Origin of the sequence: Pseudomonas sp. WS 5011, assembly GCF_012985775.1 — a bacterium.
Classification (GTDB): domain Bacteria; phylum Pseudomonadota; class Gammaproteobacteria; order Pseudomonadales; family Pseudomonadaceae; genus Aquipseudomonas; species Aquipseudomonas peli.
Genome location: NZ_JAAQXA010000011.1, coordinates 1 through 56,881 on the forward strand (window position 1 = coordinate 1; position 56,881 = coordinate 56,881).

At 61.9% G+C, this 56,881-nt stretch carries 51 protein-coding genes and 3 riboswitches (1 of these 54 cut by a window edge); of the genes, 31 read left to right on the forward strand and 20 right to left on the reverse strand.

Annotation, left to right across the window (positions count from 1 at the left end; all coding sequences use genetic code 11):
- The first annotated feature begins 753 nt into the window (after window positions 1–753).
- From HBN63_RS13085 to HBN63_RS13105, 5 genes are all read left to right on the forward strand, one after another.
- Window positions 754–1,719: a hypothetical protein gene (locus tag HBN63_RS13085; protein ID WP_262498959.1), complete on the forward strand. Its 966-nt coding sequence runs from the start codon at window positions 754–756 to the stop codon at window positions 1,717–1,719.
- Between the two features lie 41 nt (window positions 1,720–1,760).
- Complete coding sequence (locus tag HBN63_RS21920) at window positions 1,761–3,719, forward strand: transposase (protein WP_262498960.1); 1,959 nt, start codon at window positions 1,761–1,763, stop codon at window positions 3,717–3,719.
- Window positions 3,716–5,044, forward strand: coding sequence for a transposase (locus HBN63_RS13095; RefSeq protein ID WP_170049718.1), 1,329 nt, complete (start codon window positions 3,716–3,718; stop codon window positions 5,042–5,044). Before HBN63_RS21920 ends, HBN63_RS13095 begins: the two co-directional genes overlap by 4 nt.
- 152 nt (window positions 5,045–5,196) lie before the next feature.
- The gene (locus HBN63_RS13100) at window positions 5,197–5,427 is read left to right on the forward strand and encodes a hypothetical protein (protein WP_170049824.1); all 231 of its coding nucleotides are present in this window, start codon (window positions 5,197–5,199) and stop codon (window positions 5,425–5,427) included.
- Between the two features lie 25 nt (window positions 5,428–5,452).
- Window positions 5,453–6,214 (forward strand): YoaK family protein, encoded by a 762-nt coding sequence (locus HBN63_RS13105; protein ID WP_170049719.1) that lies wholly within the window; start codon window positions 5,453–5,455, stop codon window positions 6,212–6,214.
- A gap of 21 nt (window positions 6,215–6,235) precedes the next feature.
- Here HBN63_RS13105 and cobM read toward each other — a convergent pair whose 3' ends face one another.
- Both cobM and HBN63_RS13115 read right to left on the reverse strand, forming a co-directional pair.
- The gene (cobM, locus tag HBN63_RS13110) at window positions 6,236–6,991 is read right to left on the reverse strand and encodes a precorrin-4 C(11)-methyltransferase (RefSeq protein WP_170049720.1); all 756 of its coding nucleotides are present in this window, start codon (window positions 6,989–6,991) and stop codon (window positions 6,236–6,238) included.
- Window positions 6,988–7,551 carry a cobalamin biosynthesis protein gene (locus HBN63_RS13115; RefSeq protein ID WP_262498961.1) on the reverse strand — a complete coding sequence of 188 codons (564 nt, stop codon included), beginning with the start codon at window positions 7,549–7,551 and terminating at the stop codon, window positions 6,988–6,990. The genes cobM and HBN63_RS13115 overlap by 4 nt, the downstream gene beginning before the upstream one ends.
- A riboswitch (cobalamin riboswitch) is annotated at window positions 7,518–7,714 on the forward strand. It overlaps the preceding gene by 34 nt.
- 99 nt (window positions 7,715–7,813) lie before the next feature.
- Here HBN63_RS13115 and cobW point away from each other — a divergent pair.
- From cobW to cobF, 5 genes are read left to right on the forward strand one after another with little or no spacing between them, the layout of a single operon-like run.
- Window positions 7,814–8,869 (forward strand): cobalamin biosynthesis protein CobW, encoded by a 1,056-nt coding sequence (gene cobW / locus HBN63_RS13120; RefSeq protein WP_170049721.1) that lies wholly within the window; start codon window positions 7,814–7,816, stop codon window positions 8,867–8,869.
- Window positions 8,870–8,875: 6 nt separating this feature from the next.
- A complete protein-coding gene (gene cobN / locus HBN63_RS13125) occupies window positions 8,876–12,610 on the forward strand; it encodes a cobaltochelatase subunit CobN (RefSeq protein WP_170049722.1) in 3,735 nt (1,244 codons plus the stop codon).
- 10 nt (window positions 12,611–12,620) lie between these two features.
- Complete coding sequence (locus tag HBN63_RS13130) at window positions 12,621–13,634, forward strand: AAA family ATPase (protein WP_170049723.1); 1,014 nt, start codon at window positions 12,621–12,623, stop codon at window positions 13,632–13,634.
- 2 nt (window positions 13,635–13,636) lie between these two features.
- Window positions 13,637–14,323, forward strand: a complete 687-nt coding sequence (locus HBN63_RS13135; protein ID WP_345940487.1) for a VWA domain-containing protein — start codon at window positions 13,637–13,639, stop codon at window positions 14,321–14,323.
- Window positions 14,320–15,093, forward strand: a complete 774-nt coding sequence (gene cobF / locus HBN63_RS13140; RefSeq protein WP_170049724.1) for a precorrin-6A synthase (deacetylating) — start codon at window positions 14,320–14,322, stop codon at window positions 15,091–15,093. The genes HBN63_RS13135 and cobF overlap by 4 nt, the downstream gene beginning before the upstream one ends.
- A 254-nt stretch (window positions 15,094–15,347) precedes the next feature.
- On the opposite strand, the gene HBN63_RS13145 is transcribed toward cobF, so the two are convergent.
- The 6 genes from HBN63_RS13145 to cobG all read right to left on the reverse strand — a co-directional run bounded on the left by HBN63_RS13145 (window position 15,348) and on the right by cobG (window position 23,186).
- On the reverse strand, window positions 15,348–16,778 hold the full coding sequence (locus HBN63_RS13145) for an IS1182 family transposase (protein WP_077566290.1): 1,431 nt from the start codon (window positions 16,776–16,778) through the stop codon (window positions 15,348–15,350).
- Between the two features lie 133 nt (window positions 16,779–16,911).
- Window positions 16,912–18,303, reverse strand: coding sequence for a Fic family protein (locus tag HBN63_RS13150; protein ID WP_170049725.1), 1,392 nt, complete (start codon window positions 18,301–18,303; stop codon window positions 16,912–16,914).
- Window positions 18,304–18,775: 472 nt separating this feature from the next.
- Window positions 18,776–20,437 (reverse strand): precorrin-3B C(17)-methyltransferase, encoded by a 1,662-nt coding sequence (cobJ, locus tag HBN63_RS13155; RefSeq protein WP_170049726.1) that lies wholly within the window; start codon window positions 20,435–20,437, stop codon window positions 18,776–18,778.
- A 37-nt stretch (window positions 20,438–20,474) separates the two neighbouring features.
- A complete protein-coding gene (locus HBN63_RS13160) occupies window positions 20,475–21,227 on the reverse strand; it encodes a precorrin-2 C(20)-methyltransferase (protein WP_170049727.1) in 753 nt (250 codons plus the stop codon).
- A complete protein-coding gene (locus HBN63_RS13165) occupies window positions 21,224–21,850 on the reverse strand; it encodes a precorrin-8X methylmutase (RefSeq protein WP_090251038.1) in 627 nt (208 codons plus the stop codon). Before HBN63_RS13165 ends, HBN63_RS13160 begins: the two co-directional genes overlap by 4 nt.
- A complete protein-coding gene (gene cobG, locus HBN63_RS13170) occupies window positions 21,843–23,186 on the reverse strand; it encodes a precorrin-3B synthase (RefSeq protein WP_170049728.1) in 1,344 nt (447 codons plus the stop codon). Before cobG ends, HBN63_RS13165 begins: the two co-directional genes overlap by 8 nt.
- A 95-nt stretch (window positions 23,187–23,281) precedes the next feature.
- Window positions 23,282–23,483: riboswitch (cobalamin riboswitch) on the reverse strand.
- A 58-nt stretch (window positions 23,484–23,541) separates the two neighbouring features.
- Between cobG and cbiE the strand changes: the two genes are divergently transcribed.
- The 11 genes from cbiE (at window position 23,542) to HBN63_RS13225 (ending at window position 34,266) form a co-directional block, all read left to right on the forward strand.
- Window positions 23,542–24,744 carry a precorrin-6y C5,15-methyltransferase (decarboxylating) subunit CbiE gene (gene cbiE / locus HBN63_RS13175; RefSeq protein ID WP_170049729.1) on the forward strand — a complete coding sequence of 401 codons (1,203 nt, stop codon included), beginning with the start codon at window positions 23,542–23,544 and terminating at the stop codon, window positions 24,742–24,744.
- Window positions 24,741–25,460 carry a cobalt-precorrin-6A reductase gene (locus HBN63_RS13180; protein ID WP_170049730.1) on the forward strand — a complete coding sequence of 240 codons (720 nt, stop codon included), beginning with the start codon at window positions 24,741–24,743 and terminating at the stop codon, window positions 25,458–25,460. The genes cbiE and HBN63_RS13180 overlap by 4 nt, the downstream gene beginning before the upstream one ends.
- Before the next feature lie 78 nt (window positions 25,461–25,538).
- The gene (locus HBN63_RS13185; RefSeq protein WP_170049731.1) at window positions 25,539–26,255 is read left to right on the forward strand and encodes a (2Fe-2S) ferredoxin domain-containing protein; all 717 of its coding nucleotides are present in this window, start codon (window positions 25,539–25,541) and stop codon (window positions 26,253–26,255) included.
- 62 nt (window positions 26,256–26,317) lie between these two features.
- Window positions 26,318–26,523, forward strand: a riboswitch (cobalamin riboswitch).
- Window positions 26,524–26,677: 154 nt separating this feature from the next.
- Window positions 26,678–28,789 (forward strand): TonB-dependent receptor, encoded by a 2,112-nt coding sequence (locus tag HBN63_RS13190; protein ID WP_170049732.1) that lies wholly within the window; start codon window positions 26,678–26,680, stop codon window positions 28,787–28,789.
- Window positions 28,789–29,559, forward strand: a complete 771-nt coding sequence (locus HBN63_RS13195; RefSeq protein ID WP_170049733.1) for an ABC transporter ATP-binding protein — start codon at window positions 28,789–28,791, stop codon at window positions 29,557–29,559. Before HBN63_RS13190 ends, HBN63_RS13195 begins: the two co-directional genes overlap by 1 nt.
- Entirely contained in the window at window positions 29,556–30,509 is a 954-nt protein-coding gene (locus HBN63_RS13200; protein ID WP_170049734.1) for an ABC transporter substrate-binding protein, read from the forward strand. The genes HBN63_RS13195 and HBN63_RS13200 overlap by 4 nt, the downstream gene beginning before the upstream one ends.
- The gene (locus HBN63_RS13205) at window positions 30,506–31,525 is read left to right on the forward strand and encodes an iron ABC transporter permease (protein WP_170049735.1); all 1,020 of its coding nucleotides are present in this window, start codon (window positions 30,506–30,508) and stop codon (window positions 31,523–31,525) included. Before HBN63_RS13200 ends, HBN63_RS13205 begins: the two co-directional genes overlap by 4 nt.
- A 116-nt stretch (window positions 31,526–31,641) precedes the next feature.
- A complete protein-coding gene (locus tag HBN63_RS13210) occupies window positions 31,642–31,899 on the forward strand; it encodes a hypothetical protein (protein WP_160013906.1) in 258 nt (85 codons plus the stop codon).
- Between the two features lie 56 nt (window positions 31,900–31,955).
- Window positions 31,956–32,801, forward strand: coding sequence for a DUF692 domain-containing protein (locus tag HBN63_RS13215; RefSeq protein WP_170049736.1), 846 nt, complete (start codon window positions 31,956–31,958; stop codon window positions 32,799–32,801).
- Window positions 32,792–33,586, forward strand: a complete 795-nt coding sequence (locus HBN63_RS13220; RefSeq protein ID WP_170049737.1) for a DNA-binding domain-containing protein — start codon at window positions 32,792–32,794, stop codon at window positions 33,584–33,586. Before HBN63_RS13215 ends, HBN63_RS13220 begins: the two co-directional genes overlap by 10 nt.
- A 92-nt stretch (window positions 33,587–33,678) precedes the next feature.
- Window positions 33,679–34,266, forward strand: coding sequence for a LysE family translocator (locus HBN63_RS13225; protein ID WP_223181877.1), 588 nt, complete (start codon window positions 33,679–33,681; stop codon window positions 34,264–34,266).
- Here HBN63_RS13225 and HBN63_RS13230 read toward each other — a convergent pair whose 3' ends face one another.
- Window positions 34,267–35,094, reverse strand: coding sequence for an AraC family transcriptional regulator (locus HBN63_RS13230; RefSeq protein ID WP_262498962.1), 828 nt, complete (start codon window positions 35,092–35,094; stop codon window positions 34,267–34,269).
- A 142-nt stretch (window positions 35,095–35,236) separates the two neighbouring features.
- Between HBN63_RS13230 and HBN63_RS13235 the strand changes: the two genes are divergently transcribed.
- The 7 genes from HBN63_RS13235 (at window position 35,237) to HBN63_RS13265 (ending at window position 43,244) form a co-directional block, all read left to right on the forward strand.
- Window positions 35,237–36,991 carry an ATP-binding protein gene (locus tag HBN63_RS13235; RefSeq protein ID WP_170049739.1) on the forward strand — a complete coding sequence of 585 codons (1,755 nt, stop codon included), beginning with the start codon at window positions 35,237–35,239 and terminating at the stop codon, window positions 36,989–36,991.
- 65 nt (window positions 36,992–37,056) lie between these two features.
- The gene (locus HBN63_RS13240) at window positions 37,057–38,409 is read left to right on the forward strand and encodes a sigma-54 dependent transcriptional regulator (RefSeq protein ID WP_170049740.1); all 1,353 of its coding nucleotides are present in this window, start codon (window positions 37,057–37,059) and stop codon (window positions 38,407–38,409) included.
- Window positions 38,410–38,811: 402 nt separating this feature from the next.
- Window positions 38,812–39,765, forward strand: a complete 954-nt coding sequence (locus tag HBN63_RS13245) for a TAXI family TRAP transporter solute-binding subunit (RefSeq protein ID WP_170049741.1) — start codon at window positions 38,812–38,814, stop codon at window positions 39,763–39,765.
- 155 nt (window positions 39,766–39,920) lie between these two features.
- A complete protein-coding gene (locus HBN63_RS13250; RefSeq protein WP_170049742.1) occupies window positions 39,921–41,948 on the forward strand; it encodes a TRAP transporter permease in 2,028 nt (675 codons plus the stop codon).
- Window positions 41,945–42,367: a DUF1850 domain-containing protein gene (locus HBN63_RS13255; protein ID WP_160086264.1), complete on the forward strand. Its 423-nt coding sequence runs from the start codon at window positions 41,945–41,947 to the stop codon at window positions 42,365–42,367. Before HBN63_RS13250 ends, HBN63_RS13255 begins: the two co-directional genes overlap by 4 nt.
- Window positions 42,368–42,498: 131 nt before the next feature.
- Window positions 42,499–42,999 carry a GNAT family N-acetyltransferase gene (locus HBN63_RS13260; RefSeq protein WP_170049743.1) on the forward strand — a complete coding sequence of 167 codons (501 nt, stop codon included), beginning with the start codon at window positions 42,499–42,501 and terminating at the stop codon, window positions 42,997–42,999.
- A 56-nt stretch (window positions 43,000–43,055) separates the two neighbouring features.
- Window positions 43,056–43,244 carry a DUF3617 family protein gene (locus tag HBN63_RS13265; protein ID WP_170049744.1) on the forward strand — a complete coding sequence of 63 codons (189 nt, stop codon included), beginning with the start codon at window positions 43,056–43,058 and terminating at the stop codon, window positions 43,242–43,244.
- Between the two features lie 14 nt (window positions 43,245–43,258).
- Here HBN63_RS13265 and HBN63_RS13270 read toward each other — a convergent pair whose 3' ends face one another.
- Window positions 43,259–44,005, reverse strand: coding sequence for an ABC transporter substrate-binding protein (locus tag HBN63_RS13270; RefSeq protein WP_170049745.1), 747 nt, complete (start codon window positions 44,003–44,005; stop codon window positions 43,259–43,261).
- A gap of 276 nt (window positions 44,006–44,281) precedes the next feature.
- Here HBN63_RS13270 and HBN63_RS13275 point away from each other — a divergent pair, with 276 nt between their 5' ends.
- Entirely contained in the window at window positions 44,282–45,949 is a 1,668-nt protein-coding gene (locus HBN63_RS13275) for a BCCT family transporter (protein ID WP_167145820.1), read from the forward strand.
- 102 nt (window positions 45,950–46,051) lie between these two features.
- Here HBN63_RS13275 and HBN63_RS13280 read toward each other — a convergent pair whose 3' ends face one another.
- The 3 genes from HBN63_RS13280 to HBN63_RS13290 all read right to left on the reverse strand — a co-directional run bounded on the left by HBN63_RS13280 (window position 46,052) and on the right by HBN63_RS13290 (window position 48,943).
- Window positions 46,052–46,264 (reverse strand): DUF6434 domain-containing protein, encoded by a 213-nt coding sequence (locus HBN63_RS13280; protein WP_170049746.1) that lies wholly within the window; start codon window positions 46,262–46,264, stop codon window positions 46,052–46,054.
- Window positions 46,265–46,373: 109 nt separating this feature from the next.
- Window positions 46,374–47,072 (reverse strand): 3'-5' exonuclease, encoded by a 699-nt coding sequence (locus HBN63_RS13285; RefSeq protein ID WP_170049747.1) that lies wholly within the window; start codon window positions 47,070–47,072, stop codon window positions 46,374–46,376.
- Window positions 47,069–48,943: a DUF294 nucleotidyltransferase-like domain-containing protein gene (locus HBN63_RS13290; RefSeq protein ID WP_170049748.1), complete on the reverse strand. Its 1,875-nt coding sequence runs from the start codon at window positions 48,941–48,943 to the stop codon at window positions 47,069–47,071. Before HBN63_RS13290 ends, HBN63_RS13285 begins: the two co-directional genes overlap by 4 nt.
- A gap of 164 nt (window positions 48,944–49,107) precedes the next feature.
- Here HBN63_RS13290 and HBN63_RS13295 point away from each other — a divergent pair, with 164 nt between their 5' ends.
- The gene (locus tag HBN63_RS13295; RefSeq protein ID WP_170049749.1) at window positions 49,108–49,674 is read left to right on the forward strand and encodes a LemA family protein; all 567 of its coding nucleotides are present in this window, start codon (window positions 49,108–49,110) and stop codon (window positions 49,672–49,674) included.
- Window position 49,675: 1 nt separating this feature from the next.
- Window positions 49,676–51,604 carry a DUF2207 domain-containing protein gene (locus tag HBN63_RS13300; RefSeq protein WP_170049750.1) on the forward strand — a complete coding sequence of 643 codons (1,929 nt, stop codon included), beginning with the start codon at window positions 49,676–49,678 and terminating at the stop codon, window positions 51,602–51,604.
- 88 nt (window positions 51,605–51,692) lie between these two features.
- Here HBN63_RS13300 and HBN63_RS13305 read toward each other — a convergent pair whose 3' ends face one another.
- The 7 genes from HBN63_RS13305 to yidD all read right to left on the reverse strand — a co-directional run.
- Window positions 51,693–51,929: a hypothetical protein gene (locus HBN63_RS13305; protein ID WP_170049751.1), complete on the reverse strand. Its 237-nt coding sequence runs from the start codon at window positions 51,927–51,929 to the stop codon at window positions 51,693–51,695.
- On the reverse strand, window positions 51,926–52,399 hold the full coding sequence (locus tag HBN63_RS13310; RefSeq protein WP_170049752.1) for a GNAT family N-acetyltransferase: 474 nt from the start codon (window positions 52,397–52,399) through the stop codon (window positions 51,926–51,928). Before HBN63_RS13310 ends, HBN63_RS13305 begins: the two co-directional genes overlap by 4 nt.
- 104 nt (window positions 52,400–52,503) lie before the next feature.
- Entirely contained in the window at window positions 52,504–52,686 is a 183-nt protein-coding gene (locus HBN63_RS13315; protein WP_160086244.1) for a DUF1289 domain-containing protein, read from the reverse strand.
- A 3-nt stretch (window positions 52,687–52,689) separates the two neighbouring features.
- On the reverse strand, window positions 52,690–53,061 hold the full coding sequence (locus HBN63_RS13320) for a hypothetical protein (protein ID WP_170049753.1): 372 nt from the start codon (window positions 53,059–53,061) through the stop codon (window positions 52,690–52,692).
- A gap of 107 nt (window positions 53,062–53,168) precedes the next feature.
- A complete protein-coding gene (gene thrS / locus HBN63_RS13325; RefSeq protein WP_170049754.1) occupies window positions 53,169–55,094 on the reverse strand; it encodes a threonine--tRNA ligase in 1,926 nt (641 codons plus the stop codon).
- 231 nt (window positions 55,095–55,325) lie between these two features.
- On the reverse strand, window positions 55,326–56,666 hold the full coding sequence (locus tag HBN63_RS13330) for a dihydroorotase (protein ID WP_170049755.1): 1,341 nt from the start codon (window positions 56,664–56,666) through the stop codon (window positions 55,326–55,328).
- Window positions 56,659–56,881: the 3' portion of a membrane protein insertion efficiency factor YidD gene (gene yidD, locus HBN63_RS13335; RefSeq protein ID WP_167144170.1), read on the reverse strand. Its footprint extends 26 nt past the window's final position; the window shows 223 of its 249 coding nt (coding positions 27–249); the start codon falls outside the window, past its right edge; the stop codon is at window positions 56,659–56,661. Before yidD ends, HBN63_RS13330 begins: the two co-directional genes overlap by 8 nt.

A 56,881-nucleotide genomic window follows, 5' to 3' on the forward strand; every position in this document is an offset into this window, starting at 1 on the left:
TTTTGCCCATCATTTCCATACTGATCACCCTGTGTTCTCCTGCTCAAAAATTGAGCAGAAGCAGTTGAACACCTGGGTCAGTTTTCAGTCGGCAGAACAGCCTCTACTGGGTCAGTTTTCGGTCAGCGGCAACAGCACTGTGCTCAGGGGCTGAGCAATGTGCTGGCCTTGATGGCTAAAAGCCTCAGTGCCGTACGCTCAGGCCGTAGCTTTGCGCGCCAACGCAAACGCGCAGCCAGCCGAGGTTGTGAGGGCTACAAACCGACGCGCTGAAGAAACACCACCGTCCAACCTCCGTGCAAAAAAAAGCTGGCCACAAGCGGTCGGCATAGGCTCGTCCGGAGAACGAGAAATCTCGCCTAGACAGCCGGTACAGACGATGATCACATCACCGCCAGCCCAGCTAGACCGCCTGATGGAGCGGCAGAGGCCTGGTCATCGCCCGACGGCCATGGCGGCTGGCTGCTTCGGGGGCTTGCCTTGGGCAGGGCTGCAGCTTAGGTTGATGACATTGAGTGCTACCTTGGGCCTCTGTGGGAAAGTCAGATTTGCGTGCCTGACGAAATCCATTGTCTATCCGCTTCGTGCGGGGCGTCAAGCCCTGCACAGCTCCGTTCATCCTCGAAAAAGTTTTAATCGTGAGCAGCGAGCTGTAAGTGTGTTTGTTTGCTCGAGAAGGATGATTTGTCTCTGCTCAGGTGCATCTCGAATGTGATGACTTGTAGAGCGGCGAATGGCAATGGAATTTCTGAGATGATTAATCCTCAGCTGAAATATGATCAGATTGTAGGCAGACAAGGAAACTTTAAGTGGGGTGATATCTACATCCCATGTACTTTGGCTGTACCAAAAGAAGCACCTAAAGGCTCTCGCATAAGTAGGCTGAACAGCCGGAAACTCGGCCGGACGATACATGCGCTGTCGACACCCGAGCGTGTATTTGTGCAGTTTGCTCTTTACAATCCCGCACTTATCGATATCCACGAACAAAAGATGCTGTCTCCTATACCGACAGTTCATCCTTTGCGTGGACATCCGTTGTCGACAGAGTCATTTCCTCCGCCGCTATCAGGAACTCTATCGATAGCGCAAGCAATCGGATTTGAGCACTACATCATTGTCTATGCGCACCAAAATGGGGAGCGGAAGAAGAAGCCGTTTCCATACCAGGGAGATCTTTTGCTGTTCTTAACAGATTTCTCTGGAAGGCCATTCGCCGTTAATTGGACAGTCAAGGATACAGCAGTAGCTTTTTCAGAAAGGCGAAGCACAAAGGCTAAAACGCCTGCTCAACAAAAGAAAGATCGAGACTTCGCCGAGATGCGCGCGCAACTTGAGGCTGACTACTATGCGAGTGGTGGCATAAGGACGCATCAAGTTTCTATGGATATGCTGGACACAGCAGTAATAGCAAATTTAGACCTCATATTTAGCATGCATGGTCTACAGCTTACGCATGACCCGCAGCTTATGGAGGACTTTAGTATTGCTGTGCAACGTGCTTATACCGAAGGAACGCCCGTAGCACAGATAGCAATTCAGTATGGGTCACGCTGGGGTCGCCGGGATCAGTTTATAGCAAGAATCTATCAAGATATTTGGAATCGCAAGCTTGCGGTTGATATGTTCAAACCAATACATATAGATCATCCACTTAACCATGAGGAAAAGGATCTTCTAACTGCCTTTGGCTATTTGTTTGAGGGCTTTAGTGGATGATGATCGGGGCCAGAATAGTTGCACCTGAAGGATTTCAGTGCTTGGCAAAAGGTGCCGTTTACCATTTCCTTCATAGTGATTCCGATTCTAATCGCGTGAAGCTTGTTCAGTTTGATGATGAATCAGGCGACTTAACAGCGGAGCTATTGATGCTTCCTCAAAATGTATTTGAGGAAGCATTAGAGCAAGAATTGTTGTTGGAGGATGGGCGCGATGAGACCCCGCCTTGGTTAAACAATATTCAGGGTTGCTCTATTTCTTATTTGGAGAGCCGCCGTTCATCGAACAAGGAAAATTATAATCAAAAAGTTGACCGTAGGTACATGGCGATATCTAAGCTTGTGGATAGATATAGAGAAATATTGAGCAGTGATAATCCCAATGCAATCATAAACAGTCATGCCAAATCTCAACGCCCTCAACAAAATTCGAGTCGGTTGAGGTTTTGGTTTTATAGCTATGTTGTATTCGGATTCAACAAGTGGGCGCTAATGCCTTTATTCCACCGTATTGGTGGCTGGAATCGTGAAACAACCTCTAAGGTTAAGCATGGAAGGCCTCATCGCAAAGGTCCTTCTTTTGGTTACAACTGCTCGCCAGACATGAAGGAAAAAATTCTAACTGGGCTTTTGGCATATAAGAATCCGAATGACAAAAAAACAAGGTTATATAGTGATATATTAACCAAGAAATTTGGTTGTGAAGTTAAACTTGAGAGTGGCGTTAAAACCTTCAAGCACCCGAAAGGCGAGCCATTCCCATCTTTTGGCCAGATAAAGTATTGGGCCGAACAAATGATTGGACCAAAAGAGCTAGCCCGTGAGCTCAATGGGAAACACAAAGCGAGGTCCCAATCAGGTTCTGCGGGAAGCTTTGCAGAGCGCTTGACTAATTTATGTCAGCGGGTTGAGTTCGATGGTTATTACATCTCTGAAAAGCTCTCAGGTATTACAGAAGGCAGTTCCGTAGATGGTTTTTGCGTGGTTCGGGCCGTCTGTGGCCTATCCGGCGCTGTAGTGGGTATCGGTTTCGCAGAGGGTAAAGAGACCATGGAGGCCTACAAGATGGCTCTTTTTTCCATGGCACTCGATAAGGTGAAGTTTTGCGAGCTGTTCGGAATCAATATCAGACCTGAAGAGTGGCCCTGCTATGGGCTGTCTGGTGGAGTCATTTTTGATAGGGGGCCTGGCGCAACATATGGCAGTGAGCCAGAGATTAATTGGTTGGGAAGCATTGAGTTAACTCCATCATATTCTGGCCAGTCTAAAGCTACCGTTGAGTCGTCTCATCCGAGAGATAAGAAGAGCTTGGAGCAGCCGACCTATTTCCAGAGCAAATTGAATTTTGTGTTAATGGCAAGACGCGAGATTTATCAAGCTCTAGCCGATAACCAATCTTCAGATGCAAGCGGTAGGGTGACGGAAGAGATGATTATCAATCGGGTCAAGCCAACACCCCATGATATTTGGAATTTCCTAGACGGTCGTGGGCGTAACAGCGCCATAGGAATGCCGTTCGATGAGGCTGTTAGGACTTTCCTCACAGAGCATCCAGTAACCATCCGAAAAGACGCGGTATATTTTTATGGCAGAAAGTACAGATCTACGGCGCTTATAGGTACGAATGTATTCGATAAGATTGCAAGAGCCGGTGTTATTAAGAGTACAGCGTTTGCCCTCACAATGTGTGTGCGGCATATTTGGATCGAGCTTGATGGTTTGCTTTTCGAGTTGGATTTTGTGAGCTCCGCAACAACCCCGGAAGGGAGTGTTGATATCACATTATCCGCTCTAAAGCAGATTGATAAAATTCGCCGCGAACATGCGGCCGATCTTCGCGATGAGATACCTGCTATTCAGCAGGAATTTCGTGATCGCTTCAAAAAAGATACTGGTGAAGATTGGGATAGCGGTCAGCGTAAACAAGGAAGACCTACCAAAGGTGGTGCCGCTCGCCGCGATACTGATGATTTCAATCGCTTCACAGGAAAGGCGAAGTGAACGAAAGTTTTAGTTCCCGGTTTGACAGTTGCGTAGACATAGAAGTCATTAGGCAACGAATTACGGTTAGGCCTGACCCCGTTAAAGGCTTGGCTAGTAAGGAATCATTGGTTGCTGCACAAATCTTGTCCGGGGCACTGGAACAGATATATCTGCCAAATGATTTCTCACTTTCCTTTATTAAGGAATTGTCTGCAAAAGCGGCGTTGCACAGCCAATGGTTATTCTCAAGTGAAGTGGACTATATTTCGCGGTTCTACACTCCTCCTGATGTTGAGGTTAGACCAATCTGCTTGACAGGCTTGGCTGGTGTTGGAAAAAGTCAAACCATTGCTGCTCTACGGAAAGTACTACCTGCGCCTATCGATTTCGCATGCGATCATTTCCATGGAAACCTCAAGCTATTTTCTCATTGGTATGTAAGTGCCAGAGGTAAAGCAGGTGGCAGGCAACTGTTAGCAGACTTTGTAGGTGCCACTGGCGGTAACGCTGCAAAGCTACTTGTTGAATGTCGGCGCCGAGCAAACAGAGATGGAATTTCGCTACTGCTACTGGATGAAACCCAGCACATAAATACAGGTCAGGGTGCCTCTAGGGTCACAGAAATGCTGCTTACGATGGCTGCGATTGGCCCGCCGATGGTGTTTGTTTCCAACTACAGCCTTTTACACAAGCTGCAGGGGCGCAATAGCGAAGATAAGCAACGTCTGCTTACTGAACCGCGGATCATGCTTCCGGATGATCCTGATAGCGAGAGTTGGAGGGGGTACATCGCCGAATGCATCAGAGTCGCGGGCGGTTGCATCAAAGGGTCGGTTGATGATTTCTCCCAAGAAATATATCGCTCTACATTCGGTATCAAGCGTCTAGCCGTTGAACTCTTGAAGAATGCCTACATCGCTGCGCGTGGGGGGGGGCGTGAGTGCTTGGAGTTGGCCGACCTCAGCAAAGCCTACCAGTGCGTTGCCTACGCAGCGACTAAGGAGGACGTCGAGGAACTGCACATCCAGGCCCTACAGGGCCGCAGTTCGCGTCTCCGGTTGGATTTGCGATGTCCGTTTGAGCTCCCTGCTTCCTTGAAGTCAAACGTCGTGGCTTTTGCGCGGAATGATCGTGAGACCAGGGTCATTAACAAGGTTTTCGAATCATCACTCACGGTGGGTGAGCGAGAAGCCCTGGAGGAGATTCAGCCGGCAGCGGCAAAAGCTCCCCGACCCAAAACACCACGTAAACCACCCTTGCCCAAGTCCTCGATGGACGATCTTGAGAGAGCTTTTCTTGAGGACTTGGTGGCGACCCCGCTACCAAAGCCTAAGAAGCCCTAGAACGCAGGTATAGCGGGCTGCGACAGTTTTTATTTGCTGACACTTGCCCTTTGGGTTCACTTGGCCAGGGTTGCGACAGTTTTGCGTTTCTCTTCGTTCGCTCTGGAGCCCCCGAATCATGAGGGAGTGGTGCGACAGTTTTTATTTTCTAAATCCAGCGTGAAGATATAAAGAGCAAGCAGGCTCAGGGCGTGCTCTTTGATACCCATATCATCGTCAACCCGTCCAATACCCGGGAATGGATCGTGCTGTTGAAGAAAGGCGCGGGCACCAGCTTCTTTCTGGTCGATGACCAGGAGCAGGTTGAGTCCTTCGCCGATCTCAATGGTCTGATCGAAGAGTTGCGCCTACTCGGCATCAAGGGCGCGGAGATTCATCTCTAAGCCCTGCCGTTCACCCGAGGCACTTATGCCTATTCGCTATGCGAGAAGCCTGACCGGACGGACGCGCAGTGTCGTAGCCAATCGGCATCTGGGTTTTGCCCTGGCTTTCGTTGCAGGGGCGATCAATGCCGGCGGCTTTCTTGCCGTGCAGCAATACACCTCGCATATGACCGGCATCGTCTCGGCCATGGCGGACAACATTGCTCTGGGTGCCTATGGCCTGGTGTGGAGTGGTCTCGGCGGTGTGCTGTCATTCCTACTGGGTGCAGCCTGCTCGACGGTGATGATCAACTACTCACGGCGGCGCCAGCTGCACAGCGAATACGCCCTGCCGTTGCTGCTCGAAGCTGCGCTGTTGCTGTGTTTTGGCTTTCTTGGCGCATCGCTGGCGCAGATTACCGGCCTGTTTGTGCCGCTGACGGTGATGCTGCTGTGTTTCATCATGGGCCTGCAGAACGCGCTGATTACCAAACTCTCCAGGGCGGAAATCCGCACCACCCATATCACCGGAATCATCACCGACATCGGTATCGAGCTAGGCAAGCTGTTCTATTGGAATCGCACGCGTGGCCCTGATATCGCTCGGGTGATGGCCGACCGCCAACGTCTGCGGGTGCTCAGCCTGTTGGCGCTGTACTTCTTCCTCGGCGGGGTGATCGGCGCACTGGGCTTTAACCACCTGGGTTATATCGCCACCGTGCCGCTGGCCTTGCTGCTGGTGTTATTGGCCAGTGTGCCGGCGCTCGATGATCTGCTGCTGCTCACACGGCGCGTATTGCGCCGATAAGCCTGGCCGACTGCCTGCGGCTCAGTCTTCTGCCGACCTGAACAGGTGGCGATGCTCGGCGTTGTACAGCGCCGAGTCGGCGAACTGTTCGGCGTGCAGCACGCGGCCGACGAGGATCAGCGCGGTGCGGCGAAAGCCTTTGGCGCGCACCTGTTCTTCGATGGTGGCCAGGGTGCCGCTGACCCAATCCTGATCCGGCCAGCTGGCGCGATGCACTACGGCAATCGGGCAATCTGCGCCGTAATGCGGCAGCAACTCAGTGACGATTTTGCTCAGGTGCACCACGCCCAGGTGGATGGCCATGGTCGCGCCGTGGCGCGCCAGGTCGCCCAATGCCTCGCCCTCAGGCATATTCGACTTGCTCGCGTAGCGCGTGAGGATCAGCGTCTGCGACACCTCGGGCAGGGTCAGTTCGCTTTCCAGCAGGGCAGCGCACGCCGCAGTTGCCGTCACCCCAGGGATGATCTCGAAGGCAATGCCCAGCCGGCGCAGGTGGCGAATCTGCTCGCCAATCGCGCCGTACAGCGACGGGTCGCCGGAATGTACGCGGGCCACATCCTGGCCTTTGTCATCGGCCTGGCTAATCAGCTCGATGATTTCATCCAGATGCAGCTCGGCAGTGTTGATCACCTGCTCGGCACTGTGGCCTTCGAGTACTGCTGCAGGCACCAGCGAGCCGGCGTAGAGAATCACCGGGCAGCTGCGCAGCAAGCGCTGGCCCTTGACGGTGATCAGCTCGGGGTCGCCGGGGCCGGCGCCGATAAAGTAGACGGTCATGACACATCCTTGGGTGCAATCGACGCCAGGGCGCAGGTGGCGCTGGCGTTGCGGGTTTTCTCGCCGAGCAGGCGGGCCGGTTGGCCGCCCAGCCTTTCAGCCAGGGCCAGGGCGCAGGGTTCGGCGACGGCCGGGCTGCCAGTGGCGGCCTGGGTGAGCGGCGAGAATTGCACACGGTGCTGATAGGGCTGCAGTTCTTCCGCACTAAAGCAGTTCAGCTGCAGACCTAGGCGTTCGGCCAGTGCCAGCAGCCCCGGCTCGTCGTGTTTATGCGTGACGCTGGCCAGCCCCGCCAGGTTATCCACAGTCAGACCATGCGTCTGCAGGCTATGCAGCAGCAGGCTGAGCAAGTCCTCCACACTGCAGCAGCTGCGACAGCCCAGCCCAGCGACCACCTGAACGGCGGCAGCGGGGCGGCGAGGGGTGTGGCTGGGGATCATCTGCGGCGCTCGGTGTGTGCGGCGGCGTAGCTCAACATGGCGGCCGGCACCGGTCAACCGCGATTGACCGGCCGCCATGGCCTGCGTAGCCTTGTCGCGTTCGAGGTTCTTCGTGGGCATGCCCACGAAGCTAAGAGGGAACAAGGTTGATGCCTTGGCTGCCCCCGCAACTGTAAACGGTCCAAAGCCCTTCGATACACCACTGCCGCCAGGCGGGAAGGTGAAGGGTCGCGCAAGGCGCAGACCGTGAGCCAGGAGACCTGCCTCGTCACGCTTTCGACAACCGGGCGGGGTGATCCGGTGGTGTTGGCTGACGCCCCGTGGCTGTCATGTCTGTGCCGCCTCCTGCTCGTCTTTCTTTCGACGTCACGCAGGACTCGCCATGCAAACCCTCGCCAAACTTCCCGTCACCATCGTTACCGGCTTTCTCGGCGCCGGCAAAACCACCCTGCTGCGGCATATGCTCGGCCATGCCGACGGGCGGCGCATCGCGGTGATCGTCAACGAGTTCGGCGAGCTGGGCATCGACGGCGAAATCCTCAAGCAGTGCTCCATCGGTTGCAGCGAAGAAGAAGCCAACGGTCGCATCTTTGAACTGGCCAACGGCTGCCTGTGCTGCACCGTGCAGGAAGAGTTCTTCCCGGTAATGCGCGAGCTGGTGGCACGGCGCGGCGAGCTGGACCATATCCTCATTGAAACCTCCGGCCTGGCCCTGCCCAAGCCGCTGGTACAGGCCTTTAACTGGCCGGAAATTCGTAACGCCTGCACCGTCGATGCGGTCATCACCGTGGTCGACAGCCCGGCCGTGGCCGCCGGCACCTTCGCCGCCTTCCCTGATCAGGTCGATGCGCAGCGCAAGCTCGACCCGAATCTGGATCACGAATCGCCGCTGCACGAATTGTTCGCCGACCAACTGGCCAGCGCCGACCTGGTAATCCTCAACAAGGCCGACCTGCTCGACGCCGCCGCTCTGGCTGCGGTGCGCGCGGAAGTGGCCGAGGAGCTGCCGCCCGCAGTGAAAATCATCGAAGCCCATGGCGGCGAGCTGCCGCTGGACGTGCTGCTGGGCCTGAACTGCGAGACCGAGCTGCATATCGAGGGGCGCAAGACCCACCATGATCTGGAGGGCCATGAAGACCACGATCACGACGAGTTCGCCTCGTTCCACGTGGAACTGCCTGAAGCCGAGGAAGCGCGTTTGCTGCAAGCGCTGAAGGAGGCGGTCAGCAAACACGGCATTCTGCGCATCAAGGGTTTTGCGGCGATTCCCGGCAAGCCGATGCGCCTGCTGTTGCAAGGCGTTGGCCAGCGTTTCGACAAACACTTCGACCGCGCCTGGCAGGCCGATGAGCCGCGCATCACCCGCCTGGTGGTGATTGGCCAGACGTTGGATCAGGCCGCTATCGAAGCCGAGCTTAACGCCGCGCTGGCAGGCTAAGCCCGCATGCACCTGCTGCGCACCCAGCCCGGCAGCCAGCTGCCGGCCGACAGCATTGCCGACCTCGGCCAGACCCCGGCCGAGCTGGTGATCCTCTGCACCGGCGATTCGCACCTGTCGTTGCTGGCCGAAGTGGCGCGGCAGTTGCCGATGGATTACCCCAGCTTGCGCCTGGCCAGCCCGGCGCAGCTGAGCAATCACGCCTCGGTGGATCTCTACGTCGAGCAGGTGCTGCAGCACGCCAAGGTCATCCTGATTTCCGTGCACGGCGGCGTCAGCTATTGGCGCTACGGCATCGAGCGTCTGGTCGAACTGGCTGAGCGCGGCGCGCAGGTGATTATGGTTCCGGGTTGCGACAACCCCGATCCGGAGCTGATGGCCCTGAGCAACGTGCCAGTGGCCGAGGCCGAGCGGCTTTGGCAGTTCCTGCGCCAGGGCGGCGCAGGCAATGCGCTGCAGCTGTTTAACTGCATCGCCAGCCAGTGGCTGCAGCGCGAGTATTCTTGGGTAGAACCACAGCCGTTGCCACGCGTGGGCCTGTATCACCCGCAACTGGCTAACCCGAGCCTGGCCGATTGGCAAGCCAGCTGGCAGGTTGGTGCACCGGTGGCGGCGCTGTTGTTCTACCGCACCCAGGTGCAGGCGGCGAACACCGGCTTTATCGATGTGTTCTGTGAGCGCTTACAGGCCCAGGGCCTTAATCCGCTGCCGATTGCCGTGGCCAGCCTTAAGGAAGCGGCCTGCCTGGCCCAGGTCGAGGACTGGCTGGACCAAGCCGATGCCCGCCTGATCATCAACACCACGGCCTTTGCCCTGTCCAACCCGGAAGCGCCGAGCGCACGGCCTTTTCGCCGCGATATCCCGGTGCTGCAAGCCATTTGTTCGTTGGATAACCATGCACAGTGGCAGGCCAATGCCCAGGGCCTGGGTTCACGCGACCTGGCCATGCATATCGTGCTGCCCGAGCTGGACGGCCGGCTGATTACCCAGCCGATCAGCTTCAAGGGCCTGGCCTGGCGCAGCGAGCGCAGCCAGAGCGACGTGGTCTGTTACCAGCCGCATCTGCCGGGGATGGATTTCGTCGCCGAACTGGCGCGCAACTGGGTCGCCCTGGCGCACAAAGGTAACGCCGATAAGCGCATTGCCCTGATCCTGGCCAACTACCCGACCCGCGACGGCCGTATCGGCAATGGCGTCGGCCTGGACACCCCGGCGGCGGCGCTAAATATCCTCAAGGCGCTGCAAGAGCAGGGCTACCCAGTCGCAGACCTGCCCGACAGCGGTACTGCACTGATCCACCAGCTGCTTGGCGGCGTGACCAATGATCTGGACAGTCTCGACGCGCGGCCCTGCGCCCAGAGCCTGGCGCTGGATGAGTACCTGGCGTTCTTCCACAGCCTGCCCGCAGCTAACCAGCAGGCGGTGCGCGAGCGCTGGGGCGAGCCGCAGCAGGACCCTATGTTCCGAGGCGGGCGGCTGATGATCGCCGGTCTGCGTTTCGGCCTGACCTTTGTCGGCATCCAGCCGGCGCGCGGTTATCAGCTGGACGCGGCAGCGGTGTATCACGACCCGGATCTGGTGCCGCCCCATGGCTACCTGGCGTTCTATTGCTGGCTGCGCAAGGCCTTTGCGTGTGACGCGGTGATCCACGTCGGCAAACACGGCAATCTGGAATGGCTGCCGGGCAAGAGTGTCGGTCTTTCCGAACAATGCTGGCCGAGCGCGATTCTCGGCCCGCTGCCGAATATCTACCCGTTTATCGTCAACGATCCGGGCGAGGGTGCGCAGGCCAAACGGCGCACCCAGGCGGTGATCATCGACCACCTGATGCCGCCGCTGACCCGCGCCGAAAGCTACGGCCCGTTGCGCGATCTGGAGCGCTTGGCCGACGAATACTACGAAGCCAGCCAGCTCGACCTGCGCCGCGCCGCCGAGCTGCGCGGCGAGATTATGCTCAAGGTGCGCGAGGCCAGCCTCGATCGCGAGCTGGGTCTGCAACTCAACGCAGACCCCAATAGCTGGCTGCCGCAGCTGGATGCCTATTTGTGCGATTTAAAGGAATCGCAGATCCGCGATGGCCTGCATGTATTCGGCGAATCGCCGGCCGGCACGCTGCGTCGCGACACTCTGCTGGCGCTGCTGCGCATTCCCCGTGGCGACGGCCAGGGCGGCAACGCCAGCCTGCTGCGCGCCTTGGCCCGCGATTTGGAGCTGGGCTTCGATCCGCTCGACTGCGAGGTGGCCGCGCCTTGGCATGGCCCGCGCCCGGCGGTGTTGCAGAGCCTGAGCGATGACAGCTGGCGCAGTGCTGGCGATACCCGCGAGCGTTTGGAGCTGCTGGCCTTGCAGTTGATTAGCGCGGCGGATTTTGAATCCGTTGGTGCGGAAAGCACCCAGGTGTTGCAGCGTTTGCGTGAGCAGATCGCGCCGCTGCTGGATGCCTGCGGCCCGGCCGAAATTCACGGCCTGCTCGCGGCGCTAAGCGGGCGGTTTGTGCCAGCCGGGCCGAGTGGCGCGCCGAGTCGTGGGCGGCTGGATGTGCTGCCCACTGGGCGCAATTTCTACAGCGTCGATGTGCGCAACCTGCCCACGCCGACCGCCTGGCGTATCGGCGTGCAGGCGGCGGATCGTCTGCTGGAGCGGCATCTGCAAGACCACGGCGACCACCTGCGTCAGCTCGGCCTGTCGATGTGGGGCACCGCGACCATGCGCACTGGCGGCGACGATATGGCCCAGGCCCTCGCGCTGATTGGTGTGCGCCCTGTGTGGCAGGCCGGCAGCCAGCGCGTCGAGCGTTTCGAGGTGCTGCCGCTGGCGCAACTCGGCCGCCCTCGGGTGGACGTGACCCTGCGCGTGTCCGGCTTCTTCCGCGATGCCTTTAGCAACCTGATTCGTCTGTTCGATGACGCCGTGCAGGCGGTGGTTGATCTCGATGAGCCGGAAGACATGAATCCGCTGTCGGCGCGGGTCTGGCGTGAGTCGCTGAACTTGCAGGACAGTGGTCTTGATGAACACGAAGCGCGCAAACGGGCTGGCTGGAGGGTGTTCGGCTCCAAGCCGGGGGCCTACGGCGCGGGCGTGCAGAACGCCATCGAAGAACGTCTGTGGCAAACCCGCGAGGACCTCGCCGAGGTCTACCTGAATTGGGGCGGCTACGCCTACGGCAGCCACAGCGAAGGCACTCCGGCGCGCGCGCAGTTCGCTGAGCGCCTGGAGCAGATGCAGGCGGTGCTGCACAACCAGGACAACCGCGAGCACGACATCCTCGATTCCAACGACTACTACCAGTTTCAAGGCGGCATGCTCGCCGCGGTGGAAACCCTGCGCGGGGCCAAGGTGGCCAGCTACCACGGCGATAACAGCCAGCCCGACACCCCGCGTATCCGCACCCTGAAGGAAGAACTCAACCGCGTGGTGCGCGCCCGTGCAGCCAATCCTAAGTGGATCGACGGCATGAAGCGCCATGGCTATAAGGGCGCGTTCGAACTGGCTGCGACCATCGACTACCTGTTCGCCTTCGACGCCACCAGCGAACTGGTTGATGACCACCAGTACGCACTGCTCACCGATGCCTATCTGCTCGACAAAAACACCCGCGACTTTATCCAGCAGCACAACCCCGGGGCCCTGCAGGACATCCTCGAACGCCTGCTCGAAGCCCAGCAACGCGGTCTCTGGCAAGATCCCGGCGAGTACCGCGAAGCGTTGGAAAACCTGCTGATTGATAGCGAAGAATCCTAGAGAGCCTGCCATGACCGATAGCCACTTCCCCCTCGCTGCCGTGGTCGCCGCCGATGACCTGAAACTGGCGCTGTGCCTGGCGGCCATCGACCCGGCGATTGGCGGTGTGCTGATCGAAGGCCCGCGCGGCATGGCCAAATCGACCCTGGCCCGTGGCCTGGCCGACCTGCTGGCCAGCGGCACCTTTGTCACCTTGCCGCTGGGCGCGAGTGAGGAACGCATCGTTGGCACTCTCGATCTGGACGCTGCGCTGGGCGAAGGCCGCGCGCAGTTCAGCCCGGGTCTGCTGGCCAAGGCCAATGGCGGCGTGTTGTACGTCGATGAGGTCAATCTGCTGCCCGATCATTTGGTCGACCTGCTGCTGGATGCCGCCGCCAGCGGGGTCAACCATATCGAGCGTGACGGCATCTCCCATCGGCATGCCGCGCGTTTTGTGCTGATCGGCACCATGAACGCGGAAGAGGGCGAGTTGCGCCCGCAGCTGCTCGATCGCTTCGGCCTTAACCTGGCCCTGGACGCCCAGCCGCAACCGGCCCAGCGCGCCGAAATCGTTCGCCGCCGCCTAGCCTTCGATGCCGACCCGCAGGCGTTTCTGCAGCGCTGGCAAACGCAGCAGGATGAACTGCGCGAGCGTTGCCAGAGTGCCCGTGTGCGCCTGGCGGTGATTGCGCTGGATGACGCCGCTCTGGAGCAGATCAGCCAGCGCTGTTTCGCCGCCGCCGTCGATGGCCTGCGCGCCGACCTGGTCTGGCTGCGCGCCGCCCGCGCCCATGCCGCCTGGCGCGGTGCGGAACATATTGAGGCGGTAGATATCGATGCGGTGGCAGACTTTGTGCTGCGTCACCGCCGCCGGCATAACCCGCCGGCCGCGCAACCACCGCAATCCCAGTCTCAACCCAGTAACAGCGAACCTAGCGAGCAGCCACAAGCACCGCAAGGCGAAGGGCAGTGGGGCGAATTACCGGCCCAGGCGCAGAGCCTCGGCGTACGGCGTGAACCGCCGCGCTGGGCAAAAAAGCCCTAGGCATCCGCCCGCGCACAGCCCCAGGCGCGGATGCCCGGGCCGCTCCCGGCAAATTAGGCAATGGCCGCAACGGTGCCAGTCGCAGTGGCGCGGCGGGTCGTATCGACTGGCCGGCGAGCCTGCTTAAGGGCCGCCCGCGTACTCGGCATGATCTCGTCCTGCGCCCGCGCAGCGCCAGGCCCGGCGAACTTTGGTTGGTGATAGTCGATGCTTCGGCCTCGACCCGTCGCCATGGCGCGCTGAGCAAGGCCAAGGGTTTGCTCAGTGAAGTGTTCGAGCAGGCACGTCGGCAGCGCGCGCGCCTGGCCTTGCTGCACGCCACCGGCCGCCAGGCGCAATGGCTCTGGCAGGGGCAAAAAGCCTCCCAGGCCTTGCAGCAGTGGCTCGCCGAGCTGGGCGCGGGCGGCGGCACGCCGCTGTTTGCTGCTTTGCAGCAGGCTGCCGACTGGCAGGCGCGGCGCCAGCGCCTGCACCCGGCCGAGCGTCAGCGTTTGTTGATCATCACCGATGGCCGCCTGCGCGACTGGCCAGCCTTAACCCCGAGCGCCTGCCCGGCGCTGCTGGTGGATATCGAAAGCGCGCCGATCCGCCTCGGCCGCGCGCGCCAATTGGCCACTGAGCTGGGCGCAGACTACCGACATATCGATTCGCTGCCGCTGTTAGCCGGCAGCCTGGAGACCGCCTTATGAAAACCCTGTTGATAATCGGCATCGGCGCCGGCGACCCGGACTACCTGACGGTGCAGGCGATCACCGCCCTTAACCGCACGGACGTGTTTTTCCTGATGGACAAGGGCAGCGCCAAGGACAGCCTGATCGGCCTGCGCAAGACGATCTGCGAGCGCTTTATCCAGGGCCGCGACTACCGCTTTGTCAGCGCCGACTGCCCGGAGCGGGTGCGCGATGTGCCGGACTATCGCGGCAGCGTGGTCGATCTGAATCAGGACAAGCAGCAGGTGTTCGAAGGCATGATCCGCGAGCAGATGAGCGATGGCGAAACCGGCGCCTTTCTGGTCTGGGGCGACCCGGCGCTGTACGACAGCACCCTGCGCATCGTCGAGCAGATCGTGACCAACAGCAGCGAGCAGATCGAGTACGAGGTGATCCCCGGTATCACCAGCCTGCAAGCCCTGGCGGCCAAGCATAAGGTCTGCTTTAACAGCATCGGTCAGGCCTTCCAGATCACCCCGGCGCGGCGCCTGGCCGAAGGCGGTTTTCCCGATGGCTTGGACAGCGTGCTGGTGATGCTCGACGCGCAGGACACCTACCAGCGCTTTGTCGATCAGCCCATGCATATCTACTGGGGCGCCTATATCGGCACCCCGGATGAAGTGCTGATTGCTGGGCCGCTAAGTGAGGTTGCCGAGACTATCCGCACTCGCCGTGCCGAGCTGCGCGAGCAGCTTGGCTGGATAATGGATAGCTATTTGCTGCGTAAGCTGGGAAAGGAGAGTGCTTGAGGGATTGGTGGACAAGCGAAGTGTTGTCCATCGTGACTATTTGCCTGGAGTCGGTTTTCGACTCATTGCTGTTGGTCGTATCAGGCTGCAACCGGCCCAGAGTGTGTAAAAACACTTTCGCATCTTGGGTGCCTCAGCCCAGTGTTCCTGGGCGAGGCGGTTTCCCAAGCAAATAGCCGCGATCAGCGCCAATAGCGCGTCAGAGCGTTTATGAAGCGCTTTGGCACCTCTTGGAGCAGCAAAAGCTGGGGCTTTTACGCCGTCATCGCCTTCAACAGGCCTTCGGTGCCGATGATTTTCATCACCCGTTTCAAGTTGTAGGCGAGCACATTCAAGCTCATCTCCGCACTCACCCCGTTCAGCTTTCGGGTCAGGAAGTGCGTTGCGCCCATCCATTGCTTGAGCGTACCGAAGGGATGCTCAACAGTCCGTTTTCGAACCCGCATCATCTCTGGTGCTTGGTTCAACCGGCGCTGCATTTCCTCCAGCACTGCTTCATGCTCCCAGCGCCTTACTCGACGATTTGTGCTTGGTGTGCACTGGGTTTTCAGCGCACAACTCTGGCACTTAGAACTCCAGTAACAGTGCATATTCATGCCTTTCTCAACGCTGGAGAATCGCCAGATCAGTGCCTCTCCCGCCGGGCAGGTGTATTCGTTTTTCGTCGGGTCATACACGAAGGCATCTTTATTGAATCGGCCATCAGCCTTGGCGCTTGAAGTCATTGGCTTAGGCACGTAGGCCGTGATGTTTGCGTCGTGACAGGCAAGGATCTCTTCACCCTTGAAGTAGCCTCGGTCAGCCACCACGGACAGCGTTTCTGCGCCGATGGCTTCACGAGCCTGCTTCGCCATTGAACTGAGTTGGTCGCGGTCTGAACCGCTGTTGGTGACCTCGTGAGCAACGATCAGGTGGTGCTGCGTATCGACAGCCGTCTGCACGTTGTAGCCGACGATACCGCTGCCGCGCGTCATCATCGAACGGGCATCCGGGTCGGTCAGCGAAACCTGTTTATCAGGGGAATCGTTGAGCTGAGTTTCGATCCCTTGAAGCTCTTTCATATGCGCTTTTAGCTTGGCAATCTTATCTTCCAGGCTGGCAGTGTCTGGCGCGGAGGCGCTAGGAATCTGTCGATCAGCCGCATCGAGCACAGCCAAATAACGGCTGATGCTCGCCTCGATTTCTTCCATACGCCGCTTCAGTTTGGCGCTGGTGAAATTGCGGTCACGGTTGTTCACTGCCTTGAATTTGCTGCCGTCGATGGCAACCAAGTTTTCGCCAAACAACCCCAACTGCTGGCAGAGCAAAACGAACTGGCGGCAGACGCCGCGAATGGCCTTGCTGTTATCTTTTCGGAAGTTGGCGATGGTCTTGAAATCGGGCATCAATCGCCCGGTTAACCACATGAGTTCGACGTTGCGCTGAGCTTCTCGCTCAAGACGCCGGCTCGATTGAATGCGGTTTAGATAGCCGTAGATATAGATCTTCAGCAGGATCGAAGGGTGGTAAGCCGGTCTTCCGGTTTCGGCTGGAATGACGCCATCAAAACCTAGCGTGGCTAGGTCGAGTTCATCGACGAAAACGTCAACCACCCGAACCGGATTGGTATCGCTGACGTAGTCGTCGAGGCTTTCGGGAAGTAAGGTGCTTTGACCTCGGTGTTCACCCTGGATAAACCGTTTCATGGGCGTCCCATACGCTGAGATTCTCGGAAATCATAGCAAGGGTTTACCGGTGCGTTTTTACACACTCTGGGCCAGAAGGAGTCTTCCTATATGCCTGAGAGTTCAAGAGCCCCCCTCCATCCAAGATAAATCGTTACTTTTTGGATACAAGCTCGCCAGCTTTTTCACTTTTCACGGGTCCATTTTTTTTAGTCAATCTTTCGACCAGGTCAGAAGGGGAAATATATAGAGTTTTTCTGCCATCCTTAGTATCCATAAATAGCTTCAAATCGCAAAGCCCGTTGAGATGCGTCCTGGCCGTATTTTCCGAAACATCATAACTGCTAGAAACCTCCTTCACAGTGAAAATTCTACCAGGCTCTTTCGCCCCCTTTTTCACCAAATCCTTCTGAATGAAATTTAATGAAGAGTTATACTTAGTTGACTCTAGGAGTTTAACAACTTTCTGAAATTCACTTGAACGGCTTTCCAAATAACTTTGCAGCTCTTCAAAGGCCTTAAGAATTATTTCAACTTGAAAATCAATGAAGTAAGTTAAATCATTTTGATCTTTTTCAGTGTACAGGTATGACAAGCCATATCCCTTGGGGTTGTCTTTTAGAAGCTTGCTTATTGACACATATCTAAATAAATCATAATCGCACTTCAACATATACCAATAGAAAAGAGCCCTAGCAGTTCTTCCATTGCCATCCCTGAATGGATGCTCGTATCCAATCATAAAATGAAGAATTATTGCCTTTATTACTGGGTGTATAAATTCGCAGCCGTTATCTCCGGAGTGGTCTTGATTAGCGAAGGCGCACAGTGACAAAAGCCTACTGGGGATTTCTTCAAAAGATGGAGGCTGATAAGAAATTTCGTCATTAGTATCCGAAACGTAAATATCATCAGTTTTCCTAAACTCACCCGGGACTACATTATTTTCAGTAGTGCCCTGTGTGGCTATGCGATGAAATTCTAAAATCAGATCCAGTGTAAGCGGGTCATCTCTTGTCAATTCCGCATGCTTTAAAAGCATGTAGTTATTCAGAATCATCCGCTCATCTTCATCTAAAGGAGGTCTTTCCTCCTCAAGCATTTTTTTTGCCACTTCTCTAGTAGTAGAAGCCCCTTCAAGCTGAGCGCTCGATATGGCCTCTTCCATAATTAGAGAAGACACTAAAAACTTACTCTGCAAACTCTCAGGGGCTTTACTTCCCGCAATGGAAGCGACACTTCCACCAGCCAGCTTAACAATTCTATGAAGCTTGGAATCTACAGAATGTGGGATGCAATATGTGAAGACTTCACCAGTACTAGCTAGCAATGCCAAAGGTTTCATCTGCATGTATCTTTTAAATTTCACAGCAAACCAAATATCGGTAGCCTCTGCTCTTGGTACTCGCCACTTGAATTTGTCCCAGTGAAGATAGTTTCCCTTTTCGTCTGTAACATCATATTTAGAAAAATACTTGCCGATTTTTTCAAATTCGACTTTTGACGGATCAAATTTCGGCGGCCGCTCAACACTTGGCTTTGTCATTTCATCACTCAATTATGAAAATTTGCGTTTTAGTGTTGAGATACTGGCATGGTCCAGCACAAAGTCAAGGCTTACACCCATCATTACCGGCCAGCATTAAAGCGAGAGGTGCGATGTAATAAGCCGCTTTACCTCAAAAAATTGTCCCGGCGCTCATGCATAAATCGAGGTGGATTTCTCGTATCTCTACCGGCATAGAAAAATTGCGAGATACCACGCCTCGCCTGTACGACGCCGACTCAGCGTGTGAGCGGTGCATTGGTGACACTTGGTCGATTAAAGTGTGGATAGAAGCGCCTTGACCAGCCGCTTTCCGTGCTGGGGCGCTCGGGGGTAGACCACGAATTACTAAAGGTTTTCACCCGCTCGTAGGATGAGTTGAGCGTAGCGATACCCTTGCTGCTGTCAGCCCATCATCTGTGAGCCGTAAAACCCCTGATGGTTATCGCAGGCTCAACCCATCCTACGTCCGTTACAGCTGCGGATAACTCCTCGGCGTATACACCCACTCCCCTCCCTCGGCGCGCGGGAAGCGGCAGGTTTGGCTGGAGCCGATAATCACCAGGGTGCGCATATCGACCATCTCTGGCGTCAGCTCGCCAAGTGTGAGGGTGCGCAGGGTTTCGCCGGGGCGGCCGATGTCGCGGCCGAGAACCACCAGGGTTTCCGGGGTGCGTTGCTGGCGGACGATATCCAGCGCGCTGCCGAGCTGCCAGGGGCGGGCTTTGGAAATGGGGTTGTAGAAGGCCATCACCAGGTCGGCAGCGGCGGCGTGGGTCAGGCGTTTTTCGATAATGGCCCAGGGCTTGAGGTTGTCCGACAGGGAGATCAGGCAGAAGTCGTGTCCCAGCGGCGCGCCGGCTTTGGCGGCGGTGGCCAGGGCGGCGGAAACGCCGGGGAACACCTGCAAGTCGACGCGCTGCCATTCGGCGTCGGTCGATTCATGCAGGGCTTCCAGCACGGCGGCGGCCATGGCGAACACGCCGGGGTCGCCGGACGACACCACCACCACGCGCCGACCGCTGGCGGCCAACTCGAAGGCATGGCGGGCGCGCTGCATTTCTTCGCGGTTGTCGGTGCAGTGGCGCACCTGCTCCGGGCGCAGTGGGCCGGCCATGTTGATATAGGTTTCGTAGCCGAGCAGGTCCTGGGCTTCGTCCAGCGCCTGGCGCGCGGCGGGCACCATAAATTTGGCGGCACCGGGGCCGAGGCCGATCACCGTCAGGCGGCCACGGGGGCGACCAAGCTGGCTGGCGTCGATCGGTGCGGCGGCCAGCAGCAGGCGCAGGTTGGCGTGCTGGCTATGCAGTGGCGGCAGTTGCGTAGCGTCGTCGATAAAGCGCAGCGGCAGTTTGAGTTGCGCGGCGGCGCTATGCAGTTCGGCGTTGGCCATCAATTCTGGTGCGGCCAGCAGGCATGCCAAACTCTGCAGGGCCAGGTTGCTGGCATGCAGTGCCTGCTGCAGTTCGCTAAGTAAATCGGCGTTGGCCTGTTCGACCCACACGGCCACTTGCTGGGGGTGGATCAGCAGTTCATCGGCATTGGCCGCGCGGCTGTGCGGGCTAATGTGGATAACCCGGTTGGCCTGGTTATCCACAGGCAGCTTGGCCTGGGCCAGCCAGGGCGCGTCGCCCTCAATCCGCACGGCATGGCCGCCGAGTAGGTCGCTGACAAAACCTTTGCCCTGTTCCAGATCGGCCAGCACATAGCCGGCTGGCGGTTCCAGCAGGCAGGTGCCAAAACGCAGTTCACCGCTGGTGGTGATCGCCGCGTTGACCTGCAGGTGCGCGGCCAGCTCCCGCGCCATGCGGTTGACCCCGCCGAGGCCGCCGAGCAGCGGCACCACGGCGCTGCCATCTTCGGCCACGGCCAGTACCGGCGGTTCGCTGTCTTTCTCGCCAAGCACGGCGGCCAAACTGCGAATCACGATGCCGGCGGCGCACAGCACGATCAGCGGCGTGCCGGTGCGGTAGAGCGCGCGCAGGGTGTCGCCGAAGTCCTCATAGGTCCGTTCAACGTCCGCCACCCGGCTGTGCAGGCCGTGGATCTCGGCCTGTGGATAAAGCGCCTGGATACGCCGCGCGCAAGGCAGGGCGGAGGGGCCGAGGATGATGATGGCGGGAGCGGCGGTCATAAGGTGTTCCATAGTGGGCGGGGGCGCGGTTGGCGGATCAACCGCGCCATTTCTCGCCGGGAATGACGATCATTGAGAAGTACGGCGAGGACATCGGCTCCACTTCATCCAGCGGCACGATGCGCTGGTTGCCCATGGTCGCGCGCTCGACGTAATGGGCGCGTTGGTCGATGCCCAGCTCCTGCAACACGCGGCGGACCTTCTCGAAGTTGCGCCCCAGCTTCATCACCACGGCGGCTTCGGCGCTGTGCAGGCGCTGCTTGAGTTCGTCTTCGGGGAGCACGCCGGAGAGCACGCTTAACGATTGGTTGCGGTACACCAGCGGGGTGCCGAGCACCGAGGCGCAACCGAGCATGGAGCACACGCCGGGTACTACTTCCACGTCGTAACGGTCGGCCAAGCGGTCGTGCAGGTACATATAGGAGCCGTAGAAGAACGGGTCGCCTTCGCAGATCACCGCTACGTCCTGGCCAGCGTCCAGGCGGGCTGCGATCTGCACCGCGCAGGTGTCGTAGAAATCGCTGATCACATCTTCATAGCTGAGCGGCGCGGCGAGTTTTTCCGTGGTCACCGGGTATACCAGCGGCAGGCGCTGCTGGGCGTCGCTCAGGTGCGCCTCGATAATGCCGAAGGCGTTGCCGCCATGGCCTTTATTGGCTTTAGCCTTGGCCACAAAGTAGCCGACCACCGCTGCCGATTTCAGCAGGCGCAGGGCCTTGAGGGTGATCAGCTCCGGGTCGCCGGGGCCGACGCCGATGCCAAGCAGACGGCCTTTTTGCACAGTCATCACTCCACCTCCGTGGCCAGGGCGTTGACCGCCGCCACCGCCATGGCGCTGCCGCCGCGACGGCCGCGCACGATCACATAGGGCACGCCACGGCTGTCGGCGGCGAGGGCGTCCTTGGATTCCGCCGCGCCGATAAAGCCCACCGGCATGCCGATAATCAGCGCCGGTTTCGGTGCGCCGGCGTCGAGCATTTCCAGCAGGTAGAACAGCGCGGTGGGGGCGTTGCCGATCACCACCACGCTGCCTTCCAGGTGCTCGCGCCAGTGTTCCAATGCGACGGCCGAACGGGTATTGCCCAGTGCGCGGGCCTGCTCAATCACGCCGTCGTTATGCAGGGTGCAGATCACCGGGTTATTCGCGGCCAGGCGCGGGCGGGTGATGCCTTCGGCGACCATCCGCGCATCGCAGAGAATCGCCGCGCCCTTGGCCAACGCAGCGCGGCCAGCAGCACCGGCGCCGGGCGAGAAGCGCAGATCCTGCACCACATCGACCATGCCGCAGGCGTGGATCACGCGCACTGCGAGTTTTTCCAGGTCTGCCGGGATCGCCGACAGGTCGGCCTCGGCGCGGATGGTGGCGAAGGACTGGCGGTAGATTTCCTGGCCGTCGCGGATGTACTCAAGCATCGCTGTTTCCTGTTGCGCAGTGGGCGGCGAACCAGTCGCCGGCCTCGTCGATAGTCATGGCGCTGGCCAGCAGTTGGCCGAAACCGGCCGCCTCGGGCGTGCGTTGATAGAGCTGGTAATGCCCGGCGCTGCTGGCCAGCAGGGTAAAGGGCGCGGTATGCGCGGCGGCGCAGGAGCGCGGGCAGGCGCTGAGATGCACGTGCGGCCGTGCGCTGCTGGCGCGTAGGCGCTCGGCGAGATGCAGGGCATCGGCCTTGCTGTCGGCCAGGCCTTTGCCGCAGGCGCTGGAGCCGGTGCAGGCGATCAGCTGGCTAAGCGGTTCCTGTGCATCGATCAGCAGGCCCAGTTCGGCCAGTTTGTGCAGCAGGTTGTCTGCCGAGCGCTCGGGGATATTTGGCAGCAGCAGGCCCTGCCAGGGCGTCAGGCGCAGGCTGGCATCGCCGTGCTGCTCGGCCAGATCGGCCAGGGCGTTGAGTTGTGCGGCGTCGATTCGGCCCAGGCGCGAGGCGGCGGCGACCATGCACAGGCCGGCTTGCTGCTGTGGATAAATGCCAATCGGCGCGCGTTGGCTGACCGGTGCGCGTTGCCAATCGGCCGGCGGCGCTTGTACGGCAAAGGGCAGGCGCATTTGCAGCTGTTGCAGCAGTTGGTTGGGGACAATTACGGCAAGCAGCTGGCGCATCCGGCTGTGTTCGCTCCCAGCCAGTTCGATAAACAGCCTTAGCAATTGTTCCACCAGCGGCATGACTTGCTCAGCCTCGACCACGCCCAGCGGCCGGTCAGTCGGGCAGCCGGCCAGGCCAAAGGCCAGTCGGGTTGGCGTGCCAGGCAGGGCGCTTAGCCAGATATCGTGGCGGTGTTCGAGCATGGCCAGGGCTTCGCCGCCGTCCAGCTGCAGGGCGAACTTGGCCGACAGCCCATGCAGCGCCGGGGTGTTTTGCAGCAGGTCGAGCAGCGCGGCGGCCAGCGGGCGGGTATCGAGCAGGGCCTGCGGGTCGAGGCCGGCGGCGGGGCTGAGCAGCAGGTTGCGCACATCGTCGGCGGCCGGGTTGCTCGGGCCGAGGCCGGCAGCTAGCAGGCGTTCGATCAACTCGGCCTGCTGGCCGGGCAATACGCCGCGAATCTGCAGGTTGCTGCGGTTGGTCAGTTCCAGCACGCCGCTGGCGCAGCGCTCGGCCGCCTCGGCGATGGCGCGAGCCTGCTGACTGCTGAGTACGCCGCCGGCCAGCTTGACCCGGCAGATGCCGCCATCCAGCGCTTGGACGATGCGCAGCAGGCCGGGGCACGCGCTAGGGCGTGGGTCGGGCAGGTCGGCGGAGGTTGGACGGTCGTGCAAAAAGGGTCACCAACAACAAAGACGCGGCGACCGAACCAGCGAAACCCGCCCACAGGGGATTTCATGGCATCGGTACACCCCGCCCGATGTTGGCACTCGCGACTAGCGTCGTCGGCAGGTCTCCTGGCTGACAGGTCATCATCTGGCGCGGCCTTCCCAGTTTCCCAGTGGCGCAGTTGCGGCAGACTCGCTGTTTACAGTTGCGGGGGCAGCTCGGTCACGATCAGCGGATCGCTCCGGATTCCCTCTTAGGCCCCTCGCACCATGGCGGTGGGCACCGACGAAGGCTGTATTATGCCCGCTTTGTTTGATGCGCTGACACCCTAGCTTGTCGGGCGGGGGCAGAGGAGTGGGTATGACAGCCTGGTTAACCCTGGTGGGCATTGGTGAAGACGGTTACGCCGGCCTGGGTGAGGCGGCGCGCCGGGCGCTGGGCGAGGCGCAGTGGATTGTCGGCAGCCCACGGCAGCTGGCGCTGTTGCCTAGCGATCTGCCAGGGCAGCACGAACGCTGGCCCAGCCCGTTCAGCCTGGAGCCGGTTTTGGCGCGGCGCGGGATGCCGGTGTGTGTACTGGCCAGCGGCGACCCGCTGTTCTACGGCGTGGGTGCGAGCCTGGCGCGGCAGCTGCCGGCGGATGAATTGCGGGTGTTCTCTGCGCCCTCATCCGTCTCACTGGCTGCTGCTCGCCTGGGTTGGCCACTGCAGGACGTGACGGTGCTGTCGCTGGTGGCGCGGCCGTTGGCGGCGCTGCAGGCGCAGATTTTCCCCGGCGCGCGGTTGCTGCTGTTGAGCAATGACGGCGACTGCCCGACGGCGGTGGCCGAGTTGCTGCGTGAACGCGGTTTTGGTCCCAGCCGTTTGACCGTTTTGGAACATTTGGGCGGCGATCAGGAACGGCGCATCGATGGTCTGGCCAGCGATTGGGCATTGCCGCGCGCGGCCGATCTCAATCTGCTGGCGGTCGAGTGCGTGGCCGCCGCCGATGCACGACTGCTGCCGCTGACGCCAGGGTTGCCGGACGACGCCTATCAGCACGACGGCCAGCTGACCAAGCGCGACGTGCGCGCCATCACCCTGGCGCGCCTGGCGCCGCAACCCGGCGAGCTGCTCTGGGATGTGGGTGCCGGTTGCGGCTCCATCGGCATCGAATGGATGCGCGCGCATCCCAGCTGCCGGGCGCTGGCCATTGAGGCCGATGCCGGTCGTCAGGCGCATATCCAGCACAACCGCGATGCTCTCGGCGTGCCGGGTCTGCAACTGGTCGCCGGCCGCGCGCCCGAAGCCTTGGCCGGATTGGCTGCGCCGGATGCGATCTTTATTGGCGGCGGCGTGACCATCCCCGGCGTGCTGGAGCAGTGCTGGGCCAGCCTGAAACCGGGCGGGCGCCTGGTGGCCAATGCCGTGACCCTGCAAAGCGAAGCGGCACTGGTGGCCTGGCGCGAGCAGGTGGGCGGTGAGTTGACCCGTATCAGCGTGGCCCAGGCGCAGCCGTTGGGCGGTTTCGACACCTGGCGCAGCGCCTTGCCGATCACTCTGCTGGAGGTGCGCAAGCCGTGAGCCCGCGCATCCTGCTGCTTGGCGGCACTACCGAGGCCTTGCGTCTGGCGCGCCGTTTAAACCCCGAAGCCATCTACAGCCTGGCCGGGCTGGGTCGGGTGCCGGATGACTTGCCCTGCCAGGTGCGCGTTGGCGGCTTTGGCGGGGCCGAAGGATTGGCGGAGTTTATCCGCGAGCAGTGCATCGAACTGCTGTTGGATCTGACCCACCCCTATGCCGCACAGATCAGCGCCAATGCCGTCCGCGCCGCCGAGTTGAGCGGAATCGCCTGCTGGGCGCTGCGTCGTCCCGGCTGGCAAGCCGGCGAGGGTGATGACTGGCGTGAAGTGGATAACTGGGCCGGTTTGGTCGAAGCCCTGAAGGATTTCCGCCGTCCGCTGTTTACCCTGGGCCGCGAGCCGCTGGAACACCTGCACGAGATACCCCTGCATCAGCACTGGACCGTACGTTGTCTGACGGCCCAGCAAGGCGTGCCGCGTGCCGAGATTATCGGGGCGCGCGGGCCGTTCGCGCTGGACGAGGAACGCGCGTTATTCGCTCGCCTGGGCACCGATGTGCTGATCAGCAAGAACAGTGGCAGCCAGTCCACCGAGCCGAAATTGCAGGTGGCGCGGGAGTTGGGTTTGCCGGTATTGCTGCTGCACCGGCCGCTCTTGCCGAGTGTGGACCGCGAGTTTGTTAGCCTCGAAGCGCTGACCGAGGCGCTGCAGTTATAGGGCAAGTTGGCCGCCGAGCGGTTGCCCCCCAAGGCAAAAAATCCCCTGTTAGACTGCCGCCCCGCTTTGGAGGCCGCCATGACCACGCCCGTTTCCCCTTACGCCCGCATTCTGTTTGTCGGCCCTGATCTGGCCGAGGGCTCGTTTGCCGAGCTGCTGCGCCGCCGTCTGGTTGAGCTGCGCGGGGAAACAGCGCTGGCCGATATCGTCGACACCAGCGCAGGCTATGCGCCGCTCTGGCAGCGCGTGGCCGAGGGCGAGCGGCCGTTGCTGGTAATTGATCTGGAGCCGCAGAGCAGCAGTCCGCATCTCGATTGGCTGCGCAGCGAGCTAGGCCAGCAGGCCAATCCCGATCAGCTGTTTGTCGCCAGTGCGATTGGCCAGGCCGAGGGCTTGCCGGTGGAGGTCGCCTGCGCGCTGATCGAGCGTCCCGAGCTGCACCTGCCCTGTGTCGGTGTGGCCGCAGTGCCGGGGCATCACGCCTGGTCGCAGATTCCGCCGCATGCGCAGCGCCTGCTGTTGTGCAACGGCCCGCGCTGCACCCGGCGCGGTGCGCTGGACCTGTGGAAAACCCTGCGTCAGCGCCTCAAGGCCGCCGGCAAACTGGAGTGCGAAGGCGGGGTGCATATCACCCGTACGCAGTGCCAGTTCCCCTGTGATCTGGGCCCGACTGCCAGCCTTTATCCGGCCGGTGAGTGGTTCCGCGTGCGCGATGAAGCCGAGCTGATCCGCCTGGTCGATGAGCGCCTGGTGGCCGGCCGCGCAGTGCCCGAGCTGCGTATCGATCAGGGCTGAGAAGACCGCTGTAGAGCCATTCGGCAACAGCTAAAAACTTGACGTGGATTGGCCTGAATGGTCATATCCGCGCCGTTTCAGGTGTCTCACGCCGCCGTGCGTGAGGTTAAACGGGAAGTCGGTGCGCCCTTTGGGCTAGTCCGACGCTGCCCCCGCAACGGTAAGCGAGCGAAGTCATCACGATGCCACTGTGCAGTTTCTGCATGGGAAGGCGATGGCTTCATGACCCTCGCAAGCCCGGAGACCGGCCTGATTCTTAGGGATGTTGTGCGCTGCTAGTGATGCAGCGGCAACTCCCAACTGTTTGGCAACCCGCGGTGGGCGGGCGTTGACGCCGATCGTGGGTGCCTGCGCGCCCGTGTTTTGCTGTTGCGCGTTTCCATCGGGATTGCCGTGCCTATCCCTTTTGCGATGGAAGCATCATGGCGCGCTATCCCCTGTCTCAACTCTCTGTTTCCCTTGCCCTGTGCCTGGCCGGTACGGCTGTGGCGGGCGAATCTCCAGTCAATCTGCCGGCCACGACCGTGCAGGCCAAGGCTGCTGCGGAGGGCGCAAGCGATCTGCATACGCCCAGCAGCAGCGGTTCGCGTCTGGGCCTGAGCGCCCTGCAAACCCCGGCCAGCACCAGCAGCCTGAGCGGCGCGCAGGTGCGCGGTCGCAACAACCTCAGCGTTCAGGACGCGGTCACCCGCACCCCTGGCATCAGCAGAATCGGCAGCCCAGGCAATGGCGGCACCGCGCTGTCGGCGCGCGGCTTTACCGGGCACAGCGCGACCATGCAGCTGTACGACGGCACCCGTCAGTATGTCGGGGCCGGCACCGTGACCTTCCCGGTCGACACCTGGTCGGTGGAGCGCGTTGACGTGCTGCGCGGCCCGGCCTCGGTGCTGTACGGCGAAGGCGCGACCGGCGCGGTGATCAACGTGGTGCCGAAAAAGCCGTTTAGCGGCGCCATCAGCAACCAGCTGCGCCTCGGCTACGGCAGTGACGACCGCCGCCAGGCCGCGCTGGACAGTGGTGGCTCGCTCAGCGATGCGTTGAGCTACCGCCTCAACCTCAATCAGCAGGCCAGCAATGGCTGGGTCGATGACGGCGAGTCGCAGAGCCAGGCGCTCAGCGCTGCCCTGCGCTGGGATGCCAGCGATGCGCTGAGTTTCACCCTGTCCCATGATCAGGGCGATCAGGACCCGCAGCGCTACCTGGGCACACCGCTGGTCGCCGGCCAATACCGCGAGAGGCTGCGCGAGCGCAATTACAACGTCGATAACGCCGAGATTCGCTATAACGACCAGATCACCCGGCTGGTCAGCGACTGGCGGATCAACGACGCGCTGACCGCCAGCAACCAGCTCTACTACATCAAGACCCAGCGCTACTGGCGCAATGCCGAGTCCTACCGCTGGCAGCCGGGCGATCAGGTCAAGCGCAGTGACTTCTACGAGATCAAGCACACCCAGGAGCAGGTCGGCGACCGCCAGACCTTCACCCTGGATCACGCCCTATTTGGCCTGGATAGCCGCAGCGTGGTGGGCGTGGACTACAACCGCATCCACTTCGCCCGCCAGCACGACTTTGCCAGCAGCTTCACTGACAGCGTGCCGCTCGCCGGCAGCGGTGGCGGTCAGTATCAGAGCACCGATCCACTGGGTTATGGGCCGCGCGAACGCAACCTGGCGCGGCAATTCTCGCTATTCGCCGAGAACCGCACCCAGCTGACTGAGCGCCTGTCGTTGGTCAGCGGCGTGCGCCGCGATCAAGTGCATATCCAGCGCGACAACCTGCTGACCGACAGCAGCGCCGACCGCAGCCTGACGGGTGACAACTGGCGCGCCGGGTTGGTCTTCGAGGTTACGCCCGAGCTGTCGCTATACGGCCAGTACGCCACCAGCACCGAGGGCGTGAGCAACCTGCTGACGCTCAATCCGACCCAGCAGCAGTTCGACCTGAGCGAGGCCAAGCAAACCGAAATCGGCCTTAAGCAGGCGTTCTGGAATGGCCAGGGCGAATGGACGCTGGCCGCTTACCACATCGTCAAGGAGAAGCTGCTCAGCCGCGCCACCCCGACCGCGCCGACCGAGCAGATCGGCCAGCAGTCTTCCGACGGTCTGGAAGCCACCCTGGAGCTTGCGCTGGGGCAGGGTTGGCAGGTGTCGGCCAACGCCGCGTGGGTGCGTGCGGAGTACGACGATTTCCGCGAGGCTGGTGGTGACCGCAGCGGCAATCGCCCGACCAACGTGCCGCGGCGCACCGCCAACCTGTGGTTGAGCAAGGCGCTGAGCGAGCGGGTGGACGCCGGTATCGGCGCACGTTATGTCGATGCGCGCTATGCCGACACAGCGAACAGCGTGACGCTGCCGAGCTACACCGTGGTTGATGCCACTATCGGCTGGCAGGTGCAGGCGGACGTGCGCCTGGGCCTGGAGCTGAACAACCTGTTCGACCGCCAGTACGCCACCACCGGCAGCAGCGATGGCCAGCAGTGGTACCTGGGCGCGCCGCGTTCGGTGTTCGTCACTGCCGATTACCGTTTCTGATGCCGCGCTTGCAGATCAGAGACTTGGCCTGGTCGCCCAATGGCGATCAGGCCTTGCTCGACGGCATTGAACTGGTGGTGGGCGACGGTCAGCTGGTCGGCTTGCTCGGCCCCAATGGCAGCGGCAAGACCAGCCTGCTGCGCTGCGCCTACCGCTTTCAGCGGCCCGATCAGGGCCGTGTCGAGCTCGACGGTGAGGCGCTATGGAGTCGCTCGCCGCGCTGGTGCGCGCAGCGGGTGGCGGTGGTGCTGCAAGAGTTTCCCCAGGACTTCGGCCTCACCGTGGCCGAAGTCGCCGCCATGGGCCGCACGCCGCACAAGGGCCTGTTCGATGGCGATAACCAGGCCGATCTCGCCCTGGTCGAGCAGGCATTGGCGCGGGTCGGCCTGAGTGCGCACCAGCAGCAGGCCTTCGCCCATCTCTCCGGCGGGGAAAAGCAACGCGTGCTGCTGGCCCGCGCCCTGGTGCAGCAACCGACGCTGCTGATCCTCGACGAGCCGACCAACCACCTCGACCCGCGCTACCAGCTGGAGCTGTTGCGGCTGATCAAAACCCTCGGCCTGGCGACCCTGGCCAGCTTCCATGACCTCAACCTGGCAGCGGCCTTCTGCGACCGCCTGTATGTGCTCGACCACGGCCGCGTGGTGGCCAGCGGTACCCCAACCGAAGTGCTGACCGAAGCACTGCTGGCCGAGGTGTATGGCGTGCAGGCGCTGGTCGACCGTCATCCCCTCGCGGGGCATCCGCGTATTACCTGGATCAATCCATGAAGCGTTTTCTGCATTACGCCCTGTGCATTCCGTTACTGGGGGCCGCCCTGTCCGCCCAGGCGGTTACCGTCACCAGCTGCGACCGTCAGCTGACCATCGAGCAACCGCCGCAGCGCGCAGTCAGTCAGGACATCAACCTGACCGGCATGCTCCTGGCCCTCGGACTGAAATCGCGGATGGTCGGCTACAGCGGCATCAGCGCCTGGAAAACCCCCAACCCCGAGCTGATGGCGCAGCTGGCCGACTTGCCCGAGCTGGCGGCGCGGCACCCGTCGCTGGAAAACCTGCTTAACGCCGAGGCGGATTTCTTCTTTGCCGGCTGGAACTACGGCATGCGCGTCGGCGGTGAAGTTACCCCGGCCAGTCTGGCGCGGTTCGGCATCCCGGTGTACGAGCTGAGCGAGTCCTGCGCCCATGTCATGCCACGTCGGGTGGCCAGCCTGGAGGATGTCTACAACGACCTGCACAACCTCGGCCGGATCTTCGCCGTGGAGCCGCGCGCCGAGGCGCTGGTGCAGGGCATGCAGCAACGGGTGGCGGCGGTGCGTGAACGCCTGGCCGACAGCGGTCCGGCGCCACGGGTATTTCTCTACGACAGCGGCGAGGAAAGCCCCTTTACCGCCGGCCGCCTGGCCATGCCACAGGCGCTGATCGAAGCCGCTGGCGGGCGCAATGTGATGGACCAGTTGGCCGCGAGTTGGGTGCGCGTTGGCTGGGAAGCGGTGATCAGCAGCGACCCCGAGGTGATTCTGATCGTCGATTACGGCGAGCGCAGCGCGGCGCACAAGCGTGGCTTTCTGCTGCAGCACCCGGCCTTGCAGGGGCTGACGGCGATCCGTCAACAGCGCTTTGTGGTGCTGCCGTACCTGGCAGTAACCCCGAGTATGGATAACGCCGCCGCCATCGAAACCCTGGCCGCCGCGCTGCACCCGCAGGCGTTAGGCCAATGATCCGCAGCCCGCGCGCCTACCGCTTGTTGCTGCTGGTGCTGGCCTTGGCGCTGGCACTGTCCTGCGCCGCCTCCCTGGGCTTTGGCGCAGCGCCAGTGCCGTTGGCGCAGGTGTTGGAGATTCTCGGCCAGCGCCTGTTCGGTCTGCAGCCGGAACAGGCGGTGAGCAGCGCCCAGGACAGCATCGTCTGGCTGATCCGTGCGCCACGGGTGGTGCTCGGTGCACTGGTCGGCGCCGGGCTGGCGCTGGTCGGCACGGCGCTGCAGGCGGTGACGCGCAATCCGCTGGCTGATCCGCATCTGCTGGGTGTCAGCTCCGGTGCGGCGCTCGGCGCGGTGATTGTGGTGCTGTATCTGGGTGAATTTATCGGCCTGCTCAGCCTGCCGCTGGCGGCCTTTGTCGGCGCGTTGGTGAGCATGCTGCTGGTGCTGGCGATTGCCAGTCGCGGTGGTCGGCTGGAGAGTGACCGCCTGCTGCTGGCCGGGGTGGCGGTGTCGTTTGTGATGATGGCGGCAAGCAACCTGCTGCTGTTTCTCGGTGATCACCATGCCGCCAGTTCGGTGATCTTCTGGATGCTCGGCGGCCTCGGGCTAGCGCGTTGGGAACTACTCTGGCTGCCAGCGCTGTGCCTGGCGCTGGCCCTGCTGCTGTTACTCGGTCTGGCGCGGGCGCTGAATGCGCTGATGGCTGGCGAACACAGCGCGGTCAGCCTGGGGTTGGAGCCACGTCGGGTGCGCCTGCTGGTGTTTGTCTGCGCTTCGCTGCTGACCGGGGTGCTGGTGTCACTGAGCGGTGCCATCGGCTTTGTCGGGCTGATCCTGCCGCACGTGGCGCGCTTTCTGGTGGGCGCCGAGCACCGTCGCCTGTTGCCGGTCAGTGCGCTGCTTGGCGCGCTGTTTCTGGTCTGGGTTGATGTCGCTGCGCGTACCCTGTTGGCCCCGCAGGACCTGCCCATCGGCATCGCCACGGCGGCGATTGGTGGGGTGTTTTTCGTGCTTTTACTGCGTCGGCGCTGAATCGCTAAAGTTTTTTCAGCGCTGCTGTAACGCCTGTTCGTCTCGTCGCTCTAGTTGAATGCCGGCACACAAACCCCTTTTTGTCCGGCTCACCCAGATCACCCGAGGATACGCACATGACCATGAAATCCACCGCTGCTACTGGTGCTGCCATCGCCTTCGCTGCTGCTGCCATGTTCGCCGGCATGTCCGGCACTGTCGTCGCGGCTGAAGAAGCCAAGGTGCACTGCTACGGCGTCACGTCCTGCAAAGGCCAGAATGACTGCAAGACTGCCGAAAACAGCTGCAAAGGCCAGGCTGTCTGCAAAGGCCACGGCTTCAAGGCCATGACCCAGGCCGAGTGCGATGCGGCAGGCGGTACTGTCGGCGAGTAAGTGAGCCGGGGCGGCCGCCGCGCGGTTGCCCCGCATCACCTGGCAAGGAGTCAGCGATGAACGCTCAACGCGGCAATCTGGGTTTCGGCCTGGGCCTGCGCAGCACCTATTACCAAGCCATTCTCGAGCAGCAGCCGGCCATCGACTGGTTCGAGATTGTCTCGGAAAATTACCTGGTAGCGGGCGGTAAGGTCCTCTACTTTCTCGATGCCATCGGCGAGCAGTACCCGCTGGTGATGCATGGCGTGTCGCTGTCGATCGGCGGCCCGCATGAGCTGGACCGCGACTACCTGCGCCAGCTCAAACACCTGGCCGCGCGCGTGCAGCCAGCGTGGATCTCCGATCACCTGTGCTGGAGCCGGGGCAATGCCCATCAACTGCACGACCTGCTGCCGCTGCCTTATACCGAGGAGAGCCTGCAGCATGTGGCCGCGCGGGTGCGCCAGGTGCAGGACGTGATTGAGCGGCCGCTGGTGCTGGAAAACGTCTCCAGTTACCTGCGCTGCGCCGATGATCAGTTCAGCGAATGGCAGTTCCTCGCCGCACTCAGCGAGTTGAGCGGCTGCGAGCTGTTGCTGGACGTCAACAATGTCTACGTCAGTGCACGCAACCACGGCTTCGATGCCTGGACCTTTATCAGCAGCCTGCCCAAGCAGCGTATCCGTCAGCTGCACCTGGCCGGCCACAGCGATTACGGCAGCTACCTGATCGATACCCATGATCAGCCGGTCAGTGACCCGGTCTGGCAGCTTTATCAACGCACCCTGCAGCACCTCGGCCCGGTGTCCACGCTACTGGAGCGTGACGATCATTTTCCCGATCTGGATGTGCTGCTCGACGAGCTGAACACGGCGCGCCGGTTTGCCGCCCAAGCACTGCAAGGCACAGCGCAATGCGCCTGAGTGACTGGCAGGCGCAGGTGCAGGCCTACCTGCAGGGCCCCGATGCCCAGCCCAATCCGGCGCTGCAGGCCAGTCTGCTGGGTAGTGCGGCGCTGAGTGCCGAACAGGGCCTGGCGATTTACCACAACGCCTACCGCGCGCGCCTGCTGGAAGCCTTGCGTGGTGACTATCCGGCGGTGCATGGCTGGCTCGGTGATGAGGAATTCGATGCCCTGGCCCTGGCCTATCTCGACGCGCACCCCTCGCAGCATTTCAGCCTGCGCTGGTTAGGCGCACAGCTGGCGGACTTTATCGACGGCTACCTGATTCCCGCACAGGCCGAGCCGCTCAGCGAACTGGCGCGGCTGGAATGGGCGTTTACTTTGGCTTTTGATGCCGTCGACGCCGCGCCCCTGAGCCTGACGCAGATGGCCGAACTGCCGGCTGAAGACTGGCCGACCCTGCAGGTGCGTTTGCTACCGAGCGTGCAGTGGCTGGCGTGCCGGCATAACAGCCTGGCGATCTGGCGTGCGGGCAAGGAGCAGGGTGACTTCCCCGGTAGCCTGCCACTGGTTACGACAGAGACCTGTGTGGTCTGGCGCGATCAGCTGATTACCCGCTACCGCTGCCTGGCGGCCGATGAAGCGGCGGCATTGCAGGGCATGGCCGTGCAAGGCTGGAGCTTCGCTGAGCTGTGCGGCGAGCTGGCATACCTCGGCGAACAGGCACCCGTGCAGGCGGTGAGCTGGTTGCGTCAGTGGCTGGCGGATGGGCTGTTGCAGCGGGCGGATCACCTCTCGCGTTGAGTGCTCTGTCCTGACAGGGCAATTTCCTTCAATACCCTGCGCCGTGCGCCTGTCAGCCTGGCACCTCCTTTGGTTGTGCTGACAGGTGTGTGATGAATACGCTGTTTTACTCCATGGCGGGTTTTGCCCTCGCTGCTTCGATCTCTCCCGGCCCGGTCAACCTGCTGGCGCTTAGTGCCGGCGCGACCCATGGCCTGCGCCGCAGCATGCGTCACGTCACGGGTGCGACGTTCGGCTTTACCGCGCTGTTGCTGGCCATGGGCCTGGGCTTGCAGCAGCTGTTGCAGCAGTGGCCGGCGCTGACGCACGGGGTGGCCTGGTTTGGCGTCGCCTTTCTGCTGTACATGGCCTACGGCCTGGCCCGGTCTGACGGGCAACTCAGCGGCAACGATGCACAGCAGCGCCCGTCGCTGTTCAAGGGCGCGCTGATGCAGTGGCTTAACCCCAAGGCCTGGCTGGCCTCGATGGCGGGAATGGGTGCCTATGCGGCGGATGGTGACCTGTTGCGGGTAGGGCAGTTCGCGGCGCTGTATTTCGTGATTTGTTATCTGTCGATCAGCTGCTGGGCGTTGGCCGGGGTTTACCTGCGCCAGTACCTGGAGAATCCCCTGTACCTGCGCCGGTTCAATCGCGGCCTGGCCTTGTTGCTGGTGCTGTCGGCGGTTTATCTGCTGGTCTGATCAGGCGCGGCGGTATTGCCCGGGGGTGGCGGCGAGCAGCTGTTTGAAGGTGCGCTGCAAGTGCGCCTGGTCGGCAAAGCCGGCATCCAGCGCCACCTCGGCAATCGACTCGCCGCGTTTCAGCCCGGCCTGGGCTACTTGCACGCGGCAGTTGAGCAGGTAGGCATGTGGGGTCATGCCGTAGTGCTGCCGGAAACTGCGAATCAGGTACGAGGGCGACAGCTCGGCGGCGCTGCAAATGGCGTCCAGTTTGAGCGTCTGGGTGCAGTGCGTGCGGATAAATTCCGCGGCCAGACGGATGCGCGGGTTGTCCTCGCGTGCGGGGGCCGGCGCGGGTGCCAGGCGCTGTTGCAGGGTGCTGAAATAGTCGATCAGGGCGCACTCTTTGCGCAGCTGATCGACCGACGCGGCATTGAGCAGGTCGTACAGCTGGTTGAGGCCGTTGAACAGCTCAGGGTCGCGGCTGAGGATGGCGGAGAAGGGCTGCAGGTGCGGGTTGTGGCTGAAGCCCAGCTGGTGTTGCAGGTCGCCCAGCCAGGTGCTGTCGATGTAGAACATGCGATACGACCAGGGCTGCCCATCAACGGGGTTGCAGGCATGCACGTCACCCGGGTTCATCAGCACCAGCGTGCCGGCCGCGACCTGCTCGCGCGCCTTTTCATTGAAGTAGGTGCTGCGGCCCCGGGTGATGGTGCCAATCGAAAAACACTCATGGGAATGCTTGGCGTAGCACAACAAACGGCCATCGAGGGCTTCGCGCGTTTCCACGAAGGGCAGCGCCGGGTCGCGCCAGAAGCGTGGGGTGGTGGCCTGTTGCTCAGTGCTCATCATGCGTCCCTGGCGTAATCGCCGTATAGCCAGCGCTGACTATAGCGGCCGCAGGCGCTTGTTCAAACAGTCGAGCCGCTGCGCTCTGCACGGCGCGGTGCTTTGTCTTACCATGCCGGCTCCGCCTTGTTGCGAGCCGCGCATGTCTGCCTTTCTGCTGCGTTACCGCGTTGCCCTGATCGTCCTGCTGATTCTGCTCGGCCTGCTGGCGAGCATCTGGCTGGCCGGGCGTTATGCCGAGCAACGCGCCTGGCAGGAGCGCAGCCTGGAGGCGCGCGGGCAGTTGCAGCTGTATGCGCAGTCGATCCACACCCTGGTCGAACGCTTCCGCTCGGTGCCCGAGGTGCTCGCGCTGGACAGCGATATCAAGTCGCTGCTGCGCGCGCCGGATGACAGCTTGCTGCGCAGCACACTCAACGAGCGGTTGGAGCAACTCAACACGGCCGCCGGTTCAAACGTGCTGTATCTGCTCAACGATAAAGGCGAAACCCTGGTGGCCAGTAACTGGCGCGACTGGAGCAGTTTTGTCGGCAACAACTACGCCTTCCGCCCGTATTTTCAGGATGCCGTGCGCCAGTCCTCCGGGCGCTATTTTGCGGTGGGCGTGACCACCGGCATCCCCGGTTATTTCCTCTCCCATGCGGTGCGCGACGACGACGGCACGGTGCTCGGCGTGCTGGTGGTCAAGCTGGAGCTGGAAGAGCTGCAGCGTGAATGGGCTAGCCAGCCCGGCGTGCTGCTGGTGGCCGACAGCTACTCGGTGGTGATCCTCAGCAACCGTCCGGCCTGGCGTTTTCTCGCCCTCGACAGTTTGAGCGAACAGGCCCGCGCCGAACTGGTGGAGGTGCGCAAATACGCCGAACAGGCGCTGCAGCCGCTGGCCAGTACGCTGCGTCGGCAGATCGACAGCGATAGCCAGTGGCGCCGGGTCGAGGGTCCGGACGGCCCGCGTGATTACCTCTGGCAGCGCCAGGCTCTGGGTGATGAAGGTTGGACCCTGCACCTGCTGCACGAGCCGAAAACCCTGGTCGACAGCGTGCGCAGCTATCGCCTGGCCGCCGCCGGGGTGTGGATGACCCTGGCGTTTCTGCTGCTCTACCTGGCCCAGCGACGCAAGACTCAGCGCTTGCAGGCCGGTATTCGCGAGCGCCTGGAGCGTGAGGTGGCGCTGCGTACCGCCGAGTTGCGCGAGGCTCAGGAAGGCCTGGTGCATGCGGCGAAGATGGCGGCGCTGGGGCAGATGTCGGCGGCCATGGCCCATGAAATCAATCAGCCGCTGACTGCCATGCAGATGCAGCTGGGCAGCCTGCGTTTGCTGCTCGATAGCGGCCGGCAGGACGATGTGCGCGAAGGGCTGCAGCGTATCGATGGCCTGCTGCAACGCATTGCCGGGCTCACCGGCCACCTGAAGACCTTTGCCCGTAAAAGCCCGGCGGGTCTGAGCGAGCGTCTGCGCCTGAGCGATGTGCTGGAGCAGGCCCTGCAGCTGCTGGCGCCGCGCCTGCGCAGCGAACAGGTGCAGCTGCACAGCGAGATCGACAGCGAGGCGCGGGTGTTGGGTGACGCGATTCGCCTGGAGCAGGTGCTGCTCAATCTGCTGAACAATGCCCTGGATGCCATGGCGGACAGCACCGTGCGGCAGTTGCAGATTCGTATCGAGCGTCAGGCCGAGCAGTGTCTGCTGAGTATCGCCGATAGCGGCGGCGGAATCGCCAGCGAGGCGCTGGGGCATGTGTTCGAGCCGTTCTTTACCACCAAGCCGGTGGGCGCTGGGTTAGGCCTTGGGCTGGCGGTGTCCTACGGCATCGTCCGTGAGCTGGGCGGTAGCCTGGAGGCGGCCAATGGCGAGCAGGGTGCGGTGTTTACCCTGCGCCTGCCGGCAGCGCCGAATGCGTAGTGCGGGTTATTTCCCGGATTTTATCCGGGCTACACTGCCCGCCGATTTAAAGAGGGGGAGGTGATATGACTGGGCACGTAATAGTCGTCGACGATGAAGCGGCCATCCGCGAGGCGGTGCAGCAGTGGCTGGAGCTGTCCGGCTTTCGCGTGCACAGCTGCGCCACGGCGCAGGCCGCGCTGGCGCTGGTCGACCGTGACTACCCCGGCATCATCATCAGCGATGTGCGCATGCCCGGCACCGATGGCCTGCAACTGCTCGACAGCGTGCTGGAGCGTGACCGCGACCTGCCGGTGATTCTGATCACCGGGCATGGCGATGTGCCGATGGCGGTGCAGGCGCTGCGCCAAGGCGCGTATGACTTTATCGAAAAGCCCTTCACCCCCGAACGCCTGCTCGACAGTGTGCGCCGCGCGTTGGACAAGCGCCGGCTGGTCTGTGAGAACCGCCAGCTGCGTCAGCAGTTCGCCCTCAAGGACCATATCGAGGCGCAGCTGCTCGGCGTCTCGCGGCCGATGGAAACCCTGCGCCGGCAGATCCTTGAGCTGGCCGGCACCTCGGTAAATATCCTCCTGCGCGGCGACACCGGCAGCGGCAAGGAACGGGTTGCCCGTTGCCTGCATGATTTCAGCAACCGCGCCGGCAAGCCGTTTGTCGCGCTGAACTGCGCGGCGATTCCCGAGCACCTGTTCGAGAGCGAGCTGTTCGGCCATGAAAGCGGCGCCTTTACCGGCGCCCAGGGCAAGCGCATCGGCCGCATCGAACATGCCGACGGCGGCACGCTGTTTCTCGACGAGGTGGAAAGCCTGCCGTTGGCCCAGCAGGTCAAACTGCTGCGCGTGCTGCAGGAGAAAACCCTCGAACGCCTGGGTTCCAACCGCAGCATCCAGGTCGACTTGCGGGTGATCAGCGCGGTCAAGCCTGACCTGCTCGATGAGGTCAAGGCTGGGCGTTTCCGTGAAGACCTGTACTACCGGCTGAATGTCGCCACCCTGCGCATTCCGCCGCTGCGTGAACGCCGTGAAGACATTCCGCTGCTGTTCGAACACTTCGCCAACCAGGCTGCGCAACGCCATGGCCGTGAGACACCGAGCCTACCACCGAGCGAGCTGACTCGGCTGCTCGGGCACGACTGGCCGGGCAACGTGCGCGAGCTGATCAACGCCGCCGAACGCCATGCCCTGGGCTTGAGTGGCGGTGTGGAGGACGACGATGGCCTGCCGCAACAGTCGCTGGCCGAGCAGATGGAAGCCTTCGAAGCACAATGCCTGCACCGCGCCCTGCAGCACTGCCAGGGCAATATCGCCGAAGTCATGACGCTGCTGCAGCTGCCACGCCGCACCCTTAACGAGAAAATGCAGCGCCACGGTCTACTGCGCAGCAGCTATCGGCCGGCCGGCAGTGCTGATGACGAGTGAGAACTAGTCGGCGGAATTTCGCTTATCTGAGTTTTTTAACTGGCGGATTTCCGCTTACTACAGCCGCCATGCGGGCCGTGTTTTGCACGCTGAAGGCTCTAGCACGGGCTTTTCTCTCACTGGCACGGCATCTGCTATAGCTCTTGTCAGCCGGGCACTCGATTGCCTCGGCCTCTATAAGAAAGACAAGAGGTGAATCCCATGTACTGCCCCGCATCGTCTGCGCGCCTGTCGCGCTCGGCATCCACTGCCCACCTCTTGTGCGCTCGGCTCAGGCCGCGCGTGAGCCTCTGCTCCTTTTCGCTATTGCGTTAGTCCTGGCGCTGCACCGCCCCCCGGTGGCGCGCAGCGTTGACAGTGAAAACCTCTGCATAAAGCCATAACAACGACGGAGATTCTTCCATGCGAATGACCAAACGTTTCAGCCTGTTTGCTGCTGCCGCAGCCTTTACCGCAAGCACTGCGGTACTCGCCGCCCCAACTTTCATCAACGTGCTGACCGGTGGCACCAGCGGTGTGTACTACCCGATTGGCGTAGGCCTGTCGCAGCTGTACAGCAACGGCATCGAAGGCTCTAAGACCTCGGTGCAAGCCACCAAGGCCTCGGTGGAGAACCTCAACCTGCTGCAAGCCGGTCGCGGCGAACTGGCTTTCGCCCTTGGTGACTCGGTTGCCGATGCCTGGAATGGCGTGGAAGACGCCGGCTTCAAGGCGCCGCTGAAAAAGCTGCGTGCCATCGCCGGTACTTATCCGAACTATATCCAGATCGTTGCCAGCAAGGAGTCCGGCATCACCACCCTGGCTGACCTGAAGGGCAAGCGCATCTCCGTCGGCGCGCCGAAATCCGGCACCGAGCTGAACGCCCGCGCCATCTTCAAGGCCGCCGGCCTGAGCTATGAAGACATGGGCAAGGTTGAGTTTCTGCCCTACGCCGAGTCGGTCGAGCTGATCAAGAACCGTCAGCTGGATGCCACCCTGCAGTCCTCGGGCCTGGGCATGGCGGCGATTCGCGACCTGGCCGCGACCCTGCCGATCAACTTCGTGGCCATCCCGGCCGAGATCACCGCGAAAATCGACAACGCCGCTTACCAGGCGGCGTCGATTCCAGCCGGCACCTACGACGGTCAGGACAGCGACGTGCCAACCGTGGCCATCACCAACATCCTGGTCAGCCATGAAGGCGTGTCCGATGAAGTGGCCTACCAGATGACCAAGCTGATGTTCGACAACCTTGAGCGCCTGGGCAACGCCCACTCGGCGGCCAAGGACATCAAGCTGGAAGGCGCCGCCAAGGGCCTGCCGATCCCGCTGCATCCGGGTGCCGAGCGCTTCTACAAGGAAGCCGGCGCACTGTAAGGCTACTGAAGGGTTGAGGGTGTAGGTTGGCGCTGTGCGCAGCGTCAACCTCTCCGGAAACGAGCTAGAGCTGCGAATAAAACCGGCGTGCAGGCCACGGCAGGTTTTGTTGGCGATTCTTGCGCTATCGACGTTGTAACGAGGGTGTGACCTTCATGAGTGAGCAAAACCAAGGCCTCGCCGCTAACCCCAGCGATTGGCCGAAAGCGCTGTTTTATGTCGCGCTGCTGTTCTCCATCTTCCAGATCATCACCGCGGCCTTCCACCCGGTATCCAGCCAGATTCTGCGTGCCGTGCATGTGGGCTTTCTGCTGTTGGTGGTGTTTCTCTGTTTTCCCGCCCGTGGCAAGGAGCAGCCCTGGCAGCCGCTGGCTTGGCTACTGGGCCTGGCCGGCATGGCCACGGCGTTCTACCAGTGGTATTTCGAAGCCGATCTGATTCAGCGTTCCGGTGATCTGACCCAGAGCGACATGGTCGTCGGCCTGGTGCTGATCGTGCTGGTGTTTGAAGCCGCTCGGCGGGTGATGGGCATTGCCCTGCCGCTGATCTGCGCGCTGTTTCTCGCCTACGGCCTGTTCGGCCAGTACCTGCCGGGCGACCTGATGCACCGTGGCTATGCCATCGACCAGATCGTCAACCAGTTGGCCTTCGGCACCGAGGGCCTGTACGGCACGCCGACTTATGTATCGGCCACCTACATCTTCCTGTTTATTCTGTTCGGCGCGTTCCTTGAACAGGCCGGGATGATCAAGCTGTTCACCGATTTCGCCATGGGCCTGTTCGGCCACAAACTCGGCGGCCCGGCCAAGGTGTCGGTGGTGTCGTCGGCGCTGATGGGCACCATCACCGGTTCGGGCGTGGCCAACGTGGTGACTACCGGCCAGTTCACCATCCCGCTGATGAAGCGCTTCGGCTACAAGCCGGCGTTTGCCGGCGGCGTGGAAGCAACCTCGTCGATGGGCAGCCAGATCATGCCGCCGATCATGGGTGCGGTGGCCTTTATCATGGCCGAGACGATTAACGTGCCGTTCTTCGAGGTGGCCAAGGCCGCGCTGATTCCGGCGCTGCTGTATTTCGGTTCGGTGTTCTGGATGGTTCACCTGGAAGCCAAGCGCGCCAACCTGCGCGGCCTGCCCAAAGAGGAATGCCCGAACCCCTGGGCGGCGGTGAAACAGCGCTGGTACCTGCTGATTCCGCTGTTCATCCTGATCTACCTACTGTTCTCCGGGCGCACGCCGCTGTTCTCCGGCATGGTCGGTCTGGCCCTGACCGCGATTGTGATCCTCGGCTCGGCGATCATCCTGCGGGTGTCGTCCAAGGTCATGCGTTTTGCCTTCTGGATTGCCCTGGGCGTGCTCTGCGCCGGCTTCTTCCAGCTCGGCATCGGTGTGGTGTTTGGCGTGGTCGCGTTGCTGGTGGCGATCTGCTGGTTTATCAAAGGCGGCCGCGACACTCTGGTGATCTGCCTGCATGCGCTGGTGGAAGGTGCACGCCATGCCGTGCCGGTGGGCATTGCCTGCGCCCTGGTCGGGGTGATTATCGGTGTGGTCTCGCTGACCGGCGTGGCTTCGACCTTTGCCGGTTACATCCTCGCCATTGGCCAGGACAACCTGTTCCTCTCGCTGATCCTCACCATGCTTACCTGCCTGGTGCTGGGCATGGGCATCCCGACCATCCCCAACTACATCATCACCAGCTCGATTGCTGCGCCGGCGTTGCTGGAGCTGGGCGTGCCGCTGATCGTGTCACACATGTTCGTGTTCTATTTCGGCATCATGGCCGACCTCACGCCGCCGGTGGCGCTGGCCTGTTTCGCGGCCGCACCGATTGCCAAGGAAAGCGGCCTGAAGATCAGCCTGTGGGCGATTCGTATCGCCGTGGCCGGTTTCGTGGTGCCGTTTATGGCGGTCTATGAGCCGGCGCTGATGCTGCAGGGCGACAGCCTGTTGGCTACCCTCTATGTGGTGCTCAAGGCACTGCTGGCCATTGGCATCTGGGGCGTGGTGTTTACCGGTTACCTGCAGGCCAAACTGAGCTGGTGGGAGCGCGCGCTGGGCTTTGCCGCTGGCGCCAGCCTGATTCTGGCCACACCGATGAGTGACGAGATCGGCTTCGCCCTGGCGGCGCTGTTTATCGTCCAGCATGTCTGGCGTGCTCGTCGCGCTCAGCTGGCCACTGCATGATCGGCCTGTGCCTGGGTTTGGCGGGCGCGGTATGGGCAGAAGTGCCCACGCCCAGCTTTACCCTGGCCTGGACACACACCATCGAGAAAATTCGTTGGGAAGAGGATTACCGCGTGACGCCTGAGGGATTGCTCCTCGGCGAAGCGCGGGTCAAGGGTTCCGGGGCCGGTATGGAGATTCCAGACGGCGCCGAACTGCGCGAGGGCAGCTGGCATTACCAGCGTCAGCTACCCCCCTTGCAACCACTGCGTTTGGGGCGAACCCCCGAGGCAGGGGATTATCAACTGTGTTTCAACCAGCGTTGCCACTCGATGAGTGAATGGCTCGGCCCGCCACAAGCGACCCAGCCGGCGTTGGAACTCTGGAGCTGTGAGCAAAGCTCCCCGGCCGCCTCGGCGGCAGGCCAGGACGACAGCTAAGGCGGCGTCTGCTCCCGGGCCACAAGCCCTGGTTGTTGTAGAGGAGAACCCCCATTTGGCCCAGCCGGTGGGGGTTTTGTTCGTGTGGAGTAACGGTTAGCTTCAGCAGATTGACTGACAAGCAGGATGTTATGAGCACCATCACCTATTACCTGGACATGCAGCACCCCGAGCAGATCCGCGCCAAGCCGCTGCCGGCCGACCTGAGTGTGGTGGAGTGCCGGCTCAAACAGTTTCAGCTCAACCGCTTTCTCTACCAGTTGGTCGGCGAGCCCTGGCAGTGGACCGACAAACTCAGCTGGACGGACGCGCAGTGGCGCGAGCTGATCGAGCAGCCCCATCATCGCACCTGGGTGGCCTATCACCAGGGCGCCATCGCCGGTTACTACGAGCTGCTGCGCGATGCCGACGGCGCGGTGGAGATTCTCTATTTCGGCCTGGCTGAGGCCTTCTTCGGTCAGGGCTTTGGCGGCCCGTTGCTCACTCACGCGCTGCAGTCCGCCTGGGCCTGGCCGGGCACCACCAAGGTCTGGGTGCATACCTGCAGCCTCGATCACCCCAGTGCGTTGGCCAACTACCAGGCGCGCGGCCTGCGTATCTACCGTGAAGAGGTCGAGGCAGACGCTTCCTAAGAGGGTCTACGCTTGCAGGGTCGCCCGCTCATCTCAGGAGTCGATCATGCACCGCGGTGTCAGCAAACCTCTGTTTCTTAGCCTTTGCCTGCTGCCCCAATGGCCAGGGCGAAGGCGAGACGCGCTTTGTCAGCGACAAGGAGTTCACCTCAACGGTCAACGGCACCTTCGACGGCCAGAGCAGCAGCATGCAAAGCCAAGCGCGCTGGGTGACGGTGGATTGCGGAACCTTGCAGCCGCAATAAGCAGTCGAGGTGAGTTATTGGCCGCTAAGCGGGTCGCTAATGCCATGGCGGTCTTTGAGCATTTGCACCAGTTCGGCCTGACTGCTGAGGAAGGCGTCGAACTGCTTGACCACCTCGGGGTGGCGGATGCTCGACAGGAAGTAGTGGTCATCCTGGTAGGGCAGTTTGGGGTCGAACACCAGGCTTTTTTCCGCGCTGTTGTAGAACTGGTGCTGGATCACTTGTGGGTTGAGGTAAACGCCGTCGATCCGGTCGTTCATGGCCATGGCCAGTAGTGAGTCGATCTGGTTGGCCTGGATCAGCAGAATCTTGCCGGCCTTGATTTCATCCAGATAGGGCCAAGGGGTAAAGCCGCGCTGGGTGCCGAGGCGGTGTAAGCGTGCAGAGCCCTGGCCGAGAAACTCGGGCTTGACCAGTACGCCGTCTATCGCCGGTGCGGCGGCTTGGCTGTAGTGCAGCGCATAGCCTTTTTTCTGATCAGCGTTCCAGCGCGGGTTATCCGGGTATTTGAAATCTACCCGGTCGTTGAGAAATTCACTGAGCAGGCGCCGTACCGGCAGCGGTTGGTAGATAAATTCATGGCCCTGGTGCGCCGCAAAGGCGTCGAGCAAGTCGCGGCCATAGCCCAGGTATTGGCCGTCCTGCACGTTGGAATACGGCAGGTAGGGCTGCAGCTCAACCCCGACCTTGAAGGTCTCGGCCTGCGTCAGCGCAGCCAGGGTAAAGGGCAGGCAAGCCAGCAGCGTCAGCAATGCTCTCATCAGCGACTTCTCAAACAACGACCCCGAGCAGGCCATAGGCCAACCATAGCTAATTGCCTCGCCCAGCGGGAGGCAATGTGCGGAGAAAATCTGACTCAAAAGACCAAATAACCGCCGCATAACGGGCCGTAATGGCCGCCAATACTGGCCTTGCGCCTGCACGAATGTGCCATGGCTGTTACCCTGTACCCCGCAGCCGCCGGTTTGGTGGCTGTACGAGTAGGGCAATCCCGTCCTCGTGCGCGTAAAGCGTGCCACACGTCAAAGGAGTCCCCCATGGGTCAAAACCCTTCGTCTGACACGACCCCGCAACCAGAAGCGGCAACTCTGGACGGCATCCCGGCACCCACCGGCGACGCCAATCTGATCGACACTGATTACGTGATCGGTCAGGACAACATCAAAGGCAAGTTCCTGTTCAACCTGGACATCCACGGCAAGGTCTTCACCATCTCGGCAGTCGTCGCCGTGCTGTTCGTGGTGCTGACCCTGGCCCTGCAAACCCAGGTCGAGCCGCTGTTCAGCGCCCTGCGCGACTGGCTCACCCACCACATGGCCTGGTTCTTTATCGGCTCCGCGAACATCTTTGTGCTGCTCTGCCTCGGCCTGATCGTTTCCCCTCTGGGCAAAGTGCGCCTCGGCGGCATGGACGCAAAGCCGGATTACACCTACCTCGGCTGGTTCTCCATGCTGTTTGCCGCCGGGATGGGCATTGGCCTGATGTTCTATGGCGTCTCTGAGCCGATGTCGCACTTCAGTGCGGCCATGGGCGGTATCAGCGTTGGCGCAGATGGTGTGCGCACCGACTGGGCGCCGTTGGGCGGTGCGGCCGGTAATGCCGAAGAGGCCGTGCGCCTGGGCATGGCCGCAACCATCTTCCACTGGGGCCTGCACCCTTGGGCGATCTACGCCATTGTCGCCCTGTCGCTGGCGCTGTTCTCCTTCAACAAGGGCCTGCCGCTGTCGATTCGCTCGATCTTCTACCCGATTCTTGGTGAGCGGGTGTGGGGTTGGCCGGGCCATGTGATCGATATCCTCGCGGTGTTCGCCACCCTATTCGGTCTGGTCACCTCCCTCGGTTTGGGCGCAGAACAGGCCGCAGCAGGCGTCGAATACCTGTTCGGTATCAGTGCAACGGACACCAGCAAGGTGCTGCTGATTATCGTCGTCACCATCATCGCCCTGGTTTCGGTGGTTGCGGGGTTGGACAAGGGCGTCAAGCGCCTCTCCGAGCTGAACATGGGCTTGGCCATGGCCCTGCTGCTGTTTGTGATTATCGCCGGGCCGACCCTGGCGATTCTCACCGGCTTCTTCGACAACCTTCTGGCCTACCTGCAATACCTGCCCGCGCTGGCCAACCCGATTGGCCGGGAAGACGCCAACTTCAGCCAGGGCTGGACGGCCTTCTACTGGGCGTGGTGGATCAGCTGGTCGCCGTTCGTGGGCATGTTTATCGCCCGCGTCAGCCGTGGCCGTACCGTGCGCGAGTTCCTGGTTGCCGTCTTGCTGGTGCCGTCCCTGGTATCGGTGCTGTGGATGACCGCGTTTGGCGGCACCGCGATCAATCAGTTGCTGGTTGATGGTTTTACCGGCGCGCAGGAGGCCGGCCTGGAGCTGAAGCTGTTTAGCATGCTCGGTGAGATGCCGCTGACCAGCATCACCTCGCTGATCGGCATCGTCCTGGTGGTGGTGTTCTTTATCACCTCGTCGGACTCCGGCTCGCTGGTGATCGACACCATCACCGCCGGCGGCAAGGTCAATGCACCGACCCCGCAGCGGATTTTCTGGGCCAGCATCGAGGGCGTCATCGCCATCGCCCTGCTGCTCGGCGGCGGGCTGGTGGCCCTGCAGGCCATGGCGGTGTCGACGGGTTTGCCGTTTACCATCGTGCTGTTGGTGGGCTGTGTGTCCATCGTCAAAGGCTTGATGAGCGAACCGCGCTGACCCTTGCTGTTGAGTCGTACATGAGCGCGTCTTCGGGCGCGCTTTTTTATGCCCGGCGTTTGGGGGGCGTGGCGTCGGACACCTGTGCTGCTTGTCCCTTCGCTACTGCTGCTGAAGCCGCAGCCATTCTGCCGCCACGTCGCCCATTGTTTTGGGCGCCCCATCTTTTATCCACGCCATAAACGCGCGATTAAATTGGAAGCCAGGGCCGCAAGCTTGCGTCAAAAATCGGCGAACATTCTGCGTATTGCGATAGGTCGTAGTGACCGGTGTTTCTGCCGTTATCGTGTCGCTGTGCCAGTCGAAACTATTCATCCCGGTTTCTCGAAGTAGTCAATGCGGGCGCGGTTATTTGCAGGGTGTGTTCGGCTTATAAATCAATCGTGGTGGTGTGCGCCGCCCAAGTCGTTTCTGTGTCACTGCCTCAACTCCACAATTCCCCAACCGGCGTATCCAACGCATAGCGCGTCGCCACCTGTGCCTGCAGCAGCTCGGCGGTGGCCAGTGCATCGGTCAGCGCATGGTGCGCCTGGTACATCGGCAGGTTGTAACGCTGGCGGCTATCGGCCAAACGGATCGACACCGGCTGTCGGCCCAACCAGCCGGGTTGGCGTTTGGGGTACAGGCGTGCCTCCAGCTGCATGGTGTCGATAACCGGGAACTGCAAACCCTCACCGAGTTGCTGACGCAGCGCCTGGTCGAGAAAGCTGCGCTCGATAGTGCGGTAGTGCACCACCATCACCTTGCCGGCCATGGCGGTCAGCAGCTCGTCGAGAATCTGCCCCAGGCGCGGCGCGTGGCGGATGTCGGAGTGGGTGATGTGGTGAAAGGTCACCGATTCGCCGCTCAACTCGCTGGCCGGTTTGACCACCCAGTAGCGCGCCGCGCCGCAGCGGATGCGTTGCAGGGTAAAGGGCAGCAGGCCGAGGCTGACGATGGCGTGCTGGTTGGCGTCCAGGCCGGTGGTTTCCACGTCCAGGGCCAATAACGGCACCTGCTCCAGCGGAGTGTCGGCGGTTACGCAGCCGGCCTGGTAGAAGCTTTGCAGGCGCGGGTCGCGGGCGCTGGCGGCGAGTTCGGCAAACTGCGCGGCCCAGTCCAGCGCTTTAGCAGGCGCTGTCACCGTTTGTTGCTCGGTTGCGCGGGGTAGCGAAAGCGCAGGAATTTCTGCGCGTTGCTGAGCACCTGAAAGGCTTCCTTGAGGTTATGGCGATCACTGGCGGAGACTTTTTCCGGCTCGATGTAGTTGTTTGGCTGCGCGCCTTCGGCCGCCGCCATGGCCTGGTGGCGCACGCGCACCAGGCTGAGAAATTCCAGGGCGTAGCGCAATTGGCCGAGGGCTTCGGGTTGCAGTAGCTTGGTTTTGCCGATGGCGTCGAGGCGTTCCAGGGAGTTCTGCGCCTTGCTGCCGCAGGCCAGGGCGTGCACGCGGATCAGGTCGGTGAGCGGCGCGGTGCCACGGCCTTTGAGGTTGATGATGTGTTTCTGCTGGCCGTCGGTTTCCATCACAAAGGTGCGGAAGAAGCCCAGCGGCGGCGTGCGGTTAAGGGCGTTGCGCGCCAGGGCGGCGAGGAAGGCCGGGTTGCTGCTGGCTTTCTGCGCGAGCAGGTCTTTGAGGTTTTCCACCAGTTCGACCTCGCCATACACGCCGTCGAGGTCGAAGAAGATGCAGCTGTGCAGCAGGGTTTGCGGCTTGGGATTGTCGATCCATTGCTGGAAGTAATCGCGCCAGACACTCAGCGGCTGCCGCCACTGGGCATTGCTGGCCATGATGCCGCCCTTGCAGTAGCTGTAGCCGCAGGCGGCCAGGCCGTCGCTGACAAACTGGGCGAGGGCGGCGAAGTAGGCATCGTGCTGCGCCGGGTCGAAGCGGTCGTCGAGCACCAGGGCGTTGTCCTGATCGGTGACCAGCAGCTGTTCGTCGCGGGCCATGGAGCCGGCGACCATAAAGCAGTAGGGCACCGGCGGCGGGCCGAGTGTCTGCTCGGCCAGTTCCAGCAGGCGCTGGGTAAAGGCGCGGCCGATGCCGGCCATGGCACTGCCGACCATGTGCGCGGTGGCGTGGTCGTTGACCATGCGTATAAAGGTAGCGCGCAGGTCCGGCAGCAGGCTTTGCAGCCCGGCAACATCGGGCTGGTTGAAGATCGAGTTGACCAGATATAGGCTGCTCTGCGACTCGTAGCGGATGATGTCGCTGAGGTTGATGATGCCGATGGGCCGGCGCCGCTGCACCACCGGCAGGTAGTGGATGTTATGGCGCAGCATGGACAACATGGCATCGAAAACGCTGTCATCGGCTTGAATTGTGATGGGATTAGGCGACATCACCTCACTGACCGGCGTTGTGCTGTCCAGCCCCATGGCGAGTACGCGGGTGCGCAGGTCGCGGTCCGTGAGGATGCCCACCATGCCGGCAGCGGGCGTGCTGTCGTCGACGATCACCAGTGAGGATACGCTCTGCTCGGTCATCAGCTGGGCGGCCTGTTGCACTGAGGTGTGCGGGCTGGCGGTGACTGGTTGGCGCGAGATCAGCTTGCGTACTTTTATCTGGATCAGCTCGCTGGCCTGGCCCTGGCTTTCCACCGCCGACTTGAGTCGCGATTGGCCTTCGGCCTCGACGAATTCAGCAAAGCCATCGTGCTCTTCGCACAGCTGGGCAAACACAGTGGCGGGGATGAAGTAGATCAGGCTGTCTTCAATCGCCCGCGCCGGGAAACGCACTTTGTTGCTGCGCAACAGGCCGGCCTGGCCGAAGATATCGCCCTCGCTCAGACGGTTGTACAGTTCGCCGTTGCGTCGGTAGATTTCCACCGCGCCGCTGCGTACATAGTGCAGCTCGTGAATCGCAGCGCCATACAGCAGGATGTCTGTACCGGCCTTGAAGTACGCCACCTCAACCTGCCGGGCAATGGCGTCGAGGCTGTCATCGGGCAACGCATCGAAGGGCGGAAAGCGCTGCAGGTGATCGCGGATTTCCAGTAACTCGATCTGCATGGGGTGCCTCGCAGTGGCTGGCACTCAAGGATACGGCGATTGCTGGGTGCTGTCCGCCCTGCTGGCGTTACCGGGTGTGGCGGCAGGCGCAGTCGAAGCCAGCTAGGGTGTGAGGGGCGAACGGATAGCGCAGGCGTTCAGCGGGCTTTTATCAAGGAGTGGTTATGCACGGGGCAGGATTCTGGGTGGTGCTGGCGCTGCTGGTGGCGCTCGCTGGTTTGGCGATTTATTACTACAACCGCCTGGTGTTCAACCGCGCGCGGGTGGCTGAAGCGTGGAGTGGCATTGATGTGCAACTCAAGCGACGCGCCAGCCTGATTCCGGCACTGATCGAGTGCGTGCGCCAGTACATGAGCTACGAGCAGGGCACCCTGCAGGCGCTGGTGCAGGAGCGTATGCGTGCGGTGCAGCTGGCCGACTCGCCGCTGGGCGAGCGGGCGCCGGTGGAGGCGCATCTGGGTACTCAGCTGCGTCAGCTGTTTGCCCTGGTCGAGGATTACCCGGCGCTCAAGGCGGATGGTCAATTTCTCGACCTGCAACGCACCATCACCGAGGTCGAGAACCATATCCAGATGGCCCGGCGTTATTACAACGGCGCGGTGCGCGAGTTGAATGTGCTGGTGGAATCCGTACCGAGCAACCTAGTGGCGGGGCCTTTTGCCTTTACCCAGGCGGAGTACTTCAGTCTGGATGACCCGCGTGACGCCCAGTCGCCAAAAATGGAGTTTTGACATGCTGCGAGTGCTGCGTTTTGCCCTGTTGAGCCTGTGCCTGCTGCCACTGTGGGCCGCCGCTGCCGAGGTGATTGAAGACTTTGCCGTGACCCTGCAGGTGCAGGCGGACGGCAACCTGCTGGTGACCGAGCGGATTACCGTGCAGGCCGAGGGTGAGCAGATCAAGCGCGGCATCTACCGCGATCTGCCGGTCAGCTACAGCTTGCCCTTCGGCCTGTTACAGAGCAGCCCGATCACCTTGCTTGCGGTGAGCCGCGATGGTCAGGCGGAGCGGGCGCGGGTCGAGCAGAACGGCACCTGGGTGCGCTATTACCTCGGCTCGGCCAACCAGCTGCTGCAGCCGGGACGCTATCAGTACGAACTGCGTTACCGGGTTGAGCGCCAGCTGTTGCACCACCTCAATACCGATGAGCTGTACTGGAACGTCACCGGTAATCAGTGGGTCTTTCCGATTCTCCAGGCCTCGGTCGAGGTCAAACTGCCGCCGGGTGCGCGGATGGGGGATGTGGCCGCCTATACCGGAGCCGGCGGTGATCAGGGCAAGGCCTATGAGGTGCTCGAACAGCGGGACGACACTCTGCGCTTGACTACCACCCAAGCCTTGCCGGCCTACCACGGCCTGACGGTCGCCGTGGATTGGCCAGCCGGCCTGGTGGCGCGGCCGGGTCTAACGCAGCGCCTGGGCTCGGTGCTGCTGGATAACCTTGGCCTGTGCCTGGGCGCGCTGCTGCTGGTCGGGCTGGTGATTTTTTATCTGCGGGCCTGGGATCGGGTCGGCCGTGACCCCGAAAAAGGTCTGATCATTCCACTGTTCGAAGCTCCGAAAGGCATGAGCGCGGTGCAGGCTGGCTACCTCTGGCATCGCGGTTTCAAAGGGGCTTATCAGGATGCGCGGGCGTTCAGTGTGTGGCTCACCGATATGGCCATCCGCAAGCACCTGCATCTTGAAGACAAGCCGCGCGGTGGCGGTTTTAGCCTGGCCCGCGGCACGGGTGAGCGCGCTGACTTCAGTGAGGGTGATCGCGACCTGCGCAAGCGCCTGTTTCCCGCCAATAAGGAAGGCATCGCCCTGGAGATTGGCAGCGACTACGAGCCGCGCCTGGCCGATGCCGTGGCTGGGCTGAAAACCCAGCTGCAAACCCAGGGCAAGGCCTGGTTCAGCAATAACCGTGGCATCTGGACCTGGGGCCTGATCTGGGCGCTGGTTGGCTGCCTAGTAATGGTGCTGACCGGCGCGCGTAATGAGGACGATGTGGCTGTCGGCCTGGCCGGCGTGGTGTTCACCCTGGGCTTTGGCGTGCCGTGGCTGTTTGTGCTGTACATGGCCTGGAATCAGCCCAGCTTGGGCAAGCAGATCGGTCTGGGTCTGGCGGGGTTGATGTTTGTCTGGCCAGTGCCGATTGGCTTGTGGATGCTCAGTGATGCGGCGTCGGTGCCGGCCTTGCTGCTGCTCTGCGTGTATGTGCTGGTGGTGGTGCTGTTCTATTACCTGCTGCCGGCACCATCGGTTGAAGGGCGGCGACTGCTCGATCAGCTGGAAGGCTACCGTGACTACCTGCAACTGGCGGAAAGTGACGCACTGGCCCTGGCCGGCAATGCCCCGGCGATGAGCATTGCGCTGTACGAAAAGCACCTGCCTTACGCCATGGCCCTCGGTGTGGAGGACAAGTGGAGTGCGCGCTTCAGCACGGCGTTGGCTAATGGCTTGATCGACCCGGCGCAGCGTGACTATCAGCCCGACTGGTACCACAGCCGCAGCTCATTCAGCACACCGCTGGCCATGAGCGCCGCCCTGGCTGCCGGCCTTAGCAGCGCCACGGCACTGGCTTCATCGCCACCGTCGAGCAGCTCGTCAGGTGGGGGCGGTTCATCCGGCGGTGGTTCGTCAGGCGGTGGCGGCGGTGGCGGGGGAGGCGGCGGTTGGTAGAGAGCCAAGTGCTGCTGTAGGAGCCGGGCCATGCCCGCGATTCGCACGCATGGCGTGCTCCTACAGGTGTGCGGAAACTGTCACAACACTACGGCTTGCGCGTTTCCTGCAGCTTGGCCAGCAAGACTTCGCTTTTCTCTAGCTGCTCGGCTTCGCTGAGCTGCGGGTTTTCCAGCACGCTGTCGAGTTGTGCGATCAGCTCGCTCTGCCGGTTGATCCGCTCATCGAGTTTTTCCAGTTTGCGCTGGTTGTACCAGCTCCACAGTGCCAGGGCGCAGGCGGCCAGCACCACGGCGGTTAGCACGATAATCGTCAGGGTGTTCATCGCAGCTCCAGAGTTTTGCGCATCAGCATGCGCGGCAAGTTAACAGTGCCGCGCGTCACCGTCTGTGCCTGCTGCACAGAAAATCCCTGACCGGCAAAAAAAGCCTGGGCCACTAGGCTGGCTTCGGTAAACAGCTCGCGGGTGCCGGCCGCCCGCAGGCGCTGCTCAGCTGCGGCATACAAGGCGCTGGCCACACCCTGGCGGGCATAAGCGGGCGCGCAGTACAGCAGGTCGATATGCCCATCCAGGCTAAAGCCGATAAAGCCGGCTATGGCGCTGCCATCTTCGGCGATAAGCAACTCAAGTGACGCCAAACGTGTTTGCCAGACCGATAGGTATGCAACCTCGGGAGACCAGGCTTGTCGCTGCGCTGCGTCGTAGTGCTGAGTGGTCAACTGGCTGACCGATGCCTGAAACAGTGCGACCAGGGTGGGTAAATCCTGAGGTTGGTAGGCTCGCAGATGGATCATGGAGGGGCTGGGCATTCGGCGCGTCTGTCGCTATGAGTGCTAAGCATTGTCGGCGTGCAGCGGCGTATTGCTCAAGTGGATGGGTTGCGTCAGGGTTGGAGCTTTCAGGATTTATTCTTGTTCAGACTTTTCAGGCGTTGGCTGGCGCGCTGCACGGCGGCCATCTTTTCCGGGCGCTTCATGCGTTTCCATTGCTTGATCTCAGCCTTGCTGCGCCCGCAGCTCAGACACAGGTCACCACTCAACTGGCAGACGGAAATACAGGGGTTCTCAATCTCCTTGGCCATGCCTTAGTGCTTGCTCGAACGTTGGCGCGTCAGGCGTTGTTGCCAGTTGCCGCCGTCGACCCTCAGGCACTGTTGTTCATTGTCGAGGCGGACCTGGACGGCCGGGTTCTCGAGTGCAATGTCGGCGGCCTGCAAGGCGGCAGCGGTGAGTGCTTGCATCAGGCGCTCCTGGCCCTTGGCGATGGCGGCGTCCTGTTCCGCCTGGCTGGCGAACACCCAGATCACCCGCAGGCTGGCCGGGAAACGCTGGTAGTCGACGTCATGGGTCAGCCACTCGAAGCCGACAATCTCAGCCTTGGCGGCTTCGCAGGCGTCGGTGAGGGTCGCTGCCAGCGTCCGTTCGATTCGGCTTTGCTCGCGCTTGGTCAGGCTCATGGGGCTCCTTGTTGGTGTCGGGCGGCCGTACAGGATAACGCCTGGCCCATGGATTTATGCAGGTTGCTAAGCGGTGCACCGCCAGCAACCTACCGAACAGCATGTGATTAGTCTGTCGCGGTCTGGCCGGGCATGCTTGCCTCGGTGCGCAAGCGCTCGACCAGCTCAGCCAGCGTCAGGCTGCCGAGGTTGTCGCCAGCGCGGCTGCGCAGGGTGACGCGGCCTTCGGCTTTTTCCTGCTCGCCGATGACCAGCAGGTAGGGCACTTTCTGCAGGGTGGCTTCGCGGATTTTGTAGCCGATTTTCTCGTTACGCAGGTCGGCTGCCGCGCGCAGGCCGGCGCGCTTGAGTCTGGCCAGCACCTGGCGGGCAAAGTCGTTCTGGCCTTCGGAGATGGTCAGCACCACAGCCTGCTGCGGCGCCAGCCACAGCGGGAACAGGCCGCTGTATTGCTCGATCAGGATGCCGGTAAAGCGCTCCAGCGAGCCGAACAGGGCACGGTGCAACATCACCGGACGTTCGTGTTCGCCCTGTTCGTTGACGTAGCTGATGTCGAAGCGCTCTGGCAGGTTGAGGTCCACCTGCAAGGTGCCGCACTGCCAGTCGCGGCCGATCGCATCGCGCAGCACGAACTCCAGTTTCGGCCCGTAGAAGGCGCCTTCGCCGGGGTTGAGCTGGTAGTCGATGTTCATCCGTTGCAGCGCGCCGGACAGTGCGCCTTCCAGTTGATCCCAGGTGGCGTCGCTGCCGATGCGGTTGGCCGGGCGGGTGGACAGCTTGACCGCCACTTCGTTGAAGCCGAAGTCGCGGTAGATGGCGAACACCAGGGCGATGGTGTCGGCGCATTCCTGCTCCATCTGCGCTGCGGTGCAGAAGATGTGCGCATCGTCCTGGGTGAAGTGACGCACGCGCAGCAGGCCGTGCAGCGCGCCGGAGGGTTCGTAGCGGTGCACCTTGCCGAATTCGGCCATGCGCAGCGGCAGGTCGCGGTAGCTCTTCAGGCCACGGGCGTAGAGCGCCACCGCGCCGGGGCAGTTCATTGGTTTGAGGGCGAACACGCGTTCGTCTTCGGTGGTGGTGGTGAACATGGCCTCGCGGTAGTTGAACCAGTGCCCGGAGGTTTCCCAGAGGCTGCGGTCCATCACGTCCGGGGTGTTGACCTCGACATAGCCGGCGGCGTCCTGCTGCTGGCGCATGTAGTTGATCAGCTGTTGGAAAAGCGTCCAGCCCTTGGGGTGCCAGAACACCGAGCCGGGGGCGCAGTCGTCGAAGTGGAACAGGTCGAGCTGGGCGCCGAGCTTGCGGTGGTCGCGTTTGCCGGCTTCTTCCAGGCGGGTGAGGTAGGCCTTGAGTTCTTTCGGCGTCGCCCAGCAGGTGCCGTAGATACGTTGCAGCGCGGCGTTTTTCGCATCGCCGCGCCAGTAGGCACCGGCCACCTTGGTCAGCTTGAACGCCTGCAGATGGCCGGTGCGCGGAATATGCGGGCCGCGGCAGAGGTCTTCGAAGTCGCCCTGGCGGTACAGCGACAGCATCTCGCCTGCGGGAATGTCGCGGATCAGCTCGGCCTTGTAGTGCTCGCCTTGGGCCTCGAAATGGGCGATGGCTTCATCACGCGGCAGCTCGCGGCGGCTGACCGGCAGATCGGCAGCGGCCAGCTCCAACATGCGCGCTTCGATGCGTTCGAGATCGTCGGGGGTAAAGGGCCGCTCGAAGGCAAAGTCGTAAAAAAAGCCGTCTTCGATCACCGGGCCGATGGTCACCTGAGCGCTCGGGTACAGCTGCTTTACGGCCATGGCCAGCAGGTGCGCGCAGGAGTGGCGCAGCAGCTCGAGACCTTCGCTGTCGCGGGCGGTGATCAGGCTGAGCTGGGCGTCGTGGTCAATCAGGGCGCTGGTGTCGATCAGTTGGCCATTCAGACGGCCAGCCAATGCGGCTTTGGCCAGACCGGGGCCGATATCGGCTGCTACCTCGGCCACGCTTAGCGGGTGGGAATAATGACGTTGGCTGCCGTCGGGCAGGGTGATGCTGGGCATATCGGTTCTCTAATCAGGGTCGGTTAAAGGTGAAATTCGTAGGGTGGGTTAGCGGCGCAAAGGCGCAGCTATGGCGGCCACCACTTAGTCCGTGCGCCGCGTAACCCACCATTGGTGCAACGCAGGGATATCGCCTGGTGGGTTACGCGGCGCGCCACGATGGCGGTGTCTGATCGTTTGTAGCTTGGCGCCGCTAACCCACCCTACAAAGCGGTCTTATTCGGTCGTTTTTCAGCCGCGCTGGTAGCGCAGCGGCAAGCCCTCGCAGTCGTCCTGCACCTGGCCGTCATGCCAGGCCAGTTGGCCGGAAACGATGGTGGTGCGCACTGCATGGCGGAAGGCGCGGCCCTTGAAGGGTGTCCAGCCGCAGTGGGCGAGCGTTGGGTCGGCTTCCACCGGGCGCGGTTCGCGCAGGCGCTCGATCAGGGTCAGGTCGGCCCAGTAGCCTTCGCGCAGGTAGCCGCGCTGCTCGATGGCAAAACGCTGCGCCACGGCATGACTGGTTTTCTCGACCAAGGTGCTCAGGGGCAGCAGGCCGTCCGCCACCAGTTCCAGTAGGGCGGGCAGAGCGTGTTGCACCAGCGGCAGGCCGGACGGCGCCTGCAGGTAGGGGCGCTGTTTTTCTTCCAGGGTGTGCGGGGCGTGGTCGGTGCCGATGATGTCCAACCGCCCACACAGCAGGGCCTGGCGCAGGGCATCGCGGTCGGCCTGGGTCTTGATCGCCGGGTTGCACTTGATCAGGTGGCCGAGCGCTGCGTAGTCGCGGTCATCGAAATACAGGTGGTGCGCGCAGACCTCGGCGGTGATCTGCTTGCCGGCCAGGGGGCCTGGCTGGAACAGGCTCAGCTCGCGGGCGGTGGTGATGTGCAGCACGTGCAGCTGGGTGTCAAAGCGCTGCGCCAGGCTGACGGCGAGGCTGGAGGACTGGTAGCAGGCCTCGGTATCTCGGATTAGCGGATGCTGCTCGGCGGGAATCTGCTCGCCGTACTGTGCCTGCCATTGCTGTTCGCGTTCGCGGATGCGCGGCGTGTTTTCGCAGTGGGTGAGGAGGATGGTCGGGCAATCGCGGAACAGCCGTTCCAGCGAGGGCAGGTCATCGACCAGCATGTTGCCGGTGCTGGCGCCCATAAACACCTTAACTGCTGCCACGCGTTTGGGGTCGAGCGCGGCGACGATGTCGAGGTTGTCCTGGCTGACGCCAAAGTGGAAACCGAAGTTGGTTTTCGAGCAGTTGGCGGCGCGCCGCTCTTTGGCTTCCAACACCTCCAGGTTAAGGGTCGGCGGGTTGGTGTTGGGCATGTCCATGACGCTGGTGATGCCGCCGGCCACGGCCGCCCGCGATTCCGTGGCGAAGCTGCCCTTGTTCGGCGCACCGGGATCACGGAAGTGCACCTGATCGTCGATCATCCCCGGCAGCAGAAATTGCCCGGCGGCGTCGATCTCAACCGTGGCATTCACGCCGGTCAGGCTGCTGACGATTTTCTCTATACGGCCGTGGCGCACTGACAAGTCGGCCTCAAACTCACGGCCTTCGTTTACCAGGCGCGCGTTGCGGATCAGCAGGTCAGTCATGGTGATGCTCTCGCGGGCAGTGTGTATGGGGCAGTGGGACCGGGTCGTAGCCGCCCGGATGCCAGGGATGGCAGCGCAATAAGCGGCGCAGGGCCAGCCAACTGCCGCGCAGCGCGCCGTAGCGTTCCAGTGCTTCGACGGCGTATTGCGAACAGCTGGGGTGGAAGCGGCAGCGCGGCCCGAGCAACGGGCTGATCAGGTACTGATAAAACCGC

Bases quoted from the DNA above. Each gene is read 5' to 3' on its own strand.
- HBN63_RS13105 (WP_170049719.1), top strand. From the start codon at position 5,453: ATGCCTATTCGCTATGCGAGAAGCCTGACCGGACGGACGCGCAGTGTC.
- HBN63_RS13190 (WP_170049732.1), top strand. From the start codon at position 26,678: ATGGCGCGCTATCCCCTGTCTCAACTCTCTGTTTCCCTTGCCCTGTGC.
- HBN63_RS13330 (WP_170049755.1), bottom strand. From the start codon at position 56,666: ATGACTGACCTGCTGATCCGCAACGCGCGCCTGGTAAACGAAGGCCGT.
- cobF (WP_170049724.1), top strand. From the start codon at position 14,320: ATGAAAACCCTGTTGATAATCGGCATCGGCGCCGGCGACCCGGACTAC.
- HBN63_RS13270 (WP_170049745.1), bottom strand. From the start codon at position 44,005: ATGAGAGCATTGCTGACGCTGCTGGCTTGCCTGCCCTTTACCCTGGCT.
- HBN63_RS13115 (WP_262498961.1), bottom strand. From the start codon at position 7,551: ATGCCCACGAAGAACCTCGAACGCGACAAGGCTACGCAGGCCATGGCG.
- HBN63_RS13310 (WP_170049752.1), bottom strand. From the start codon at position 52,399: ATGATCCATCTGCGAGCCTACCAACCTCAGGATTTACCCACCCTGGTC.
- HBN63_RS13260 (WP_170049743.1), top strand. From the start codon at position 42,499: ATGAGCACCATCACCTATTACCTGGACATGCAGCACCCCGAGCAGATC.
- HBN63_RS13210 (WP_160013906.1), top strand. From the start codon at position 31,642: ATGACCATGAAATCCACCGCTGCTACTGGTGCTGCCATCGCCTTCGCT.
- HBN63_RS13205 (WP_170049735.1), top strand. From the start codon at position 30,506: ATGATCCGCAGCCCGCGCGCCTACCGCTTGTTGCTGCTGGTGCTGGCC.
- HBN63_RS13145 (WP_077566290.1), bottom strand. From the start codon at position 16,778: ATGAAACGGTTTATCCAGGGTGAACACCGAGGTCAAAGCACCTTACTT.
- cobW (WP_170049721.1), top strand. From the start codon at position 7,814: ATGCAAACCCTCGCCAAACTTCCCGTCACCATCGTTACCGGCTTTCTC.
- HBN63_RS13250 (WP_170049742.1), top strand. From the start codon at position 39,921: ATGAGTGAGCAAAACCAAGGCCTCGCCGCTAACCCCAGCGATTGGCCG.
- HBN63_RS13300 (WP_170049750.1), top strand. From the start codon at position 49,676: ATGCTGCGAGTGCTGCGTTTTGCCCTGTTGAGCCTGTGCCTGCTGCCA.
- cobM (WP_170049720.1), bottom strand. From the start codon at position 6,991: ATGACCGTCTACTTTATCGGCGCCGGCCCCGGCGACCCCGAGCTGATC.
- HBN63_RS13195 (WP_170049733.1), top strand. From the start codon at position 28,789: ATGCCGCGCTTGCAGATCAGAGACTTGGCCTGGTCGCCCAATGGCGAT.
- HBN63_RS13150 (WP_170049725.1), bottom strand. From the start codon at position 18,303: ATGACAAAGCCAAGTGTTGAGCGGCCGCCGAAATTTGATCCGTCAAAA.
- HBN63_RS13130 (WP_170049723.1), top strand. From the start codon at position 12,621: ATGACCGATAGCCACTTCCCCCTCGCTGCCGTGGTCGCCGCCGATGAC.
- thrS (WP_170049754.1), bottom strand. From the start codon at position 55,094: ATGCCCAGCATCACCCTGCCCGACGGCAGCCAACGTCATTATTCCCAC.
- cbiE (WP_170049729.1), top strand. From the start codon at position 23,542: ATGACAGCCTGGTTAACCCTGGTGGGCATTGGTGAAGACGGTTACGCC.
- HBN63_RS13290 (WP_170049748.1), bottom strand. From the start codon at position 48,943: ATGCAGATCGAGTTACTGGAAATCCGCGATCACCTGCAGCGCTTTCCG.
- HBN63_RS13230 (WP_262498962.1), bottom strand. From the start codon at position 35,094: ATGAGCACTGAGCAACAGGCCACCACCCCACGCTTCTGGCGCGACCCG.
- HBN63_RS13280 (WP_170049746.1), bottom strand. From the start codon at position 46,264: ATGAATAGTTTCGACTGGCACAGCGACACGATAACGGCAGAAACACCG.
- HBN63_RS13220 (WP_170049737.1), top strand. From the start codon at position 32,792: ATGCGCCTGAGTGACTGGCAGGCGCAGGTGCAGGCCTACCTGCAGGGC.
- HBN63_RS13240 (WP_170049740.1), top strand. From the start codon at position 37,057: ATGACTGGGCACGTAATAGTCGTCGACGATGAAGCGGCCATCCGCGAG.
- HBN63_RS13165 (WP_090251038.1), bottom strand. From the start codon at position 21,850: ATGCTTGAGTACATCCGCGACGGCCAGGAAATCTACCGCCAGTCCTTC.
- HBN63_RS13185 (WP_170049731.1), top strand. From the start codon at position 25,539: ATGACCACGCCCGTTTCCCCTTACGCCCGCATTCTGTTTGTCGGCCCT.
- HBN63_RS13255 (WP_160086264.1), top strand. From the start codon at position 41,945: ATGATCGGCCTGTGCCTGGGTTTGGCGGGCGCGGTATGGGCAGAAGTG.
- HBN63_RS13320 (WP_170049753.1), bottom strand. From the start codon at position 53,061: ATGAGCCTGACCAAGCGCGAGCAAAGCCGAATCGAACGGACGCTGGCA.
- HBN63_RS13235 (WP_170049739.1), top strand. From the start codon at position 35,237: ATGTCTGCCTTTCTGCTGCGTTACCGCGTTGCCCTGATCGTCCTGCTG.
- HBN63_RS13295 (WP_170049749.1), top strand. From the start codon at position 49,108: ATGCACGGGGCAGGATTCTGGGTGGTGCTGGCGCTGCTGGTGGCGCTC.
- HBN63_RS13085 (WP_262498959.1), top strand. From the start codon at position 754: ATGATTAATCCTCAGCTGAAATATGATCAGATTGTAGGCAGACAAGGA.
- HBN63_RS13215 (WP_170049736.1), top strand. From the start codon at position 31,956: ATGAACGCTCAACGCGGCAATCTGGGTTTCGGCCTGGGCCTGCGCAGC.
- HBN63_RS13305 (WP_170049751.1), bottom strand. From the start codon at position 51,929: ATGAACACCCTGACGATTATCGTGCTAACCGCCGTGGTGCTGGCCGCC.
- cobN (WP_170049722.1), top strand. From the start codon at position 8,876: ATGCACCTGCTGCGCACCCAGCCCGGCAGCCAGCTGCCGGCCGACAGC.
- HBN63_RS13245 (WP_170049741.1), top strand. From the start codon at position 38,812: ATGCGAATGACCAAACGTTTCAGCCTGTTTGCTGCTGCCGCAGCCTTT.
- HBN63_RS13200 (WP_170049734.1), top strand. From the start codon at position 29,556: ATGAAGCGTTTTCTGCATTACGCCCTGTGCATTCCGTTACTGGGGGCC.
- HBN63_RS13225 (WP_223181877.1), top strand. From the start codon at position 33,679: ATGAATACGCTGTTTTACTCCATGGCGGGTTTTGCCCTCGCTGCTTCG.
- HBN63_RS13315 (WP_160086244.1), bottom strand. From the start codon at position 52,686: ATGGCCAAGGAGATTGAGAACCCCTGTATTTCCGTCTGCCAGTTGAGT.
- cobJ (WP_170049726.1), bottom strand. From the start codon at position 20,437: ATGACCGCCGCTCCCGCCATCATCATCCTCGGCCCCTCCGCCCTGCCT.
- HBN63_RS13275 (WP_167145820.1), top strand. From the start codon at position 44,282: ATGGGTCAAAACCCTTCGTCTGACACGACCCCGCAACCAGAAGCGGCA.